Origin of the sequence: Actinomadura sp. NPDC048021 (genome assembly GCF_040653135.1) — a bacterium.
Taxonomy (GTDB): Bacteria; Actinomycetota; Actinomycetes; order Streptosporangiales; family Streptosporangiaceae; genus Spirillospora; species Spirillospora verrucosospora.
In genome coordinates this window covers 114376-172046 of the sequence record NZ_JBEZJQ010000005.1, presented here as the reverse complement: position 1 = coordinate 172046, position 57671 = coordinate 114376, and the positions used below count along the sequence as shown (strand labels likewise).

At 72.7% G+C, this 57671-nt stretch carries 44 protein-coding genes, 1 other RNA gene and 2 pseudogenes (2 of these 47 only partly in view); 18 read left to right on the top strand and 29 right to left on the bottom strand.

The genetic code is table 11. From position 1 onward, the window contains the following. On the top strand, positions 1-997 hold the 3' portion of the coding sequence (locus AB0C87_RS10750; RefSeq protein ID WP_345181735.1) for an acyltransferase. 185 nt of this gene lie to the left of the window's left edge; 997 of the gene's 1182 nt are visible here — the last part of the coding sequence; the start codon falls outside the window, past its left edge; its stop codon occupies positions 995-997. A gap of 2110 nt (positions 998-3107) precedes the next feature. On the opposite strand, the pseudogene AB0C87_RS10745 reads toward AB0C87_RS10750, so the two are convergent. From AB0C87_RS10745 to AB0C87_RS10705, 9 genes and pseudogenes are all read right to left on the bottom strand, one after another. Next, a pseudogene (locus tag AB0C87_RS10745) lies at positions 3108-5189 on the bottom strand (alpha-(1->3)-arabinofuranosyltransferase family protein); the annotation flags it as partial. 70 nt (positions 5190-5259) lie between these two features. After that, a complete protein-coding gene (locus tag AB0C87_RS10740; protein WP_360577206.1) occupies positions 5260-6408 on the bottom strand; it encodes a glycosyltransferase family 4 protein in 1149 nt (382 codons plus the stop codon). Then, positions 6405-7325 carry a glycosyltransferase gene (locus tag AB0C87_RS10735; protein WP_360577205.1) on the bottom strand — a complete coding sequence of 307 codons (921 nt, stop codon included), beginning with the start codon at positions 7323-7325 and terminating at the stop codon, positions 6405-6407. Before AB0C87_RS10735 ends, AB0C87_RS10740 begins: the two co-directional genes overlap by 4 nt. A 13-nt stretch (positions 7326-7338) precedes the next feature. Next, positions 7339-7470: a hypothetical protein gene (locus AB0C87_RS10730; RefSeq protein ID WP_258942032.1), complete on the bottom strand. Its 132-nt coding sequence runs from the start codon at positions 7468-7470 to the stop codon at positions 7339-7341. Then, complete coding sequence (locus tag AB0C87_RS10725) at positions 7470-9194, bottom strand: hypothetical protein (RefSeq protein ID WP_345177872.1); 1725 nt, start codon at positions 9192-9194, stop codon at positions 7470-7472. The genes AB0C87_RS10730 and AB0C87_RS10725 overlap by 1 nt, the downstream gene beginning before the upstream one ends. A gap of 30 nt (positions 9195-9224) precedes the next feature. After that, the gene (locus AB0C87_RS10720; RefSeq protein WP_345177870.1) at positions 9225-11357 is read right to left on the bottom strand and encodes an acyl-CoA dehydrogenase; all 2133 of its coding nucleotides are present in this window, start codon (positions 11355-11357) and stop codon (positions 9225-9227) included. A gap of 66 nt (positions 11358-11423) precedes the next feature. Beyond that, positions 11424-12692 carry a hypothetical protein gene (locus AB0C87_RS10715; RefSeq protein ID WP_360577204.1) on the bottom strand — a complete coding sequence of 423 codons (1269 nt, stop codon included), beginning with the start codon at positions 12690-12692 and terminating at the stop codon, positions 11424-11426. A 97-nt stretch (positions 12693-12789) separates the two neighbouring features. Continuing rightward, a complete protein-coding gene (locus tag AB0C87_RS10710; protein ID WP_360577203.1) occupies positions 12790-13740 on the bottom strand; it encodes an EI24 domain-containing protein in 951 nt (316 codons plus the stop codon). 11 nt (positions 13741-13751) lie between these two features. Beyond that, complete coding sequence (locus tag AB0C87_RS10705) at positions 13752-14621, bottom strand: SDR family NAD(P)-dependent oxidoreductase (RefSeq protein WP_360577202.1); 870 nt, start codon at positions 14619-14621, stop codon at positions 13752-13754. 84 nt (positions 14622-14705) lie between these two features. On the opposite strand from AB0C87_RS10705, the gene AB0C87_RS10700 reads away from it, so the two are divergent. The 7 genes from AB0C87_RS10700 to AB0C87_RS10670 all read left to right on the top strand — a co-directional run bounded on the left by AB0C87_RS10700 (position 14706) and on the right by AB0C87_RS10670 (position 20171). Next, positions 14706-15575 carry a TIGR03619 family F420-dependent LLM class oxidoreductase gene (locus AB0C87_RS10700; RefSeq protein ID WP_360577201.1) on the top strand — a complete coding sequence of 290 codons (870 nt, stop codon included), beginning with the start codon at positions 14706-14708 and terminating at the stop codon, positions 15573-15575. A gap of 23 nt (positions 15576-15598) precedes the next feature. Next, entirely contained in the window at positions 15599-16036 is a 438-nt protein-coding gene (locus AB0C87_RS10695) for a nuclear transport factor 2 family protein (protein ID WP_345177860.1), read from the top strand. A gap of 324 nt (positions 16037-16360) precedes the next feature. After that, positions 16361-18112: a phospholipase D-like domain-containing protein gene (locus AB0C87_RS10690; protein WP_353832086.1), complete on the top strand. Its 1752-nt coding sequence runs from the start codon at positions 16361-16363 to the stop codon at positions 18110-18112. 142 nt (positions 18113-18254) lie between these two features. After that, positions 18255-18590, top strand: coding sequence for a metalloregulator ArsR/SmtB family transcription factor (locus tag AB0C87_RS10685; protein WP_345177856.1), 336 nt, complete (start codon positions 18255-18257; stop codon positions 18588-18590). After that, positions 18587-19084: an SRPBCC family protein gene (locus AB0C87_RS10680; protein ID WP_360352026.1), complete on the top strand. Its 498-nt coding sequence runs from the start codon at positions 18587-18589 to the stop codon at positions 19082-19084. The genes AB0C87_RS10685 and AB0C87_RS10680 overlap by 4 nt, the downstream gene beginning before the upstream one ends. Then, a complete protein-coding gene (locus AB0C87_RS10675) occupies positions 19081-19494 on the top strand; it encodes a VOC family protein (protein WP_360577200.1) in 414 nt (137 codons plus the stop codon). The genes AB0C87_RS10680 and AB0C87_RS10675 overlap by 4 nt, the downstream gene beginning before the upstream one ends. A gap of 116 nt (positions 19495-19610) precedes the next feature. Further along, positions 19611-20171, top strand: coding sequence for a GNAT family protein (locus tag AB0C87_RS10670; RefSeq protein WP_360577325.1), 561 nt, complete (start codon positions 19611-19613; stop codon positions 20169-20171). A gap of 12 nt (positions 20172-20183) precedes the next feature. Here the strand turns inward: AB0C87_RS10670 and AB0C87_RS10665 are convergent, their stop codons facing one another. Further along, positions 20184-21299, bottom strand: coding sequence for a glycoside hydrolase family 25 protein (locus AB0C87_RS10665; RefSeq protein ID WP_345177850.1), 1116 nt, complete (start codon positions 21297-21299; stop codon positions 20184-20186). 187 nt (positions 21300-21486) lie between these two features. Between AB0C87_RS10665 and AB0C87_RS10660 the strand changes: the two genes are divergently transcribed. Together AB0C87_RS10660 and AB0C87_RS10655 are read left to right on the top strand one after the other, a co-directional pair. Then, entirely contained in the window at positions 21487-22329 is an 843-nt protein-coding gene (locus AB0C87_RS10660) for a helix-turn-helix domain-containing protein (RefSeq protein ID WP_360577199.1), read from the top strand. A 74-nt stretch (positions 22330-22403) separates the two neighbouring features. After that, positions 22404-23015 (top strand): dihydrofolate reductase family protein, encoded by a 612-nt coding sequence (locus AB0C87_RS10655; protein ID WP_345177846.1) that lies wholly within the window; start codon positions 22404-22406, stop codon positions 23013-23015. A 79-nt stretch (positions 23016-23094) separates the two neighbouring features. On the opposite strand, the gene AB0C87_RS10650 is transcribed toward AB0C87_RS10655, so the two are convergent. From AB0C87_RS10650 to ftsE, 8 genes are all read right to left on the bottom strand, one after another. Then, positions 23095-24429 carry a serine/threonine-protein kinase gene (locus AB0C87_RS10650; RefSeq protein ID WP_360577198.1) on the bottom strand — a complete coding sequence of 445 codons (1335 nt, stop codon included), beginning with the start codon at positions 24427-24429 and terminating at the stop codon, positions 23095-23097. A gap of 101 nt (positions 24430-24530) precedes the next feature. Next, on the bottom strand, positions 24531-24965 hold the full coding sequence (locus AB0C87_RS10645; protein ID WP_345177843.1) for an NUDIX domain-containing protein: 435 nt from the start codon (positions 24963-24965) through the stop codon (positions 24531-24533). A 109-nt stretch (positions 24966-25074) separates the two neighbouring features. Beyond that, positions 25075-25447: a transfer-messenger RNA gene (gene ssrA, locus AB0C87_RS10640) on the bottom strand. Positions 25448-25754: 307 nt separating this feature from the next. Then, positions 25755-27692 (bottom strand): penicillin-binding transpeptidase domain-containing protein, encoded by a 1938-nt coding sequence (locus tag AB0C87_RS10635; RefSeq protein WP_345177842.1) that lies wholly within the window; start codon positions 27690-27692, stop codon positions 25755-25757. Between the two features lie 9 nt (positions 27693-27701). Further along, the gene (gene smpB, locus AB0C87_RS10630; RefSeq protein WP_345177839.1) at positions 27702-28193 is read right to left on the bottom strand and encodes an SsrA-binding protein SmpB; all 492 of its coding nucleotides are present in this window, start codon (positions 28191-28193) and stop codon (positions 27702-27704) included. 31 nt (positions 28194-28224) lie between these two features. Beyond that, on the bottom strand, positions 28225-29361 hold the full coding sequence (locus tag AB0C87_RS10625) for a S41 family peptidase (RefSeq protein WP_360577197.1): 1137 nt from the start codon (positions 29359-29361) through the stop codon (positions 28225-28227). A gap of 125 nt (positions 29362-29486) precedes the next feature. After that, positions 29487-30392: a permease-like cell division protein FtsX gene (gene ftsX, locus AB0C87_RS10620; RefSeq protein WP_345177836.1), complete on the bottom strand. Its 906-nt coding sequence runs from the start codon at positions 30390-30392 to the stop codon at positions 29487-29489. A 182-nt stretch (positions 30393-30574) separates the two neighbouring features. Beyond that, positions 30575-31264, bottom strand: coding sequence for a cell division ATP-binding protein FtsE (gene ftsE / locus AB0C87_RS10615; protein WP_067453578.1), 690 nt, complete (start codon positions 31262-31264; stop codon positions 30575-30577). Positions 31265-31673: 409 nt separating this feature from the next. Between ftsE and AB0C87_RS10610 the strand changes: the two genes are divergently transcribed. Continuing rightward, positions 31674-31859: a hypothetical protein gene (locus AB0C87_RS10610; protein ID WP_345177834.1), complete on the top strand. Its 186-nt coding sequence runs from the start codon at positions 31674-31676 to the stop codon at positions 31857-31859. A gap of 23 nt (positions 31860-31882) precedes the next feature. Here the strand turns inward: AB0C87_RS10610 and AB0C87_RS10605 are convergent, their stop codons facing one another. Continuing rightward, a complete protein-coding gene (locus tag AB0C87_RS10605) occupies positions 31883-32938 on the bottom strand; it encodes a hypothetical protein (protein WP_360577196.1) in 1056 nt (351 codons plus the stop codon). 150 nt (positions 32939-33088) lie between these two features. Here AB0C87_RS10605 and prfB point away from each other — a divergent pair, with 150 nt between their 5' ends. Both prfB and AB0C87_RS10595 read left to right on the top strand, forming a co-directional pair. Beyond that, positions 33089-34198 (top strand): peptide chain release factor 2, encoded by a 1110-nt coding sequence (prfB, locus tag AB0C87_RS10600; protein ID WP_345177829.1) that lies wholly within the window; start codon positions 33089-33091, stop codon positions 34196-34198. Between the two features lie 126 nt (positions 34199-34324). Next, a complete protein-coding gene (locus tag AB0C87_RS10595) occupies positions 34325-35308 on the top strand; it encodes a hypothetical protein (protein WP_360577195.1) in 984 nt (327 codons plus the stop codon). A 113-nt stretch (positions 35309-35421) separates the two neighbouring features. On the opposite strand, the gene AB0C87_RS10590 is transcribed toward AB0C87_RS10595, so the two are convergent. After that, a complete protein-coding gene (locus AB0C87_RS10590; protein ID WP_360577194.1) occupies positions 35422-40254 on the bottom strand; it encodes an NAD-glutamate dehydrogenase in 4833 nt (1610 codons plus the stop codon). A gap of 178 nt (positions 40255-40432) precedes the next feature. Beyond that, entirely contained in the window at positions 40433-42022 is a 1590-nt protein-coding gene (locus AB0C87_RS10585; RefSeq protein WP_345177822.1) for a protein kinase, read from the bottom strand. Between the two features lie 300 nt (positions 42023-42322). On the opposite strand from AB0C87_RS10585, the gene AB0C87_RS10580 reads away from it, so the two are divergent. Continuing rightward, positions 42323-42916 (top strand): hypothetical protein, encoded by a 594-nt coding sequence (locus AB0C87_RS10580; protein WP_345177821.1) that lies wholly within the window; start codon positions 42323-42325, stop codon positions 42914-42916. On the opposite strand, the gene AB0C87_RS10575 is transcribed toward AB0C87_RS10580, so the two are convergent. The 6 genes from AB0C87_RS10575 to AB0C87_RS10550 all read right to left on the bottom strand — a co-directional run bounded on the left by AB0C87_RS10575 (position 42906) and on the right by AB0C87_RS10550 (position 49270). Beyond that, positions 42906-44861 (bottom strand): acetoacetate--CoA ligase, encoded by a 1956-nt coding sequence (locus tag AB0C87_RS10575; RefSeq protein WP_345177819.1) that lies wholly within the window; start codon positions 44859-44861, stop codon positions 42906-42908. The genes AB0C87_RS10580 and AB0C87_RS10575 overlap by 11 nt on opposite strands. Before the next feature lie 277 nt (positions 44862-45138). Beyond that, positions 45139-45453: a hypothetical protein gene (locus AB0C87_RS10570; protein WP_345177817.1), complete on the bottom strand. Its 315-nt coding sequence runs from the start codon at positions 45451-45453 to the stop codon at positions 45139-45141. Positions 45454-45556: 103 nt separating this feature from the next. Beyond that, on the bottom strand, positions 45557-46267 hold the full coding sequence (locus AB0C87_RS10565) for a haloacid dehalogenase-like hydrolase (protein WP_353832099.1): 711 nt from the start codon (positions 46265-46267) through the stop codon (positions 45557-45559). Between the two features lie 138 nt (positions 46268-46405). Continuing rightward, entirely contained in the window at positions 46406-48034 is a 1629-nt protein-coding gene (gene pruA / locus AB0C87_RS10560) for an L-glutamate gamma-semialdehyde dehydrogenase (RefSeq protein ID WP_360577193.1), read from the bottom strand. Positions 48035-48099: 65 nt separating this feature from the next. Then, positions 48100-48609, bottom strand: coding sequence for a hypothetical protein (locus tag AB0C87_RS10555; RefSeq protein ID WP_345177890.1), 510 nt, complete (start codon positions 48607-48609; stop codon positions 48100-48102). Positions 48610-48634: 25 nt separating this feature from the next. Then, positions 48635-49270, bottom strand: a complete 636-nt coding sequence (locus tag AB0C87_RS10550) for an HAD family phosphatase (RefSeq protein WP_360577192.1) — start codon at positions 49268-49270, stop codon at positions 48635-48637. Between the two features lie 61 nt (positions 49271-49331). On the opposite strand from AB0C87_RS10550, the gene AB0C87_RS10545 reads away from it, so the two are divergent. Continuing rightward, positions 49332-50528, top strand: coding sequence for an acyl-CoA dehydrogenase family protein (locus AB0C87_RS10545; RefSeq protein ID WP_360577191.1), 1197 nt, complete (start codon positions 49332-49334; stop codon positions 50526-50528). A gap of 274 nt (positions 50529-50802) precedes the next feature. Here AB0C87_RS10545 and murQ read toward each other — a convergent pair whose 3' ends face one another. Both murQ and AB0C87_RS10535 read right to left on the bottom strand, forming a co-directional pair. After that, positions 50803-51699 (bottom strand): N-acetylmuramic acid 6-phosphate etherase, encoded by an 897-nt coding sequence (gene murQ / locus AB0C87_RS10540; protein ID WP_345177808.1) that lies wholly within the window; start codon positions 51697-51699, stop codon positions 50803-50805. Continuing rightward, on the bottom strand, positions 51696-52676 hold the full coding sequence (locus AB0C87_RS10535; protein ID WP_345177806.1) for a MurR/RpiR family transcriptional regulator: 981 nt from the start codon (positions 52674-52676) through the stop codon (positions 51696-51698). The genes murQ and AB0C87_RS10535 overlap by 4 nt, the downstream gene beginning before the upstream one ends. A 61-nt stretch (positions 52677-52737) precedes the next feature. On the opposite strand from AB0C87_RS10535, the gene AB0C87_RS10530 reads away from it, so the two are divergent. The 3 genes and pseudogenes from AB0C87_RS10530 to AB0C87_RS10520 form a co-directional block, all read left to right on the top strand. Then, positions 52738-53934, top strand: a complete 1197-nt coding sequence (locus AB0C87_RS10530) for a BadF/BadG/BcrA/BcrD ATPase family protein (protein ID WP_345177804.1) — start codon at positions 52738-52740, stop codon at positions 53932-53934. 365 nt (positions 53935-54299) lie between these two features. Then, a pseudogene (locus tag AB0C87_RS10525) lies at positions 54300-56443 on the top strand (transglycosylase domain-containing protein). A gap of 99 nt (positions 56444-56542) precedes the next feature. Further along, positions 56543-57671, top strand: the 5' portion of a protein-coding gene (locus tag AB0C87_RS10520; protein ID WP_360577190.1) for a glycoside hydrolase family 3 N-terminal domain-containing protein. 512 nt of this gene lie beyond the right edge of the window; the window shows 1129 of its 1641 coding nt (coding positions 1-1129); its start codon is at positions 56543-56545; its stop codon lies off the right edge, out of view.

The window sequence follows — 57671 nt, the reverse complement described above, 5'->3', positions numbered from 1 at the left end:
CGGGCGTGCCGCGCCGCGGACGGCCGAGTACCTGCGCAGGCGCGTGTTCCGCATCCTGCCCGCGTACTGGGCCGTAGTCGTGGTGTTCATGTTCACAGCCGGGCGCGACCACGTCGGCGACCCGCTGACCTGGGGATCGCTGCTCACTTTGACGCAGACCTACCTGCCCGACCCGTGGTGGAACGGCGACCTCGGGCCCGCGCACCTCGGGCAGATGTGGAGCCTCGTCGTCGAGGCCGGCTGGTACGTCCTGCTGCCGTTCACCGCGGCCGCCCTCTCCTGGTACGCGCGCCGGACGGGCAGCCGCGACGTCGGCGTCCGCGCCCGGCGCCTCCTCGTCGGCATCGGCGTGTACGCGGCGCTGTCGCTGCCGTGGACCGTCCTCATGTTCGTCCCGGAGCGGCACACCGGGATGGGGGTCTGGCTGCCGCGGTACTTCGCCTGGTTCGCGATCGGGATGGCGCTCGCGGTGGTGACGGTGTGGGCGCGGCTGGACGAGCGCCGTCCCGTGGCCGCGGTGTGCCGCGCCGTCTCCGACTCGTGGGCGGCGTGCTGGGTCGCGGCGGCGATGCTGTACGTGGTGGCGGCGACGCCCGCCGCCGGGCCGCTCAGCCTCCAGACGCCGGACGCCTTCTGGACGTCCCTGCTGCACGTGGTGGTGTTCGGGCTGTGCGCGGCGGCGCTCGTGGCGCCGGTGGCGCTGGCTCCGGCGGACCATCCGGCGCTCGGCGCGATCCTGGGGAACCCGGTGATGCGGTTCCTCGGCCGGATCTCCTACGGCGTGTTCCTGTGGCAGCTCCTGATCATCATCGCCTGGTTCGACGCGACCGGCCGCGGCTTCCGGGGGAACGTCGCGACGGATCTGCCGGTGGTGGCTGCGGCGACCATCGCAGCGGGGGCCCTGACCCACTACCTGGTGGAGTGGCCGGTCCAGCGGCTGACCCGCCGCCGGGCGCCGTCCCGTCAGGCGGACCCTGCCCCGGCGCCGTCCAGCTGAGCGGGATCGGGCCGCCGGAGCCGCCGCCGGGCGGCTTCGGGCGCCACAGCTCGACCGCGAGCCGCCCGACGATCACGAGCCCGAGCAGCTGCGGGGCGATGTCGCCGAGCGGTCCGGACGGGGCCGCCGGGTTGTCGATCAGGTCGAGCCGGACACCGGCGGCGAGGCAGCCCGCCCCGGCGAGCATGGCGAGCGCGACCGGCCACGGCGACGCCAGGGCGCGCGGCACGGCGGAGCGGCGGGTGCGGGCCCAGCCGCAGGCGGCGGCGACGGCGGCCGTGACGGCGAGGCCGGGCAGCCCGGCGATCCAGCCGCCGAGCGCGGCGGCGAGGGCGACCGCCGCCCACGCGGGCCAGCCCGTCCCGGCGACGAGGGCGCGGGGCTCCGGGCCGCGCCGGCCCCGCCCGGACGGCCAGACGGCGATCACCAGCAGGACGAGCAGCAGGACGAGGCCCGCGACGACGGCGGTCCGCTGCGCCCGGTCGGGGGCGTAGGCCAGCTCGACGACGCCGCTGGTCCCCTTCGGGACGACCCAGCCCTGCTTCCAGCCGTCGAGGCGGACGGCTCGCAGTTCGGCGCCGCCGACGGTCGCGCGCCAACCGGTGTTGAAGTTCTCGTTCACCGTGAGGAAGGAGGCGGTGGCGGCGTCCACCTCCAGCCTGCGCGTGCTGGAGCCCCATTCGAGCACCTTGACCTGCTGCGGCGGCCGGGCCGACGCGGCGGCGCGGGGCTTCGCCCCGACCGTCACCGTGTCGAGGCGGTAGGGGTCGAACGGCGCGGACGCCAGCCGGTTCCGGCCCGCTTGGAGCGCGGCGGGAGTGCACGCGCTGAACCGCAGCGGCCGGCCCGCGAGCAGGTCGCCGAGCGTGCCGGTCGCCTTGGTCTGGACGGCGGCGCCGCCGATCCGCAGTTTCGGGCCGTACCCGCACGGCAGCCGCAGCGGGACGGCGCGGACGTCGGGGATCGGCTTGACGCCGGGAATGACGAGGTTGGTCACCTGGACGGGCTGGGCCTGGCTCTCCCGGAAGAAGGTGAACGTGACCCGGTCGGTCGTCATCGGGGCGAACGCCAGCCTGCCCTGGGCGTCGGACAGCCCTTCGCGGGTCTGGCCGTTCGCCCCCTCGACCCGGACGCGCATCGGCCCGGAGGCAGAGGGCGGACGGGTGACGGTGACGGACGCCAGCCGCTTGCGGCCCTTCCACCGGACGGTGTACGTGGGCGCCTCGTCCCGCTCCCCCGCGATCCAGGCCGTCCGGGGGTCGCCGTCGAAGCCCGCCCTCGGCTGATCGGCGGGGTGGTCGGCCAGGACCGAGCTCGCGGCGACGGCCGGCTGCCCCCGGACGGCGGTGAACCGCTCGACGAGCCGCCGGTCGGTGAGCACGGCCGTGCCGGTGACGGCGGCCCGGCCCGCGGCGGCGGCGGTGAACGTCCGGTCGAACCCCGCCTCCTCCTCGTCGCCGGACCCGAGGGACGGCGAGCACACCCAGCGGCGGCTGCCCTTCACGCACTCCCCCGCGGCGCCCTGCGCCCGGCTCATCACGTACGTCGCGGGCCCGGCGAGGCCGGCGGGCGCGGGCATCGTGAAAGTGCGGGCAGGCCGCACCCCGCCGATCGACAGCTCCGCCACGCCCGCGCGGGCGAAACCCGGGACGAGCGGCTCGGAGGCCAGCCCGAGGATCCGCAGCCGCAGCCAGCGGGTCGGGCCGCCGGGCGCGCGGAGGGGCTGCCCGGTCACGATCTTCTGGACGTCCTGCCGCACCGTCCCGTTCTCGGTTTCGACGGCGACGCGCGAGACGGCGGGGCCGAGGGACCCGTCCTGGAGGAACGCGGCGGTGAGGCTCGGCACCTCGCGGGGCCGGTCGAAGTCGACGCGGAGCCACTGCCCGACCGGCCCGTTCCAGCCGCCCGTCTTCCAGGCGGTGAACTGGTCGCCGTCGAGCGCCGCGAACGGGGTCGCCTCGGGCTCGCGCGCCTGCGGGACGGCGTCGTCGCCCGCCGCCGAGGTGGACGCCGTGACGTCGCGGACGCCGCCGCCGTACGTCACGTGGGTCGCGTAGCGCCTCCAGCCCGTGTCGAGGACGTCGGCGGCCTCACCCTCGCGGGCGGCGGTCAGCGTCGGAGACGTCTGGTGCAGCTCGCCGAAGTTGCGGCGCAGCAGGCGGGGCGAGTCGGTCACGACCGGGGCGCCCCCGAGGTCGGCGGCGTCGTCGTCCAGCAGGACGGGCCCGTCCGGCAGCGTGCCGCCGTCGGCCATGGGCAGCAGCGACTCCGGCCCCCCGTACACGCGGACGGGGTCTGCGGCGTCGGCGAGGGTCGCCACGCCCGCGGCGCCGGCGACCTCGTAGACCTCCAGCGCCGGGTACTTCTGGTCGACGGCGGTCACCGCGTCGTCGGCGTCCCCGCCGACGGGCGCGCCGAACGCGGCGGCCCTCCGCATCCCGGGAGAGTCGCCGAGCGCCTGGTGGAGGCGGGCGGGCCAGGCGCCCCGCAGCGACTCGCGCCGCAGGTCATTGCGCACCAGGACGTACCGGACGCCCATCCGGCCGAGGAAGGCGCTCAGGCCGGGCGTCCCCTGCCCGGACCGGACCTGCTGGTCGATCGCGTCGAGCGCGCGCGTGTACCCGGGCGACCCGGCCGGGACGAGCTGCCGGACGCCCCACCGCGCCGACAGGAGCGGCTGGACGATGTCGTCCATGGGGCGGCCCCACAGGTACTCGCCGAACGGCGCGCCCGGGACGGCCAGCACCCCCTGCCGCCCGGCCCGCGCGTTGATCCACGCCGCGGCGTCCCGCCAGTACCGGGGCACCTCCGTGAACTCGCCCGGCCCGGACAGGCCCTGCGAGGCGGCCGTGACGCCGATGCCGCCGAGCGCGACGGCGGCGGCCACCGGCAGGCTGAGCAGCGACCTCAGCGCCGGGCCGGACGCCGGCCCGGCCCCCCGGCCGCGCACGTGGCCCGCCGTGCGGCGGGCCGCGGCGACGAGCGCGTGGGCGAGGCCGAGCGCGAGCGGCAGCCGGACGACCGCGTCGAACTTGTGCAGGTTGCGCAGCGGGGCGAGCGGGCCGTCGAGCAGGTCGCGGAGCTGCTCGGCGAACGGACCCGGCAGGCCGCTGAGGTGGCCCATCGACAGGATCGCCAGCCCGGCGAGCAGCGTGAGCAGCAGGAACGTCCGCTCGGGCAGCAGCCGGCTCAGCAGCCCGGCGAGCCCGATCGCGGCGGCGAGGCCCGTGCAGACGATCGCCACGGGGCCGAGGGACAGGCCGTGCCCGACCGGCCACCAGACCTGCCCGTCCACGATCAGGTAGTTGACCCAGCGCTCCGCGCCGCGCAGGACGTTGATCAGGCCGGTCGGCCCGGCCGTGGTCCGCGCCTTCTCGGTGTAGGTCAGCCAGGAGAAGCCGTAGGTTCCGGTGAGCAGGAGGGGGGCGAGCCACCAGGCCACGGCCGCGCCCGCCGCCGCCGACCACCACGCGAGCATCCGCGCCCGGAACGATCCGCGCGGCCGCGTCACCACGTACACGACCGGGACGACCAGCACGGCGACGGTCGCGGTCGCGTTGATGCCGCCGCAGCAGGCGATCGCCAGGCCCGACCTCGCCGCCGCCCTGAGCCGCCCCGTCTCCCCGGCCGCCGCGCCGGCCAGCGGCAGGACGATCCAGGGCAGCATCGCGACCGGCAGGTACTCCGAGGAGATCTGCCCGAGCGTGGCCAGCCCGTTCGGGGCGAGCGCGTAGGCCATCGCCGCGAACAGGCGGGCGCCCTGCCCGTCGCCGCCGGCGCCGAAGCCGAGGCGCCCCGCGAGGCGCCAGGTGCCGGTGAACGCCAGGCACATCAGCAGCGCCAGCCAGAACCGCTGGGTGATCCACGCGGGCATTCCGGCCAGGTCGCCGAGCGCGAAGAAGGGGCCCATCGGGAACAGGTAGCCGACGGCCTGGTTCTGGAGCTGGCCGAACTGCTCGGGGTCCCACAGGTGCAGGGCGCGGCCGAGGAACCCGAGCGGGTTCACCGCCATGTCGATCTTGGTGTCGGCCAGGATCGCGCCGGGGCGGGCGCCGAAGGCGAGCGCGGTCAGCGCGAGGCAGCACGCGAGGACGCGCAGCCGCTCCCGCACCCGGCCCGCGACGTCCGGACCGTCCGGCACGGGTCGGCGGGACGCGCCGGCGCGGGGCGGATTCGCCTCTCCCACCGCCATGCTCGCCCTCTGCCCCTCTCTGCTCTCCCGGGCGTCAGCCAGGGTGCCCGTCACCGTACCTTCGGTCGCCTCACGCACCGGCCTCGCGGGCCCGGACTGCGGCGGCGACGAGGTCCCGCATCCGGGCGGCGGTGCGCGCCCAGTCGAACTCTGCCGCCCGCCTCTGACATTCCGTGGCGATGCGATCACGCTCCGCGCGGTCGGCGAGGTCCTTGAGGGCGCGCCGGACGACGTCGGCCTGGTCGTCGCCCTCGCGGACGAGCCATCCGGTGGCCCCGTCGCGGACGGCGTCGCGCAGGCCGTCCACGTCGTGCGCGACGGTGGGGACGCCGAACGCGGCGGCCTCGATGACGCTGAGGCCCCAGCCTTCGCCCTGGGACGTGCTGAGATGCAGGTCGGCGCGAGCGACCAGGGCCGCCTTCACGTTCTCGGCGACGTAGCCGTGGGCGATGACGACCTTCTCCAGGCCGCGGGCTCTGATCTCGGTCGCGAGGGTGGGCGCCTCGGGGCCGTCTCCGACGATGTGGAGCTTCAGCCCGGGATGGGTCTCGGAGAGGTCGCCGGCGAGGTCGAGAAGGAGAGGGAGCCGCTTGTGCGGGACGAGCCGGGTCACGCAGACGAGATCCGGGTTCCCGGCGGGCTCCGGGACCGCGCCGTCGGGCTCGGCGACCACCGTTCCGTTGGGGACGACGTAGGTCGGACCGCTCCAGCCCAGCCGCTCCTTGACGGCGCGCTCCGTGGACGGCGAGACGACGACGAACGCGTGCCGCCGGTAAGTCCAACGGCTCACCGGCCCCTCCAGGACCTGGCCGACCCACGCGAGCCATCTGGGGAAGTACAGACCGAACTGAGCGTCGTGCACATGGTGGACGACGCAGAACACCGGGACCCGGCGCGGCATGACCCACGGCGTGAAGAAAGGGATGCCGTTCTGGCAGTCGACGACGGCGTCGAAACGCCGCCGCCTGAGGCGGAAACCCAGCATCCACAGCAGGACCAGGGGGTAGACGGTGAAACGGCCGCCGAGACGTACGAACTCCACGTCCTCGACCCGTTCCCTGCGCCTCTGCCCCTGCGCCCTGCTCGTCACGTAATGGACGCGGGCTCCTTCACCGGCGAACCTGCGCGCCAGTTCCCATGCGTAGCGTTCGGCGCCGCCTGCGGAGGGATGCCAGGGATCCCTCCAGTTGACGACCGCCAGCCGCAGCTTCTCGCTCATCCCGTCTTCGCGCGCGACGCGGGAACGTTCTCAGCCAGTGCGGCCGCGTGCGACAGGGCGACCGGACTCGACAGGGCGACCGGACTCGACAGGGCGATGGGTTCCGACAGGGCGACCGGCACCGGGCTCGGCTCACCGAGCACCGCCCGCAGCGGCACGACTGGAAGGTTCGGCCTCACCGGTATGAGAGGCAGCCGGACTCCGGCGCGCGCGCGGATCCGGGCCAGGTCGAGCAGGCATTGCAGCGAATGCCGCCGGACCGAGAACGTCGATCCCGGACGGTCACGCCAGACCACCGGGATGTCCGTCACGGACGCTCCGCGCCGCACGCAGTGGGCGAGGAGTTCGACGTCGAACGAGAAGCCCGACGTGCGCAGGTCCTTCGCGGCGGCCCGTCCGAGGGGGCCGTAGAAGAACTTGAACCCGCACTGGGTGTCGGGGATGCCGCCCACGAGGTCGCGGACGATCCGGTTGAAGGTGATGGCGCCGAGGCGCCTGACGGGCAGCGCGTACCCCTGGACGACCGACCGACCGTGGCGCCTTGACCCGACCACGACCGGGCGGCCCTCGCGCAGCAGGACGATGGCTTCGTCCAGCGCGGCGAGGTCTGTTGCCATATCGGCGTCCATGAAGCCCACGTAAGGGGCCCGCGTCGCGAGCAGTCCGGCGCGGACCGCCGCTCCCTTCCCCCGGCGCTCGCAGCGCACCAGCCGGACGGGGACCGGCCCGTCCCAGGACTCGACGATGCCGGCCGTCCCGTCGGTGCTGGCGTTGTCGACGACGATGACCTCGGCCCGCGCCGCGAGGCCCGCGAGCTTGCCGCACAGCAGATCCAGTCCCGCCGGAAGCCGGTCGGCCTCGTTGAAGGCGGGAACGACGATCTCCAGAAGTGCGGGCCGGTCACGCCTGGTCCCCATCAGGGCCTACACGTCACCGGGAGCCGTAGTTGTACAGCGGCTTGATGACGGGGTCCTTCTGGGAGGCGCTTGCGAGCTGGACGGCGCCGAACGAGGCTCCGGAGGCCAGCAGGACGCCGACGATTGCGGCGATGGCGATGCGCATCAGGGGGTCCTTCGTCGGGGGTCGGGTCTGCGAGGCGTGATACCGCCGAGTAACGGGAAGCTCAGAGTAGTCCTTGAGGGCGTGATTGACCAGAAAACGGCGAGACCCGTCAGCACCCACGCGGCCACCACGGGCGCGAGCGGGGCCGAGTCGCGGACCCCGTCCGCGACCCCGTCGATCCGGTAGACGACCAGGTCAGGCCCTCGCAGGACCTCCGTGGCCGCGCCCGAGGGACGGTGGGCCCCCGGCTCGGCGTCCACGACGACGTACCGTACTCCCCTGTCACGCAACGTGGTCACGGGCGGGGTTCCGGTCCGCGCGGCGGGCGCGAGCTCGACCGCCCTCGGATCCTCGGGGGCGACGGTCGTCCCGCCGACCGTGACGGCGTCGTCCACGATGACGCGGCGGTGCAGGTAGCGGGGCATCGGGTCGAGCACCCGGCGGCCGTGGTTCCACGGGTAGCTCCGGTAGGACGCCCAGGGCAGGACCAACACGTCCCCCGAGGCGGGGTCCCCGTCGATGATCTGCCGTGCGCGCGCCCAGTCGTCCGGGTATCGGACGGCCCGCAAATCGCCCGCCGCGCCCCAGGCCAGCGTCGGCAGCAGGAGGACCGGGGCCGCCGTCGCCGCGGCGGCCACTCCCGGCCACCGGGCCTCGGCCGCCCGGTCGGCGGCCGTCCCCAGCCCCACGGCGACCACGACGGCGAGCGGGGCCGCGAACTGCTGCCCGTCCCGGAGGACGGCGAACCCCGGCCACAGGCCGATGACGCCTTCGAGGACGGGCGCCGCCACCGCTCCAAAGGCAGCGACGGCGAACCCGACCGCCGCCGCGACGGCCGCGCCCCGCCGCCAGCCGGGCTCCCTGCACCATCTCCCATAGGCGGCCAGCGCGACCACCACCACGACCAGCCAGATCGTCGCGGTGACCGGCGCCCCGTAGCCGCTCGGCACCGTCTCGCCGTTCCACACCCCGCCGAGCAGGAGCAGGCTGCCGAGCGTCCCGAACGGGGTGTCCGCCCTGGCCGCGAACAGGCCGACGGCCGTCCCGTCCCCGGGCAGGCCCGCGGGACGCAGCGCCCCCGGCACCAGCCAGGGCAGGCTGAGCACGGCCGCGGCCGCCGCGACCCGCAGGCCGGCGCGAAGCCCCTCACGCGGGCGGCCCGCCCCCGACGGGGTCACGAGAGCGACGGCCAGAGCCGTCATGGCGGAGACCGCCAGCGCCGCGAAGCCGCCGATCGCCGCGGGGAGCAGGGCGCGGATGAGGCGGCGGCCACCGCCGGGCTCGTCCGTCCGCGCGGCCGCCACCACCACCCAAGGCAGGGCCGCGTAGCCGAGGAGGAGGGCCCACTGTCCGAGCAGCAGGCGTTCGGCGACGAACGGGTTCCAGGCGTAGCAGACGCCGGCGGCCAGGCGCGGCAGCAGCCGGGACGAGGGGACCAGCGACGCCGCCGACGTGCACGCCATCACGAAGACGGCCAGCAGGACGAGCTTCTGCACCGCGTCCGCCGGGACGATCGCGGCGAGCGCGGTGACGAACGCGTCGCTCGGCACGTGCCGGGGCACGACCCCTGTCAGCCCGAACGTCAGGCGGGTGAACGCCGGGTCGGGCACGAACACCATGTCGTAGGACAGCACGAAGCCGGGCGCGAGCCCCGGCCCCAGTGCCGCGAGCCCGAGCCCGAGGCCGGTGAGGGCGGCCACCAGGTGCCGCGTCCGGTCGGTCAAGCAGTCCGCTCCCGCATGTGAGCCTGGACGCTACCCGACCGGCTCGGGGTCCCGGGGCAGGCCGAGGATCCGCTCGCCGATCACGTTCAGGTTGACCTCGGTGGTGCCGCCGCCGATCGTCATCGCCCGCGAGGCGAGCAGGTAGCGGGTCCAGCGGGCGCGCAGGGGGGCGCGGCGCCCGCCGGTCAGGGCGCCCTCCTCGCCGAGGAGCGTGAACCCGAACTCGGTGACCTGCTGGCCGTGCTCCATCGCCACCAGCTTGCGGACGTTCGCCGTCGCGCCCGGGTCGGTGCCCGAGAGCCGCTTGAGCGTGGCGCGCAGCCCGAGCAGGTTGAACGCGTGCTCGTCGCAGGCGAGGCGCCCGATCCCGTCGCGGACGAGCGGATCGCCGTCCAAGCCGAGCCCGGCCGCGAGGTCGAGCAGCTTGGGCAGGTCGCCGCCGAGCTGGAAGCTGCTGGTCAGGCCGACCCGCTCGTTCGCCAGCGTCGTGCGGGCCACGCGCCAGCCCTCGTTGACCGGGCCGACGACGAGGTCGTCCGGCACGAACACCCCGTCGAGGAACACCTCGTTGAACACGGCGTCGCCGGTGCACTCGCGCAGCGGGCGGACCTCGATGCCGGGCGACTCCATGTCGACGAGGAAGTAGGTGATCCCGTCGTGCTTGGGACGGTCCGGATCGGTGCGCGCGACGCAGATCGCCCACCGCGCCTCGCGGGCCAGCGACGTCCAGATCTTCTGCCCGGTGATCGTCCAGCCGCCCTCGGCGCGCTCGGCGCGGGTCCGCAGCCCGGCGAGGTCGGAGCCCGCCTCCGGCTCGGAGAACAGCTGGCACCAGATGATCTCGCCGCGCAGCGTCGGCGGGAGGAAGCGCTCCCGCTGCTCCGCCGTCCCGTACCGGACCAGCGAGGGGACGACCCACGCCGCGATCATCAGCGGCACCGGGCGCACCTTCGCCGCCCCGAGCTCCTGCTGGATCACGATCTGTTCGAGGGGCCCCGCGTCCCGCCCCCACGGCTTCGGCAGGTGCGGCGTCACCCAGCCGCCCTCGGCCATCGCCGCCCGCTGTTCGAGCGGCTCCATCGCGGCCAGCTCGGCGACGCGGGCGCGGATCTCCTCGCGGACCGGCGCCGCGTCCTCCGCCAGCTCGATGCTCATCGGGCGCCGGACGCCCCCGACCGCGAGCGCGGCGACCTCCGCGCGGTGCGCGCTCGCCCGCCCGAGGAGCGCGCGGAGGGTAAGGGCCCGACGGTAGAGGAGGTGGGCGTCGTGCTCATAGGTGTAGCCGACGCCTCCGTGGACCTGGATGTTGCCTTCCGCGCAGGTGACGGCGGCGTCCGCCGCCAGGACGGCCGCCACCCCGGCGGCGTAGGCGCGCTGGTCTTCCGGCTCGTCCAGGGCGCGTGCGGCGTCCCATACCGCCGCCCTGGCGCGCTCGACCGCGATGAGCATCCGCGCGCACTTGTGCTTGACGCCTTGGAACTGGCCGATCGGACGGCCGAACTGCTCACGCAGTTTCGCGTACGCGACGGCGTCGTCCAGGGCACGTCCCGCCACACCGCACGCCTCGGCGCCCAGAAGGACGGCGGCGAGGGCGGGCACGTCCACGCCGCTGATGAGGCGGTCGTCCGGAAGGGACACGCCCCCGACCGTGACCGATCCCACCGGCCGGGTGATATCCAGAGACTCCAGCGGCTCGACGGTGACGTCGTCCCGATCCAGAACGGCCCAGCGGTCTCCGGCGGGGAGCACGAAGACATCGGCCAAGGGCGCGCCCAGCACCGGTTGGACCGTCCCGGAGACGGTGGAGCCGTTCGTCGTGAGGCCGCCCGAAAGCCCGACCGCCGCCTTCCGCGCCCCCTCGACGAGGCCGCGCACGTCCGCCCCGGCCGCGTGCAGGATCGCGGACGCCAGCACGGTCGGCGCGTACGGGCCGGGAGCCAGGACGCGGCCCAGTTCCTCCAGGGCGACGGCCTGCTCCAGGATCCCGAATCCCTCGCCGCCGACGTCCTCGGGCAGGTGCAGGCCGAGCAGACCCTGCCCGGCGAGCGCGGGCCAGAAGCCCGCGTCCGCGTCCCGGACGGCCTCGCGCGTGACGGCCCGTTCGGCGAAGCCGCGCACCGCCGCCGCGAGCGCCTCGTGTTCCTCGGTCAGCCCGATGGCCATGGCCACACCTTTCGCAGGAGTGGCCCCAGCGTATTAGAACGGGATTCGGTTGTCAGGAGCGATCGGTCAGGAGGCGAGCTTGAGCTGCCCGAGGAACTGGTTGACGTCCGGCCACTGCTTGCGGTTCGTGTTCGGCATCGACGCGAACACCACCGCCGGCGCCTTCCGGCCGGTGTCGACCACCGCCATGACGACGATCTCGCCCGTCGCGCGCACCCCGGACCGCTTGTAGGTGAGGTAGGAGGCGACCAGCCAGCCCTTGCGCCCGCCCACGTTCAGCGCCTGCGACGCGAGCGGGGCCGTCTTGTGGGGGAACGCGTAGTACTGCGCCTCGTAGCCCTTCGCGGCCAGCCCGGCCACGGTCTTCACGCTGTCCGGCCCCTGGTAGGCGCTCTGCAGGGACGGGATCAGCGTGCCGGTGAGGAGCTGCCCGTACCAGAACCGCCCGGCGTGCCGCTCGGTCAGGAGGATCTGCTGCCCCGACCATCCCGGCGTGCCCAGCTTGTTCTTCTTGGTGGGCACCTGCCAGGGGGCGGCCAGCCGCGGGTACGACAGCCCGGAGTGGACGTCGTTGACCCGCCCGAGCATCCGGCTCGGCTTCCCGGGGAACGTCGCGAGGCGCTTGTCCGGCGGCATCTCCACCTGCGCCGCCTCGGACTGCTCCGCCGCGGCCCGCCGGTCGGCGTTGCCAGGCGGGTCGGCGGGCTCGGCCGGCTCGTCGTCGCCGCTCTTCAAGAAGTAGGCGCCGCCGGCCGCGAGGAGCGCGACCACCAGCAGGCCGATCCCGCCGAACAGCACGAGCCGGGACCGGCCGCCGCGCTCGTCCAGGACGTCCCGCTGCGGCCTCGGCGAGCCGCCGAGCTTGGCGTCCGCGGCGTCCTCGTCGGCCATCCAGTCGGGCATCTGCCAGTTGCCGCTGCTCGGCTTGCCGGGCTTGGCCGGCTGCCCGGACCCGGTGGGGACCGCCGGGACGTACCTGTCGTCGCCGCCGCCGTCGCCGTCGCCCTCCTCGAAGAGCGAGCCCTCCCACTGGGGCGCCTCCTCGGCGGGCTTCTCCTCGACCACGGGCGCCACCTTGACGTCCTCGGGGTCGGGCTCCTCGCGCACGGCGGACTCCCGGCGCCCGGTCTCGACCTTGCCCCAGACGTCGTGCGCTCCGGCGCCCTCGCCGGGCGCGGAGAAGTCGGTGCGGCCCGTCGGCGGGGGCACCGGCACCTCCGGCACCTTCGGCTCGGGGAAGGCCGCCTGCGGCCCGGTCGCGCCCTCCGCGCCGTCCCGCGGCTCGCTCTCGCTCATTTCGGTCCAGCGCACACTGCGCTCCCCCTGATCGGACATGCGGCACACGTTACGCCAAGATCACTCGTGCCGTTCCGGCCGGTCATCACGCTCAGGACACATCTTCTCATCGCCTCGGTGGCGGCGACCCGGGCGCTCACGCGGGACTCGTCAGGCCCGCCTCGGCCACCGGGTCGTCGGCCAGGCGCTCCCTCGCCAGCAGCGTCCCGCCGGCCACCGCGCCGGGCATCGCGAGCACCGCGCCGAACGGGATGAGAAACACCACAAAGGTCGCCGCGCCGAACCCGACGGCGAGCGGGCGGCGGGTCTTCAGCCGTGCGAACCGGTCCCGGCGCCGCAGCCCGCGCCGCTCCAGCGCGATCGACGTCAGCTCGCCCGCGAGGAAGTAGCCCGACACCAGCGCCGCGACCACCGGGACGACCGTCTGCCCCACCACCGGCAGGAACCCGCACGCGAAGAACACGACCGCGAAGGCCAGCGCCACGGCCCCGAGGATCAGCGCGTCCTTGACCGCCCGCCCGATCTGGACCAGCAGCGGGACGTCCGGCTCCGGCGGCGCGCCGCCCTGCGACTCCTCCACCCGGACCGCGATGGCCTCGTAGAACGGGTCGCCCACCAGCAGCGTCACCGCCGTGAACGTGATGACCGCGAGGAACAGGGCCGCCCCGTACAGGGCGATCCCGGCCACGACGCGCGCCGACGAGCGCGCCGCGTCGGACCAGCCGTCGGCGAAGCCCGTCACCCATCCGGCCAGGTCGTCGATCCGGTACGCCAGGAAGACCAGCGCCGCGACGTAGACCGCCAGGACGATCAGCGCGGGGATCAGCCCGAACAGCCACTGGACCGGGTGCCGCGCCACCCATCCGATGCCGCGCAGCAGGTAGCCGACGCCGTTGAAGAAGTCCTTGAAGGCGGACGGGCGCGGCGGCGGACCCGGCTGCTGCGGAGGGTGGGGCTGCTGAGGGCTCGGCTGGAAGCCCGCTCGGGGGCTCGGCTGGGGGCTCGGCCGCGGGCCCGGCTGGGGGCCCGGCTGCGGCGGGCCGCTCCAGGCACCGGGTCGGTCAGGCGGTCCGTACGGTTGGCTCACGCACCCTGACCCTATAGGGCGGGCAGCCCCACAAGACGGACAGAACGGTCCCAAACCGCGCGCCGCAGCTCCGAATCCTTCAAGGCCTCGACCGTCGGCAGCCTTCCGGCGCCCGGCGTCGAGCTGTAGTAGCCGCCGCTGCGCCCCTCGAACTCCTCGTCCAGCGCGAGCCGCAGAGCCATCCGCGCCCCCTGCGCGGGGGTCCGCATCACCGGGGTGTGGGAGAACAGGGCCAGGACGCGCTCGGTGCCGCGGACGTCCCTTCCAAGGCTCGTGGCGACGAACCCCGGGGAGACCGCGTTCGCGGTGACGCCGCTGCCCTCCATCCGCCTGGCCAGTTCCTGCGCGAACAGGATGTTGAGCAGCTTCGACCGCCCGTACACGCGCAGCGCCCCGGACGGACCGTAGGACACGGGCTCGGCCATCCGCTCGACGTCGAGCCGCTCCGAGAACCGGTGCGCCTCCGACGCCATGACCACCACCCGGGACGGCGCGCCCTTCTCCAGCAGGCCCAGCAGCAGGTTCGTCAGCAGGAACGGCCCCAGGTGGTTCGTCGCGATCACGCGGTCGTACCCGTCCGCGCTGACCTTGGCCCGCAGCAGGTAGACGCCCGCGTTGTCGACCAGCACGTCCAGCCGGTCGAACCGCTCCTCCAGCGACGCCGCGACCCGCCGGACGTCCATCTGCACCGAAAGGTCGCCGATGAACGTCTCGACCCGCGCGCCCGGCACGTCCGCCGTCAGCTCCTCCACCGTCGCGGCGGCGCGCAGCTCGTTCCGGCAGACGATCCCCACCAGCATCCCCGCCCGGGCCAGCCCCCGCGCGATCTCCTTCCCGATCCCGGAGGTCCCCCCGGTGACGATCGCGATCCTGCGCTCCATGCCCCCACCGAACCACCCCGCGCACCCCCGGGCAACAGCGCGGCGCCCCTGGCACCGAAGTGGAACACGTTCTACTATTTCCGCATGAGGTTCACCTACGCCGAGGCCATGACGGACCCGTCGTTCTACCTGCCGCTGGCCAGGGCCGCCGAGGAGGCCGGGTACACGAGCATGTCGGTCGCCGACTCGCTGGTGTACCCGAAGGAGTCGGACTCGGTGTATCCGTACACCGCCGACGGCAGCCGGGAGTTCCTGGAGGACAAGCCCTTCATCGAGACGTTCACGCTGATCGCGGCCATGGGGGCGGTGACCTCCCGGCTGCGGTTCACGCCGTTCGTGCTGAAGCTCCCAGTGCGTCCCCCCGTCCTGGTGGCGAAGCAGGCGACGTCGGTCGCGTGCCTGACCGGCGGGCGGCTCGCCCTCGGCGTCGGGCTCAGCCCCTGGCGCGAGGACTTCGAGGTGATGGGCGTCCCGTGGAAACGGCGCGGCAGGCGGATGGACGAGGCCATCGACATCGTGCGGGGGCTGAGCGCCGGCGGGTACTTCGAGTACCACGGCGAGCACTTCGACGTCCCGGCCGTCAAGATCTGCCCGGCGCGGCCCTTCCCGATCCTGGTCGGCGGGCACAGCGAGGCCGCGCTGCGCCGCGCCGTCGTGCGCGGGGACGGCTGGATGCACGCGGGCGGCGGCGACGACCTGGACGGCCTGCTCGCCCGGCTGGACCGGATCCGCGAGGCGGAGGGCAAGGCGGGCGATCCCTTCGAGGTGCACGTCATCTCGATGGACGCCTACACGCCCGACGGGGTGAGGCGGCTGGAGGACAAGGGCGTCACCGACGTGATCGTCGGCTTCCGGATGCCCTACGCCGAGGGGCCCGACACCGAGCCGCTGGCCAAGAAGATCGAGAACCTCGAACGGTTCGCCGAGACCGTCATCGCCAAGACCGCCTCCTGATCCCGAAACGAGAACACGTTACAGTGGATGCCATCGCCTGGGACGCCCCCGACGCCGACCACCCGGCCCGCCGCGCCGCCCGCGCCTCCATGACCGCCGTCGCCGAGGGCCGCAAGGACGACTGGCTGTCCCTGTTCGCCCCGGACGCCCTCATCGAGGACCCGGTCGGCCCCTCCTTCCTCGATCCCGAGGGCGCGGGCCACCGGGGCCCGGACGGCATCGAGAACTTCTGGAACTCCTTCATCTCCACGATCGCCGGCTTCCGTTTCCGCGTCGCCGACTCCTTCGCCAACGGCCCCTGCTGCGCCAACGTCGCGACGATCACGACCACGACGCCCGACGGCGCCACGATGACCATCGACTGCGTCCTCGTCTACACAGTGGACGGCGCAGGAAGGATCACGTCCCTGCGCGCCCACTGGGAGCCCGACCGCGCCATGGCCACCCTCACGACGCCGTGACCTGACGAAGCCCGGCCCGGGGGGAGCCACGCGGTCAGCGCCGCCCTCCCGACCGTCGCGGAGCCGCCTGCCCAACCGCCACCATCGGCGCGAGGCCTGCTGCCGCCGAAAGCACTTCGGTCCGCATCGCCACAAGAGCGCGCCTTCCTTGCGGTGCCGGCAAGCCAGCCTGGCCCCCCGACCAGACACCATCGCACACAGTACGTGTCCCAATCCGGCCAGTTATGGCATTAGATATCACCTTTTCGTTAATTCTGGCGGGCAGTTCCGCGGTCCTATCGTCAGGGCACGCCCTCGGCGGGATGCCGGGGAGAAGGGGCGGGGATGAATCCTTCATCGAAACCGCAGTCTCTGATCGGCAGGTACCTGGCGCGCGAGACCGACCGGCCGGAGTGGGGTGACGGGCAGTACGCGCCGCAACAGAACTTTCTCGGTGACCTTTCCGGGAACACCGTCGACCACTTCATCAACGGAGTGGCGTACTTCAAGGCGCTGGAAGACGAGATCGAGGCCCTGCGCGCGTCCACCGCGAACGGCCGGTACCTGTACCTGACGGCGTGGTGGCTCGGCCTGAGCAGACTGCCGGCCGACACCGAGGTCCAGGCGTTCGGAGAACTCGCCGGCACCATCGTCCAGCAGTTCCCGGTGCTGAAGGACTACACCCGGCCGGTCCGGGTCGGCGCGGAGTACCCGCCGCTGACGCTCCCGAGCGGCGCACTGCTCTCCCGGCGCCTGGAGGAGCTTCACAAGTCCGGCGCCGACGTGCGGATCCTCGCCTGGGTGTCGCCGTTCGCCGCCCGGTACGACGTCCCCGAGTTCGGCGGGATCCGCATCGTGAACGCGCAGACCCTGCTCAGCGTCGCGGAGATGCGCAGCCGCTTCGGCGAGCAGGGCGCAGGCAAGGTGATGGTCAACCTGACAGCGCACCCGCTGGGCGCGGTGCACTGCAAGCTGGTGGTGGCCGGCGACCACACGTCCACCCGCGCCTTCACGGGCGGCATCGACCCGGTCATGAACCGGACTGCCCCGGCCTGGCACGACCTCGCGGTGCGGGTCACCGGTCCCGCGGCCGCCGCGATCCACCGGTTCTTCCAGCAGATGTGGGCCGAGAACCTCAAGCTGCCCGCCGAGAACTTCGTGGTCGACCGCCATCCGATCGAATCGCGGCTCAAGACGGCCACGGCGGTCCCCGACCCGCCGGAACCGCCGCGCGGCAACGGCACCGGCGCCCATGTCCAGGTGCTCCGGACCGTCCCGCAGATGCGGTTCTCCTCGTCCGGCCCCGCCTGGCTCTACGGCAAGAGCTCGGTGGTGCGGGCCCTCATCACCGCCGGCGTCGGCTTCAGAAAGGCGCCGATCAGTTTCGCGCCCGACGGCCTCTTCGAATTCAAGGTGGCGCTGCAGAAGGCGATCGGCGGGGCCGAGAAGTACATCTTCATCGCCGACCAGGCCTTCAGCAGCGAAGAGATCATGGACTGGATCAACGCCCGGCTGCTGCAGAAACCGGACCTCAAGGTGATCCTGCTGCACGGCGGCGATCCCACGAACCCGCCGAGCGGGGACATGCCCGAGGCGGTCAACAAGCACCTGATTCCGAACGTCCCGCAGCTCCTGCTGGGCAGCCGCAGCGGCCTCCAGGGCCTGGAGGTGTACGGCTGGCCCGGCACGGCCGTGCACTGCAAGGTGACGATCATCGACGACGTCTTCTGCATCGTGGGGTCGGCGAACGCGATGCGGCGCAGCCTCTACACCGACACCGAGCTGTCCGTCGCCGTCCTGGACGCCACGGAGACCGGCCTCGTCCGCCGCCTGCGCCGCGACCTGTGGGCCAAGTACTGCGGGATGACCCTGCCGTCGGAGATGCTGATGGCCGGCGCCGTCCAGCCGGGCTACGACGAGCTCCTCGACCTCGGCAACGCGCTGTCCCTGTGGTCCGAGAGCTGGGGCGGCGCGCTCCCGTCCCACGTCAAGCTGCTGCCCGGGCTCAAGAGCTTCCAGCTGCCGATGCCGGTGACCGAACCGTACTCGCAGGAGCAGCACGACCGCGAGGACGCCGACTCGCGCATGACCTTCTGAGCGTCGCCGCGCGGCGGGGCCGGGGGCGTCCGGCACACGGACGCCCCCGGCCCCGGCATGCCCCTTTCACGGCTCCACGCTTGACAGGCCGCGGCGTCCATGGATAGAAACCTTCTGGTTATAGAACCGGAAGGTTTCTCTTGTGGACACCCGTACTCTGGACACGACGTTCGCCGCGCTGGCCGACCCGACCAGGCGGGCGATCCTGACCCGCCTCACCCAGGGCGATGCGTCGGTGGGCGAGCTCGCCGCGCCTTTCGCCATGAGCCAGCCCGCCGTGTCCAAGCACCTGCGCGTGCTCGAACGCGCCGGCCTGGTCTCGCGCGGCCGGGACGCGCAGCGGCGGCCGTGCCGGCTTGAGGCCCGGCCCCTCCGGGAGGCCCTGGACTGGCTCGCCGACTTCCGCGAGTACTGGGAGGAGAGCTACCGGCAACTCGACGAGCTGCTCGCCCGGCTCGAAGAGCGGGACGGCTCGTGACCGTCTGGCGGCCCCGCGGGGCGGGCCTCGCGGTCAGCACGCCGTCCGACACCGAGATCCTGCTCAGCAGGACGTTCGACGCGCCCCGGCGGCGGGTGTTCGACGCGTTCACCCGTCCGGAACTGCTCAGGCAGTGGCACGGCGCCCGCGGCTGGCGGCTCGCCGTCTGCGAGATCGACCTGCGTCCCGGCGGCGCCTGGCGCTTCGTCTCGCACGGCCCGGGCGGCGCCGAGATGGGCTACGGCGGCGTCTTCCTCGAAGTGGACGCGCCCGCGCGGCTGGTGCAGAGCGAGATCCGCGACGGCTGGGAGGCCGGCGAGGCCCTGGTCACCACCGTCTTCGACGAGCGGGACGGCCGCACCGCCATGAACATCACCGTTCGCTACCCCACCCGCGCGACGCGCGACAGCGTGCTCCGCAGCCCGATGCGGCGCGGTGCGGGCGAGTCCTACGACCGACTCGACGACCTGCTCTCGAAAGGACACCGCCCATGACCGAGTCCCCAAGCCCGGTGCTGCCCGTGCGCCCCGGAATGCTCCTGCTCGAACTCGTCCCGGTACCCGTCGAGGACATCGACCGGGCCAAGGACTTCTACACCGGTCTCGGCTTCAACGCCGACGTCGACGTACGACCCGCGGACGGCGTCCGCTACGTCCAGCTCACCCCGCCGGGCTCGGCCTGCTCGATCGCGCTGACGGAGGGCCTGCCGGGAATGGACATGCCGGTCGGGACGCAGCGCGGCCTGCACCTGGTCGTCAGCGACATCGAGCAGTCCCGGTCCGACCTCATCGAGCGCGGCGCCCACGTGGAGCCGGTGGAGGACATGGGCGGCGTCTTCTACGCCCGCTTCGCCGACCCGGACGGCAACACCTGGACCCTCCAGCACATGCCTTGGCGCCCCTGAACGATTCGCCAGGCCGCAGCGCAGCGTCGGGGGACGTCGTGGGCGCATGGGGGGCGAGCGCCGGGTCGTGAGAGGATCCACGGCAGTCTGTGCTGGTTATGACCGTGGAGGCGTGGATGTACGCGGTGTCCCTGGGCGACGACGGCGCGGAGCTGCGGCCCCTCGAACCGTGGCAGGCCGACGAGTTCCTGGCCCACATCGACCGGGGACGAGAATTCATCGGCCGGCACGTCGGGCTCCCGGACCGCGTCACGGACCTGGAATCCAGCCGCGCGCACCTGCAGGCGTACGCGGACAAAGCCGCAGCCGACCGGGGGCGCATCTACGGGATCTGGGCCGACGGACGGCTGGTGGGCGGCGTCCTCTTCGTGACGATGGACGTCGACCAGGGCACCGCCGAGGCCGGCTGCTGGCTGGAGCCGTCGGCGGCGGGCAGGGGACTGGTGACGAGGGCGGTGCGCGCCATCATCGACTGGGCCGTCGAGGAGCGCGGCATCCACCGGGTGGAATGGCACGTCTCGGCCGCCAACCAGCCCAGCATCTCGGTGGCGAAGCGGCTCGGGATGACCAAGGACGGCACCCTGCGGGAAAGCTACCTCTACCGCGGCGAACGGCAGGACATCGAGGTCTGGTCAGTGCTCGCCCCGGAGTGGCGAGCATCCGAACAGGCGCCCTAGAGCCGCTCCCGGTCAGCTGCGGTCCTGGGCGATGGTCCAGCGGCCTGACGTCGCGCGGGGCGCCGGGCGGCTTCCGGGGTCGCCTCCGGAGGGGAACACGGCGATCGCGACGTACACGTGCTGGCCCTTGCCGAGGCCCTTGGGCATGGCGCCGGTGACGTACTGGGCGCCGCTGGTGGCCAGGGCGTCGGCACGGGTTTCGGACCAGACCCCGGCCGACTGGCCGTTCTTCCAGTCGTGGACCTCGAACCGCATCTGGTACTCGTCGCCGAGGCCCATTCCCTCGACGCCGACGACGGCGGTGATGTCCGCCCACGTGGAGAGCGGAGCCACGTAGCCGGGATATCCGTCGGGATGGTCCTTGTCCGGTTCCGAGTGGGAGTTGGCCGGGTCGGCGTGGGTGACGTCCCAGTTGAGGACAGTGAACTGCCCCCACGCCAGAACCTGGGGCCTGGTCTTGCCGTAGCTGCTGCGGATGGGCACTTCGTCCTCCTCGTGTGACCCGAGGGCCAGCGCCTTCAGTTCCGCGAGCGAGCCGCGGAAGGCGTTGACGTCGCAGTGGCCCGTGATGCCCGGTACCGAGCCGCTGGACGAGTACTGCAGGATCGACATCGGCTCTCCGCCGTACGGCATCCAGAACGAGGCGGGAACCTTCTGGTAGAGGGCGGCCGGGGAGCCGGAGCCCGACACGTACCGCGACTGCCAGATCGTGTCGAAGAAGCTGAGGTCGGGCCGGCCGTGCTGCTCCCAGTACCAGCGCGGGAAGTAGCCGATGACGGGATGCCCCCCGGTGCGGCGCTTCACCTCGGCCACCCACGCCCTGGCGGTGGGCGCGTCCGCGCCGGACGCCTCGACGTCGAGTGCGAGGGCGAGGCGGGACACGTCACCGGCCCTGTCCAGGAAGTAGCGGGCCTGCGCGGCCCCGTCGCCCCCGTGGAGGAAGTGGTAGCCGCCCGGTACGAAGTCGGCGCCCAGCGCGAGCATCGCCGAGCGGTTGTGGCTCCACGTCGGATTCACGTAGGTGGTCGATTCGCTGACCTTGGAGAACCCGAACCGGATTCCCGAGGCGTGGACTCGCCGCCAGTCCGGCCTGCCCTCGTAACTCGCCACATCGACCCCGTACAGCACGACGGCTCCTCCCCCGGCCCCCGCATCGCGGACGGAACCCGATGCGACACCATGAGGAACTTACTCTGAGCAACCGCTTGGTCACGATTGCCGATACGGGAGGAAGCCATAGCGAAACGGACCGTAAGACGCTGTCTCCACGGCCCCGCGCATGGAGACCATCGCCCCGGTCGGCCACACTGTTTCGATGAGATATGTCGGCCGGGTGCCCGCAGCGCCGCTCGACCGGTTCATCGACGACATCTACTGCCTGTCCGGGGTGCCGCGCCACCGCCGGATGAACGTGCCGCCGATGCCGTCCGCGCACCTGTTCATCAACCTGGGCGAACCCGCCCGCCTGCGGGACTCCGACCCTTCGGTGCCCCCGGCCGTGTTCGCCGGCGGATGGTTCATGGGCGTATGGACCCGGCGTTTCCTCATCGAGTACCCGGCGCGCGTGCGGCTGGTCGGGGTGCACTTCAAGCCGTGGGGGCTGTCGCCGTTCGTCGACGTGCCGGCGGCCGAGCTGCGCGACCGCTGGGTGCCCGCCGACGCCGTCTGGCAGCGGTCCGTGAACCGGATCCGCGACCGGGCCAGCGAAAGCGCGTCGGCCGACGAGGCGCTGCGGGTGGTGGAGGAGGAGCTGCGGTCGCGGCTCGCCGAGGCGGCCCCGCGCGGACTCGGGCTGGTCCAGCACACCGGCGGACGCCTGGAGACGTCCCACGGCGCGGTCCCGGTCGGGGCGCTGGCCGAGGCCGCCGGGGTGAGCGGCAACCACCTGGCCGTGCAGTTCAAGTCCCACGTCGGCGTCACCCCGAAACGGGTGGCGCGGATCTACCGCTTCGCGCGGCTGATCCTGTCCGTGGACGCCCTGCGCCCGGTCGACTGGTCGGACCTCGCCCACGCGGCGGGCTACTTCGACCGGGCCCACTTCAGCAGGGAGTTCAAGGACTTCACCGGCCACACCCCGGCGGAGTACCTGGCCCTGCGGCGCCGGTTCCCCGCCGAGGCGGGTTTCCCGCCCGACAGCGGCCCGATGCCCGCCGATTGATTTCTTACAAGCGCGGCCGCTCCCGGAGACGACAGGATCGGAGGCGAGCAGGCGACGAGACCCGAGGGGGACCCGTGGGAACAGTGATCATGCACAGCGTCATGTCGGTCGACGGCTTCATCGCCGACGACAAGGACCAGGTCGGAACGCTCCACGACTGGTACTTCGACGGGGACGTCCCGATCGGCGGAGGCGGCGCCGGGGAGTACGACCACTCCGGCACCGGAGGCGGCGTCAGGGTCTCGAAGTCGTCGGCGGAGTACGTCGGGGCGACGTGGGCGTCGATCGGCGTGATCGTGATGGGCCGCACCCTGTTCGACCTGGTGAACGGCTGGGAGGGACGGCCGCCCACGGGCGACCACGTGGTCGTGGTGTCCCACCGGCCCAAGCCCGAGGGCTGGCACCCGGAGGCGTCGTACCACTTCGCCGGCGACGTGACGGCCGCGATCGAGAAGGCCCAGGAACTCGCCGGGGAGCGGGCCGTCGCCGTGAACGCCGGCGACGTGGGCGGGCAGATCCTCGCGGCCGGTCTCGTGGACGAGGTGGCGATGGACGTGGTGCCGGTCGTGTTCGGGACGGGCAAGCGCTTCTTCGGCGCCGTCGACCGTCAGTACCTGCTGGAGGACCCGCACGTGGTCATCCAGGGCGAGCGGGTGCTGCACCTGAGGTACAAGGTGCGTCGCTAGGCCCGCACGGCTGGACACCAAGCCGGGACACCGCTTCGGCGCCCCCCCGTCACGCGCGGGAACGGGGCGTGCGGGCAGGTCAGTCGACCGGCGCGAGGCACAGGTTCTTGGCCAGACCCCGCGGGTCCACGCCGAGAAACGTCTTGACCATCGCGCTGCTGTTCCAGCCCGAGTAGTACTTGCAGCCGTGGGTGGCATCCTCCCGATCGGGGTCGTCGGGGTCGTCGGCCGTCTGGCCGACGACCTTGTAGGCCGTGCCCTTGGCCAACCGCAGGCCGCACGGCGTCTGGTACCAGTCCCCCTCCTTCGTGCCGAACCCGAAGTCGGAGTCGCCGGAGAGGTACACGCAGTCACCGATCGTGGCGCCGGCGGCCGGCCGCCCGTAGACCTGGCGGCCGACGAGCATGGCCAGCCCGAGCAGGCCCGCGACCACCGCGACCGCCACGGCCGTCTGGCGGACGGTCGAAGCCCGGCTCCACCACGATGCCCCGTCACCGACCCGTGTGCGGCCGTCGTTCGTTTCGGCGGGCGGCCGGCGGACCTCGGTGACCGTCGCACACTCGGCCTGGCCCGGGTCCCGGAGGCCCGGGCCTTCCGGTCCGGCCGCCCGGGCGAGCAGAACGCGCGCCTCGGAGATCGTCGGACGCTCGCCCGGCTCCTTGGCCAGGAGGCGGGTGATGAGCCCGGTGAGCCCCCCGGCGCGCCCCGGCGGCGCCGGAGGGTCGTTGATGACGGCCTTCAGCGTGGCGGAGGTGGTGTCGCGGCGGAACGGGGAGACGCCTTCCACGGCGTGGTAGAGCGTCGCGCCGAGGGAGAACAGGTCGGAGGCGGGATCGTCGTTCCCGTCGATGCGCTCCGGGGCCATGTACTCCAGGGACCCGATGAACGCGCCGGTCGCGGTGAGCGTGGTGTCGGCGTGATGGACGGCGATGCCGAAGTCGGTGAGGACGGCGTCCCCGCCGGGGGTGAGCAGCACGTTCGCCGGCTTCACGTCCCGATGGACGATTCCGGCGGCGTGCGCCGTCTCCAGCGCGTCCAGCAGGCCGGCGGCGACGCGTGCGGCCCCGGCGGCGGGCAGGGGGCCGGACCGCGCGATCCGGTCGTGCAGCGAGTGCCCGTCGACGAGCTGCATGACGATCCAGGGAAGGCCGTCCTCGACGACGACGTCGTGCACGCTGACGATGTTCGGGTGCTCGCGCAGCCGCGCGGCGTTGCGCGCCTCGCGGGTGGCGCGCGCGACCCTTTCGGTCAGCTCGGCGGCGGGCGGCCGCATCTCCTTGACCGCCACGTCGAGCCCGAGGACGGTGTCCCGCGCCCTCCAGACGAGGCCGAACCCGCCGCGCCCCAGCGTCTCGACCAGCCGGTACCGCCCGCCGACCAGCCGTCCGGGGGCCGTCTCCGGTGCACGTGTCACACCGGCGAACCTACCGACGCCCTCAACACTCGTACAAGGATGTTCTTTTGTCGCGACGAGGCTTCCACCGGGGATCCCGGCGGCTCTCGTGCTCGCCGGGGTCAGAGGCCGATGTTGCTCTTGGCGCCCATGTAGGAGCCGGCTCCGGGGAAACCGGCCCCCGCGAGGGCGGCGAACCGCTCGCCGAAACCGAGCCCCACCAGGTCGGAGAGCCCCACGAACTCGACTCCGCGGATCGGCCGGGAGTCGGCCGTCCCGGCCACGACCCCGGCCGCGCCGCCCACGCGGCGCGCCTCGAAGGTGATGTGCAGGACGTGCGCGCCACCGCGAATGTGATCGCAGACGTACAGCAGCCGACCGACCTCGACGTCGACGCCGGTTTCCTCCCGCATCTCCCTGACCAGCGCATCGGCCAGCGGCTCGCCCTCCTCCACCTTGCCGCCCGGCAACGACCACGACCGCCCGGTGTCGGTGTCCTGGTCCAGCAGCAGAATCCGGCCGTCCTCGATGACGACCCCGGTAACCCGTACGTCCACGCCGGCAAGCTCCCCGATGGCCCCTCCCTCCACACCTGGAGCGAGGGGCGTCTGCTCGTTCATGCAAGAAGCCGCCGACCAGAACGTGTCTGATCAGCGGCTTCTCTTGCCGTGGAGGTGGCGGGAATCGAACCCGCGTCCTTCGGTGATGGGCCAGGGCTTCTCCGGGTGCAGCCTGCTTAGCGTTTTCTCAGTCCCGGCGCTCACGCAGGCGTGTCGCCGACGGACTCAGTCGCTGTTAGATGTCCCTACCGGGCCCGCGACCGGACCGGAAGGTGGAGTCTCCTAGCGATGCCAGACCCCGGGACGGAGACGCGCCCGGGCTGACAGAGTTCGCTCCTCGCTCAGGCGGCGAGGGCGAACTCGGACTGCTTCTTGTTGGCAGTTATTGGTTTGCTGTCACAGGATTTACGAGGTCACGACAGCAACCCTCGACCCGCTTCCCCTGGCTCGAACGACCGAAGTCGAAGCCGGTCACCCCCATGTTCAATTGTCAAAGCGTCCGTCCGAGGACGTCCGCACGATGACGCTACAAGGATAACGCGTGCGAGGGCAACGTGATTCCCCCGGACACACGTGAACCCCGGTGGACGCGAACGATGTCGCGTCCACCGGGGTCGACCGGCAGGGTCGGGCCGGCCCGGACGGCAGAGCCTCCCCCGAGACGAGGCTCTGGTCTCATCACGGCGACTGAGTCCGCAACCCCCCAAGCGGTGGCTCAGTCACCCGTAAAGACGCACGCGGGGGGCGGGTTGGTTGCGTCCCGGCCGTAAAGAGCTGACAAAGGGCCTAACCGCCGAGGAACTTCGCCGCCAGGGCCGGGGTGTTGACGACGCCCTCGACGGCGATGGCGAAGGCGCGGTCGCCGCTGGACCCGACGAACCAGGAGACGGTCTTGGGACGGCCGCCCTCGTTGTAGGTGGTGAGGGCGGCGACGCCGACGACGTCGCCGGACACGCGGGCGCCGCGGGCGTTGCCTCGGGACGCGGTGCGGCTCAGGACCCTCTTGAGGTTCGAGATGGACTCCGACGGCGGGCTCTGGGCCTGCGGCGCCTGGGCCGTCGTGGACGGATCCTTGAGGACGTAGGGCGGCCGCCAGGTGCCGCTGTAGGCGGCGGCGGCCACCATGGCCATCGCCAGCGGGCTGACCTGGACGGCGCCTTCGCCGACCATGGCCGCGGCCTTGTCGCCGTCGTTCGCGGGCGCCGGGACGGAGCCGGTGAAGGCGGGGACGCCGAGGCCCCAGTTCTTGCCGATTCCGAGCTGCGCCGCCTCGCGGAGGAGGGTCTGGGCGTCGACCTTGCCGCTGAGCTGCGCGAGGGTCGTCTTGCAGGACGCGGCGAAGTGGTTGGCGAAGCTGCTGTCGGGGCGGGCCTTGTTGGTGAACGTCTTGCCGCCGACGGTGACGGTGCCGGGGCAGGTGGTCTCGGTGGACTGCTTCATGCCGGCCTGGGAGAACAGCGCCAGCGCGGACACGATCCCGAACGTCAGGCCGGGCGGGTAGTGGCCCTCGAAGGCGAGGTTCTGGCCGCCCGTGCCGTGGTTGGCCACGGCGAGCACCTCGCCGGTGCTCGGCCGCACGGCGACCATGGACGCCGGGAACTGCAGGGCGGCCAGGGCGTCGTCGGCGTGGTGCTGGTAGACGGGGTCGAGGGTCGTCTGGACCTGCTGCGGCTCCTGGCCGGGCCAGGAGCGCAGCTGCTCTGTGCTCTTGCCGGTCTCGTCCTGCGCGACGACGCTGACCGTGGGCGTCCCGGCGAGACGGCGCTGCTGGAGCAGCTGGATGCCGCTGACGCCGATCGTGTCGCCCGGCTGGTAGGGGGCGCCGACCTGCTGGAGCCGGTCGGCGGTGGCGGGGCCGAGGTTGCCGATCAGCTCGGGGGCGTACGCGGGCGCGATCGGCGCGCGGACGCCCTGGAACTGCAGCCCCGGGATGTGGGTGAGCCGCTGGATCAGCGCGTTGTGCGCGGGGACCTGAAGGGTCAGCAGCGGCAGGTACGTCTGCGGCGGGGCCGACCGGACGCGGCCGAGGAGGCGCTCGGAGTCCAGCCGCCGGCCGCCGTCGATCTTGGTCTGCTTCGCGAGCAGGTCGATGGTCTTCTGCGGGTCGGCGAGCTGCCCGGGGAACACCCCGACCTGGTAGGCGCCGATCTCGCGCAGCGCGGAGCGGCCCTGCGTGTCGGTGATCGGGGAGCGCTTCGGCACCTGCGTCACCACGGCGAGGCGCTGCCCCGGCTTCAGCTTGGTGTTGATGATGGACGGGTCCCAGACGACCTTCCACTTGCCGCCGACGCGGCGCAGGTGCATCAGGCCGGGGTACTCCCACGGCTGCCCGTTCTCACCCAGGTCGATCTTCACGGTGAAGCGGGCGTCGGCCTCGTCGCCCTTCTTGACGATCTGGTCGACGCCGGAGCCCTCGACCTCGGTGCCGAGCGACAGCCGCAGGGACGCCGCGTCGAGCTGCTGCCGGACGCGGCCGAGCGCGTCCTCGACCTGCCGGCGGTCGGCGCCGACGGTCCGCCCGGCCGCGGCCTCGTAGTTGCCGACCTGCCAGGCGATGAGGAAGTCGCGGACGGCGGGCATCGCCGACGGCTCGGCCCAGCACCCGGTCGTCATCGTCCCGACCAGCGCGCCGCAGGCCGCCAGAGCGACCGCCCGGCGGCGCGCGGGCGAAAGCAGCGGCGTCCGGGCCCCGGCACGGGCCCGCCTCCGGCCTCGGTTCGTCATCGACACCCTTCACCGTCTCCTGAACCGGGCCGCCGCAGCCTTCTGCATCTCCCGCTGGGCTTCCCGCTTGGCGATGGCCTGGCGCTTGTCGTAGGTCTTCTTACCACGGGCCAGGCCGATCTCGACCTTGGCCTTCCCGTCCTTGAAGTACAGGGAGAGCGGGATCAGCGTCCAGCCCGGCTCCTCCGACTTCGCGATGATCTTCTGGATCTCGCGGCGGTGCAGCAGCAGCTTGCGGCGCCTGCGGGGGGCGTGGTTGGTCCAGGTGCCCTGCGTGTACTCGGGGATGTGGACGTTCTCCAGCCACACCTCGCCGTCGCGCACGTGCGCGAAGCCGTCGGCCAGGGACGCCCGGCCGGCGCGCAGGGCCTTCACCTCGGTGCCCATCAGCACCATGCCCGCTTCCCACGTGTCGTCGATGTGGTAGTCGTACCGGGCCCGCTTGTTCTGGGCGATGAGCTTGCGCCCGGTGTCGTTCTTCCGCCCGGTGTCCCGTGCCACGTCCTCAGTCCTCAGTCCCGCGTCGTCGTCTTCAGCCCGGCATCGCCGCGTCGAGGCCGTGCAGCACCGTCCGGGCGCGTCGCTCGGCCGCCTTCGCGGGGCGGTCGGCGGAGACCTCCACGTCGGGTTCGATGCCGACCCCGTCGAGGTTACGGCCGCTCGGGGTGCGGTAGCGACCGACGGTCAGCTCGATGACCGACCCGTCGGCGAGCCGGAGGGGTTCCTGCACCGAGCCCTTCCCGTACGTACGCGATCCTACGATCACCGCGCGGTCGCGGTCGCGCAGGGAGCCCGCGACGATCTCCGCGGCGCTCGCGGTGCCCGCGTCGACGAGCACGACGAGCGGGGTGCGGGCGTCGCCGGGAGCGGTGACGGCGCGCCGCTCGGCGGGCCTGCCGCGCGGCTCGTAGGTCACGACCGGGCCGTCCGCCAGGAACACCGACGCCGTCTCGACCGCCTCGTCCACCAGCCCGCCGGGATTGCCGCGCAGGTCGAGCAGGACGCCGCCCGCGGGCGAGCGCCCGGTCACGGCCGCGCGGACCTGCCGGCCCGTCCCGCGGGTGAAGGCGCCGACCCGGATCATCCGCGCGCGCTCGGGAAGCTCGGTCACGGTGACGTCCCCTCCAGAGACCTTCGTGCGGACGAGGTGGAACCTCCTGGTTCGACGCTCGCGCTCCACGGTGAGTTCGACCGTCTCGTCCAGACGCCCGCGCAGCGCCTCGGCGACGCGGGAGATGTCCCAGCCGGTCACGGAGGCGTCGCCGACGCGGGCGACGACGTCGCCGGCCTGGACGCCGGCGCGGGCGGCGGGGGTGCCGGGCTGGACGCTCGCCACCAGCACGCGGGAGTCGCCGTCCTCGCGGCCGAGCCACAGGCCGACGCCGCTGTAGCGGCCGGTGAGGCGGCCCTCGACGTCGTCGTACTCGCGGGCGGAGTAGTAGTGCGCCCACCGGTCGCCGAGCCCGCGCAGCATGCCCTCGATGGCGGCGCGGTCGAGGGCGCCGCGGTCGACGGGCCGCGCGGCCCGTCCGCCGATCTTCACGGCGGCCTCGTCGAGGACGGAGCCGCCCCCGGCGACGGCCGCGTGCCGATCGGAGCCCGAGCCGCTCACGACCCCCGCGCCGTAGGCGCAGACGATCGCCGTCGCGATGGCCGCGCCGCGCAGCACGCCGCCCCGTCTCCTGCTCAGCGGGGACACGGACGCGACGGGGGCGCGGAGGGGACGACCATGCGGCAAGTGTAGGGCGGCGCCACGGCCCGGATCCGGCGGTTGGGCCGGATCCGGCGGAGGCGTCAGATTCGCAGGTATCTGCGCAGGGTCAGGAACGAGGAGACGGCGCACAGCAGGACGCCGAAGCAGATCGACACGATGATGACGAGGATCACCACGCTCCAGCCGAGTTGGCTGACGAGCTGGACGTCCCCCGCCAACCGGTCGACCAGGAGTTTCTTACTGAAGATCAGCAGCACCGACGCGAACAGGCCGCCGATCAGCCCGGCGATCGCGCCCTCCAGGATGAACGGCAGCTGGATATAGGTGTTGGACGCCCCGACCAACCGCATGATCCCGGTCTCCCGGCGCCGGTTGAACGCCGACAGCCGGACGGTGTTGCCGACCAGCATCACCGCGGCGATCACCTGGATCAAGGCGATCGTCAGCGCGGCGACCTGCAGTCCGTTCAGGATCCGGAAGAACCGCTTCAGGATCTCCTGCTCGTTGATGACCGAGTCGACGCCGGGCTGGTTGAGCATCGCCTGCGCGACCGCCTTGTACTCCTCCGGGTTCTTCAGCTTGACCCGGAACGAGTCGGGGATGTCGCCCTCGCGGGTGCTCTCCACGAACCCGGGCGAGCCGGCGAAGCGGTCCTTGAAGCGGGCGTAGGCCTGCTGCTTGTTCTCGTACTGGACATCCGAGACCTGCGGCATCTTCTGCAGCTGCGCCTTGAGCGTCTCCCGCTGCTGCTCGGTGACGTCCTGCTTCTGGCAGACGGGGTTGGAGCTCGTCTTCGCGCACAGGAAGATCGAGACCTCGATCTTGTCGTACCAGTAGCTCTTGGACGCGGAGACCTGCTGCCGCAGGAGCAGCCCGGTGCCGAAGAGCGCCATGGCGATGGCGACGGTGATGACGAGGGAGATCGTCATCGTCATGTTCCTGCGGAGACCGATCCAGATCTCCTGGAGAACGAACTGTACGCGCATGCCTCGCTGTCCTTGATCGCCGTTGCTGGGCCGGGAGCCGGGGCGCCGCGGGACGCGGCGGGCGGCTTCCTTTCGGGCACCCCTCGGGGTTTCCTACGACCCGGCGGGAATCGATGGTTCAGATGTCAGTGCGCCCGTGTCGGCACGCCTGTGTCGGTACGCCTGTGCCAGCGCGCCCCGTGTCAGTACGCCTGGCCGTACACGCCGCGCGACTGGTCGCGGACGACGCGGCCGTCCTCCAGCTCGACGACGCGCTTGCGGAAGGCGTCGACGATGGCGGCGTCGTGGGTGGCCATCACGACGGTCGTGCCGGTCCGGTTGATGCGGTCCAGCACCTTCATGATGCCGATCGAGGTCGCGGGGTCGATGTTCCCCGTCGGCTCGTCGGCGAGCAGGATCATCGGGCGGTTGACGAAGGCCCGCGCGATGGCGACGCGCTGCTGCTCGCCGCCGGACAGCTCGTCCGGCATCCGGTGGGCCTTGCCCTCCAGGCCGACCAGGTCGATGACCTCGGGAACGACCTTGCCGATGAAGCGCCGCGGCTTGCCGATCACCTCGAGGGCGAACGCGACGTTCTCGAAGACGTTCTTGTTGGGCAGGAGGCGGAAGTCCTGGAAGACGCAGCCGATCCTGCGGCGCAGGTGCGGCACCTTCCAGTTGCTCAGCCTGCTCAGGTCCTTGCCCGCCACGTGCACGTGACCCTGGGAAGGACGCTCCTCCTTCAGGACGAGGCGCAGGAAGGTCGACTTACCGGAGCCGGACGGGCCCACCAGGAACAGGAACTCGCCCTTCTCGATGGCGACGTTCACATGCTGCAGGGCGGGTCGGTTCTGGCTCGGGTAGACCTTGGTGACGTTGTCGAAATGGATCACGGCTGCATCACGGCGGTTCGCTGTAGGGGTTGGGGAGCGGGCCGGCCCGCGGCCACGGAAGCCTCCGTGACCCCTTGCCTGCGCCGCCCGGCTTCACGGCCAGGTGGGACGCGGAGCCTTCGAGCAGTGTAGAGGGGAGAGGCGACCACCTCGTCCCACTCGCAGTGGTACGGGCGCCCGGGGCCGGCACCGCGTCCGATCAGTTCGTGACGTCCGATCAGTGCCATGTGAACCGTCTCCCGACGTCCGGCCGTTTTATACCGTCTAGCCCCCGGACTTGCCGGAACGACCATACAGTCCGGCTACGCTGGATGATGGCGAAAGATACCTAATAGGTGGACGAACGACCACACAGGCCGACGCTTCCCGCACGGACCGCGTGCCGTTGTCGGAGATTGGGGCCCACGACATGAGCTGCGAACATCTCATCTGCGCCCGGTGCTCGCACCCGGTGGTGGAGGGACGCTGCCCCACCTGCCGGGAGGCCCGCTCGGAGCTGCACGACCACGGCCCGTCCGTGCCGCCCGCCGTCGTCCTGGCGATCCTCGTCGCGCTCCTGTTCGCGGCGCTCGTCCTCCAGCGCGTCTACGGCTGACCGGGGCCGACGCCCCCGACGCGTCACGGCTTCTTGATCGGCGGCGTGCCCGCCTTGGTCACGGCGCCGTCGTCGGCGACCATGTGCGCCTTCGGCTGCGCGGCGCCCTTCCGGGCCTTCGGCGGGTCGAACGCGGCGAAGTGCAGCGTGGCCGTGGTGTCGACCTCGTTGCCCTCGACGGTCCCGTCGAGCAGGTGCTCGGCCTCCTGCGGGATCTCCGGCTTCGGCGTTCCGGGATCCTTGGCGATCAGCGAGGTGTTGCGGAACAGCGAGTAGATCACCAGCCCGCCGCCGTGCTCGGTCCGCAGCCCGAAGTAGGGGAACGGCGTCGCGGTGTAGACGGCGGTGTAGGTGATGTCCTTCTTCCTGGCCTTCTTCCTCGCGCGCTTGGCGTCCTGGTAGAAGCCGGTGGTGACGGGGTTCGACCGCATCACCTTCGCGGCGACGCTGCGCGGCCCCTCGGCGGCGATCGTCGCCTGGATCCCGCCGACGTCGCGGGGACGGATCAGCACGGTCGCGTCCTCCGCGCTCATGGCCGTCGCGTACCCGGCGGCGTCGACCGCGACCTTCGGCTCCTTCGCCTTCTCCTGCAGGAGGGTCGCGACCGTGAGCTTCCAGTGGTCGGACGGCCCGCGCAGGATGAAGCCCATCAGCGCCCTGCGCCTGCTCTTGGGCTGGTCCACGATCGAACGGTCGACCGACACCACGAACCACTGCGGGTAGGCGGCGTCCCTCAGCTTCGGGACGTAGAGCTTGGGGGCGCCGTAGACGAAGCGCCGAACCGGGTCGCCGTCGTAGGCGGCCTTGCGGAACTCCGCCGCGGTCAACTGCGACTGGCCGTCGGACGTCCACGTCAGCGCGAGGCGTTCGTCGCCGGCGGCCCTGGCCACGTCCTCGTCGGTCACGTAGGAGCGGAACGCCCGGTCGGCGACCTGGGGGGTGAGCGCCACCGGCGCGGGCGGAGACGTCTCGGGCATGGTGACGGTCGGCCGCGCCTCCGTCCTGCCCTCGGCGCAGCCCGCGGCGGTGAGCAGGGTGAGCAGCGCCCCGGCCGCGACCACCCGCAGGAAGCTGTGCAAAGACCCGTCCCCCGGAGCGAGATTTCAGGGCCGGCCGCCCTCGGCCGACCTCCTCGGCCCGTGATTCTGCCACCCGCATGATATTGGCCGGACCTCCGCCCGCCCGCCGCGAGGCGATAAGCAGTGCCGGGACGGCGATAGGCTCGGACCGTGGCAGGCATCGAACCCGAAGAACAGCTCAAGGAGCTCGCCTCGACCCTGTCCAGCATCGAGCAGGTGCTGGACCTCGACACCATGCGCCGCGACATCGCCGAACTGCGCGAGCAGTCGGCCGACCCCGACCTGTGGAGCGACCAGGAGCGCGCGCAGGCCGTGACGCGCCGCCTGTCGTACCTGGAGAGCGAGCTGAACCGGGTCGAGGGCCTGCGGCAGCGGCTGGAGGACGCCGCCACGCTGTACGAGATGGCCCGCGAGATGGACGACGCCGACACCCGCACCGAGGCCGACGAGGAGCTGGCCGCGCTGCACAAGGCCGTCCAGCAGCTCGAGGTGCGCACCCTCATGTCGGGCGACTACGACGCCCGCGAGGCGCTGGTCACCATCAACGCGCAGGCCGGCGGGGTCGACGCGGCCGACTGGGCCCAGCAGCTCCAGCGGATGTACCTGCGCTGGGCCGAGCGGCACGGCTACCCCACGGAGGTCTACGACACCTCCTACGCCGAAGAGGCCGGCATCAAGTCGACCACGTTCGCCGTGAAGGCCCCCTACGCCTACGGGACGCTGCGCGGCGAGCACGGCACCCACCGGCTCATCCGGATCTCCCCGTTCGACAACCAGGGCCGGCGGCAGACGTCGTTCGCGGGCCTGGACGTCGTGCCGGTGGTCGAGCAGAGCGACCACGTCGAGATCGACGAGAGCGAACTGCGGATCGACGTGTACCGGTCGTCGGGGCCGGGCGGCCAGGGCGTCAACACGACCGACTCCGCCGTGCGGATCACCCACATCCCGAGCGGCATCGTCGTGTCCTGCCAGAACGAGCGCAGCCAGCTCCAGAACAAGGCCACGGCCATGAACGTGCTGCAGGCCAAGCTGCTGGAGCGCAAGCGCAAGGAGGAGGCGGAGGAGCTCTCCGCGCTTCGCGGCGAGGGCACCACGAGCTGGGGCACGCAGATCCGCAACTACGTGCTGCACCCCTTCAAGATCGTCAAGGATCTGCGCACCGGCGTCGAGGTCGGCAACACCTCCGCGGTCCTGGACGGCGACATCGACGAGTTCATCGAGGCCGAGATCCGCTGGCTGCGCCAGCAGGAGAGCGCCTGACCCGAGATCGTCCCCTGAGCGGTCCCCCACCTTTTCGCGCCGACTTTCGTGTTCGCAGAGTGATCACATGATCACTCTGCGAGGATGCCGGATGGTCCGGACCAACGTCGCCATTCGGGGGGCCTCATGGCAGCACGCACTCTCGTTCCGATACTCCTACCCGGCCTGCTGGCCGCCGCCGTGAGCACCGGCTGCTCCGGCGGCAACACCTCCTCCGCGGCTCCGGGGAAGCCGCAGGGGGCGCCCGCCCTCACCAAGGAGGAGGCGCAGCAGGTGCTCGCGTCCTTCGCCACGGGGATGAACCAGGCGGGGCTCAGATTCAGCGGTAAGACGCTGCGCACGGTCGAGACCGACCCGCAGCTCACCATGGACGTCGCCGCGCTCAAGCTCCGCCGCGCCGTCCGGCAGCGTCCGCCCAGGGTGGCCTTCACCCACACGACCTTCTACATCCCGCGGCTCACCGGCTACCCGCACTGGTTCGCCGCCGACACCGTCAGCGGCAGGGGCAAGCAGGCCCTGCGGCACGCGCTGCTGTTCACCCGGGCCGGGCAGAACGCGCCGTGGCTGCTGGCCGCCGACCCGTACCCGTCCGAGCTCGCCCTCGGCCGCGTCGCGCTCGACCCGCAGGGGTACGCCACCCCGGTCGCCCCCGACGCCGGAGACCTCGCGGTCGCCCCCGCGAAGCTCCCCAAGGCCCACGCGGCGCTGCTCACCGACGGCCCCCGCGCCTCCGGGGCGTCCGTCCTGGCCGACGGGGCGAAGACCAGCGAGACCTACAAGGCGCTCAAGGCGGGCGAGAAGACCCTCGCCGGGCGCGGCGTCACGCTCTCGTCCCGCTTCTCCCCCGCCGAGTACAAGGTCTACGGGCTGCGCACCAAGGACCGCGGCGCCGTCGTCTGGTACGTCCTCAAACAGAACGAGGCGTACTCGGCGGCCCAGCGGGGCAGGCTCGCCGTGAGCGGCGACCTCGTCGGGCTCGCCCCGTCCACCACGGCCCGGACGCGCCTGGACACCACCGTCCTCGTGCAGTACCTCGCCACCATCCCGCCCAAGGGGCGCGCCACCGTCAGCGGCATGTACCGCAAGGCCGTCACCGCCCAGGGCTCCTGAACCCCGTCGGGCGCCGGCCGGCCCGCCCCTCCTGACCGCTGCGGCGGACCCGGCCGGCGCCCGATGGCTCTTTCTCCTCCTTCGGGCCTGGCGGCCCGAAGGAGGAGAAAGAACTATTCAGCAGGCAGGGAGCTGGAGGTGACGAGGGTGCGGATGGCGCCCAGGGCGACCGAGAGCGTTGCCAGGTCGAAGCTGTCGCTCTCCCAGATCTCGCTCAGCGTCTGCTGGGCTCGCTGGACGGCGGGCTTGTTCTTGTCCGCCCAGTGGATCATTCGCTCCTCGGGGTTGCCGACCGGGCCGCTGGTGACGAGGACGTCGCGGGTGAGGGCGGAGTGCGCGGCGTACAGGTCGTCGCGGAGGGCGGAGCGGGCCATCGAGCGCCACTTGTCGTCGCGCGGGAGCGCGATGATGCGTTCGCGCAGACGGGACAGCTGGAGCCGGTCCGCCAGGTCGAAGTAGATCTCGGCGACCTCCTCCACCGGACGTCCCGTGTCGTGCGCGATGCCGACCACGTCGAAGGTGGAGTAGGCGGGGACGAACGTGGCGCACTGCTCGGCCAACTCGTCCGGGACGCCCAGCTCGGCGAAGCCGTCGCGGCGCTGCTCGAAGGCCGCGAGGTCCAGCCCGACGAGCAGCTTCGACAGGTGCGCGCTCAGGGTGGCCGCGCCGCCGCAGAAGAAGTCGATCGTCTCCTGGATGTCGAACGGGGGGCGCCGGTTGTGCAGCAGCCAGCGGGCGCCGCGCTCGGTGAGCTTGCGGGCCTCCAGCAGCATGGCGACCTGCGTCGACTCCTCCACCTGGTGCGACAGGTTCTCCACCGACCGCCAGAACCGCGGCATCTGGAAGACGTCGCGGGCGACGAGGTAGGCGCGGGCGATGTCGGACGAGGAGGCGCCCGTCTCCTCGTTCATCCGGAACACGAACGTGGAGCCGCTCGCGTTGACCACGTCGTTCACCACGGCGGTCGTGATGATCTCGCGGCGGAGCGGGTGCCGGTCCATGTAGGGCCGGAACCGCTCGCGCAGGGGCGTCGGGAAGTAGTCGACCAGCCACGACTCCAGGTAGGGGTCGTCGGCGAGGTCGGAGGCGACGAGGTCGGCGTCCAGCGCGAGCTTGGCGTAGGCGAGCAGCACCGAGAACTCGGGGCTGGTCAGCCCGTGGCCGGACTGGCGGCGCTCGGCGAGGGCCTTGTCGTCCGGCAGGGCCTCCAGGCGCCGTTTCAGGCGGCCGTCGCGCTCCAGCTTGCGCATGTACCGGGCGTGGACGTGCAGCATCGCGGGCGCCTGCGCGCGGGACGCGGCGAGGACCACGTTCTGCGCGTAGTTGTCGCGAAGGACGAGCCGCCCCACCTCGTCGGTCATCTCGTAGAGCAGCCCGTCGCGCTGCTTGCCGGCCAGTTCGCCGTCCCGCACCGCCTGGTCGAGCAGGATCTTGATGTTGACCTCGTGGTCGGAGGTGTCGACGCCCGCGGAGTTGTCGATGAAGTCGGTGTTGATCAGGCCGCCGCCGCGCGCGAACTCGATGCGGCCGAGCTGGGTCACGCCGAGGTTGCCGCCCTCGCCGACGACCTTGCAGTGCAGCTCGGCGCCGTCCACGCGGACGGGGTCGTTGGCCTTGTCGCCGACGTCGGCGTTGTTCTCGGTGGACGCCTTGACGTAGGTGCCGATGCCGCCGTTCCACAGCAGGTCGACCGGCGCCCGCAGGATGGCCCGGATCAGCTCGAAGGGCGGAAGGGACTTCACGCCGTCGCCGAGCCCGAGCGCCGCCCGGACCTGCGGGGTGATCTGGATCGACTTGACGGAGCGGGAGAACACGCCGCCGCCCTTGGAGAGCAGCGAGGTGTCGTAGTCGGCCCAGCTGCTGCGCGGCAGCTCGAACAGCCGCCGGCGCTCGGCGAAGGAGGCGGCGGCGTCCGGGTCGGGGTCGAGGAAGATGTGCCGGTGGTCGAACGCGGCGACCAGCCGGATGTGCTCCGACAGCAGCATCCCGTTGCCGAACACGTCCCCGGACATGTCGCCGATGCCGACGACGGTGAAGTCCTCGTTCTGGATGTCCTTGCCGAGGGCCCGGAAGTGGTACTTCACCGACTCCCAGGCGCCGCGGGCGGTGATGCCCATCCCCTTGTGGTCGTAGCCGACCGAGCCGCCCGAGGCGAACGCGTCGCCCAGCCAGAACCCGTACTCGGCGGCGACGCCGTTGGCGATGTCGGAGAACGTCGCGGTGCCCTTGTCGGCGGCGACGACCATGTAGGTGTCGTCGCCGTCGTGGCGGACGACGTTCGGCGGCGGGACGACCTTGCCGTCCACGAGGTTGTCGGTGAGGTCGAGCAGGCCGGAGATGAAGTCCTTGTAGCAGTCGATGCCGGCCTTCTGCCACGCCTCCCGATCCACGGACGGGTCGGGCAGCTGCTTGCCGACGAAGCCGCCCTTGGCGCCCGCCGGGACGATGACGGTGTTCTTCACCGCCTGCGCCTTGGCCAGGCCGAGGATCTCGGTGCGGAAGTCCTCGCGCCGGTCCGACCAGCGCAGCCCGCCGCGCGCGACCGACCCGAACCGCAGGTGCACGCCCTCGACCTTCGGCGAGTACACGAAGATCTCGTAGGTGGGGCGGGGCAGCGGCAGGTCCGGGATGCCCGCGGGGTCGAACTTCATCGCCAGGTACGGCTTGTTCTGGTAGTGGTTCGTGCGCAGGGTCGCCTGGACGAGCGCCAGGTAGGAGCGCAGGATGCGGTCCTCGTCGAGGCTCGCGACGTCGTCCAGCTTGCCGCGGATCTCCTCGGTGATGCCGTCGCTGCGCTCCTCCTCGCCGCCCTGCAGGGTCGGGTCGAGCCTGCTCTCCCACAGCCGGATGATCAGCCGGGTGATGGAGGCGTTGCGCAGCAGCACCTCCTCGAAGTAGCGCTTGGAGAACGCCGCGCCCGCCTGCCGCAGGTACAGGGCGTAGGCCCGCAGGACCATCGCCTGCCACCAGGTCAGGCCGACGTGCAGGACGAGCGCGTTGAAGCCGTCGTTCTCGATGTCGCCGCGCCACAGGACCATGAACGCGTCCTGGAACAGGTCCTTGACGGCCTCTTCCGGGACGTCGGCGGGCGGCGAGTACCGCAGCCCGAGGTCGTAGATCCAGAACCGGCGGCCGTCGGAGGGGTTGATCTCGTACGGCCGCTCGTCGATGACCTCGACGCCCATGTTCTGCAGCAGCGGCAGCACCCGCGACAGCGAGATCGGCTCGCCCATCCGGTAGATCTTCAGCCGCCGCTCGCCGGGCCCGGCGCCGGCGGGCTCGTACAGGTCGATCGAGGTGTCAGTGGCCTCGTCGAGCGCGTCGAGGCGGCGCAGGTCGGCGACGGCGGTGCGGGCCGGGAAGTCGGCCTTGTAGCCCTCGGGGAACGCCTCGCCGAACGAGCGGCCGAGCGTTCCGGAACGTTCCTCCCCGCACTGGTCGACGATCGCGTCGGCGAGGTCGTCCTCCCAGGAGCGGGTCGCGTCGGCGAGCCGCTCCTCCAGCTCCGCGACGTCGACGTCCGGCAGCGGGCGGCCGCGCTCGCCGCGGACCACGACGTGCAGCCGGGCCAGGTTCGACTCGGTCACGTTCGCGCTGTAGTCGACGCTGACGCCCTCGAACGCGTCCTTGAGGAGGTCCTGGATGCGCAGCCGGACCTTGGTGGTGTATCGGTCGCGCGGCAGGTAGACCATGCAGGACATGAAGCGTCCGTACAGGTCCTTGCGCAGGAACAGCTTGAGCTGGCGGCGCTCGCGCAGCCGCAGGACGCCGAGGGAGATCTTCAGCAGGTCGTCCACCGAGATCTGGAACAGCTCGTCGCGCGGGTAGCTCTCCAGGATCTCGATGAGGTCCTGGCCGTCGTAGCTGTCGGGGGTGAACCCGGCCCGCTCCAGCACCTCGTCGAGCTTGGGCCGCAGGACGGGCACGTGCGCGATCGACTCGCTGTAGGCGACGTGCGTGAACAGGCCGAGGAACCGGCGCTCCCCGATCACCTCGCCGCCCGCGTCGAACTTCTTCACCCCGATGTAGTCCAGGTACAGGGGGCGGTGGACGGTGGAGCGCGAGTTCGCCTTGGTGAGGACGAGCAGGCGCTTCTCCTTCGCCTTCTCGCGGACCTCCGGCGGCAGCGCGGCAAAGCCGGCGGACTCGCGCTTGTCCATGCGCAGCACGCCGAGGCCCGAGCCGGGCTCGGGGCGCAGCGCCGTGCCGTCCTCGGTGAGCGTGTAGTCGCGGTAGCCGAGGAACGTGAAGTGCCCGTCGGCCAGCCAGTCGAGCAGCTCGACGCCCTCGCCGATCTCCTTGTCGGACAGCGGCGGCGGGACCTCCTGGACCGCGGTCGCGATCTCGTGGGCGCGGGCGCGCATCTTGGGCTCGTCCTCGACGGCGACGCGCACGTCCTGCAGGACGCGGATCAGGTCCTTCTCCAGCACGTCCAGGACGGCCTGGTCGGTGGTGCGGTCGACCTCGAAGTGCATCCACGACTCGTCGACGTCGGTGTCGCTGTCGTGCTTGCCGCGGAACGCCCGCAGGTGGCCCGCGACGTCCCGGTCGACGCCCAGCAGCGGGTGGACGATCATCTGGGTGGCGAACTGGTGCCGGCTGAGCTCCATCGTCACCGAGTCGACCAGGAACGGCATGTCGTCCGTGACGACCTGGACGACGGTGCGGCCGGGGTTCCAGCCGTCCTCCTCCAGCGTCGGCGTGAAGACGCGCACCTTCGCGCGTCCCTGCGGCCGCTCCTCGCCGAGCGCGCGGTGCGCCATCGCGGCCCCGCAGACGGCGGCCGGGTCGCGCTCCACCAGGTCCTCGCGCGCGACCTGCCGGTAGTAGAGGCGGAGGTAGGCGAGGACCTCCTCCACGTCCCCGCGCGCGTCCGGACGCCGCGCGCACGCCTCGGCGGCCCGCCGGAGCAGGTCGTCCTTCGCTTGATCGAGCATGCCGCTCATCGACAATCTCCCCTTGAGACCCATCGCCACCTCGTTGTGGCGCCGCTCACTGCACGAGCGTAACCAGGAATCGCCGCAAAGCCGACCTGGTCCTGTGCATGGCCGACGTGGCCTATCCCACCTTGCCAGGACGCCGGGGGCGACTCCGGGTGATCTTGGAAATCGGAGGGTGCGGGTGTCAGCCCGTGCCCTGCGCGCCCGTCCCCGTGCCCGTGCCCGTCCCCGTGCCGGTGCCGTCACCCGGGTTGGTGCCGCCGTCTCCGGGGTCGGTCGGACCGGGGTCGGTGGGCGTGCCCGGGTCGGTGGGCGTGCCGGGGTCGGTGGGCGTGCCGGGGTCGGTCGGCGTCGCGGTCGGCGAGCCGGTCGGGGTCGGGGACCCCGTCGGCGTGGGACTACCGGTGGGCGTCGGGCTGCCGGTGGGCGTCGGGTCGTAGGACGCCGGCGGCTCCTCCTGCACGGGCCGGCGGGTCGTCGGCGGCGCGGTGGTGGGCACGACGTCGGTCGAGGCGGGCGGCGCGCTCGGGTCGCTGACCTTGCGGCCCGCCTTGCCGCTGTCGCCGGAGCCGAGCAGCAGGACGGAGGAGACCACGATGAACGCGACCACCAGGGCGGCCGCCCCGGCGAGCACGGCGGAGCGTCCCGAACCGGCGAGCGAGCGCCGCAGACCGCCGCCCTTCCCGGCGGCGCCGGGCAGGGTGTCGTCGGCGCCCCATGCGGCGGGCGCGCCGGGCGGACCGGACCCGTAGGCGTCCGGGACGTCCCCGGCGGCCTCCGCCGGGGACGCGAAGGCGTCGTCGTCGAAGACGGGGCTCTCGGCGAGGCCCGCGTCGTCGGCGAGCGCGGCGGCGGGCTCGAACGCCTCGTCGCCGTCGCCGCCCTCGGCCGCGAGGACGGACCCGGCGGCCAGCATCGCGGTCTCGTCGGTGTCGCCGGACGGGCGGGCGGCCGGGCGCGCCGCGGCCTCCTCGTGCCCGAGCAGCCGCATCAGCACCTGCCGGGCGCCCGGGCGGCGGGAGGGGTCCTTGTCCAGGCAGTCGACCACCAGGTCGCGCAGCGGGCCGTCGAGGCCGCCGAGCTCCGGCTCCTCGTGCAGGATCCGGTTGATCACGGCGGGGATGGTGTCCTGCCCGAAGGGCGGCTCCCCGGTCGCGGCGTACGCCAGCGTCGCCGCCCAGCAGAACACGTCCGCGGGTGTCCCGACCTCGTCGCCGCTGATCTGCTCGGGCGCCATGTAGGACGGGGTGCCGATCACCCGGCTGGTGAGGGTGGTGCCGCCGCTGAGCGCGCGGGCGACGCCGAAGTCGATGACGCGCGGGCCGTCGGGGCCGATCAGCACGTTGTGCGGCTTGAAGTCGCGGTGCACGATGTCGGCCTGGTGGATGGCGGCGAGGGCCGTGGCGGTGCCGACGGCGAGCCGGTCGAGCGCGGCGCCGGCGAGCGGGCCGTGCTCCAGCACCTGCTGGTTCAGCGAGGGGCCCGGCACGTACTCGCTGACGATGTAGGGGCGGTCGCCGGTCGCGTCGGCGTCGATCACCTGCGCCGTGCAGAACGGCGCCACCTGCTTGGCGACCTCCAGCTCGCGCAGGAAGCGGGCGAGCGCCTTCTCGTCGGACGTCAGCTCGGCGTGCAGCAGCTTGATCGCGACCTGCCGGCCGTCCTCGGCCACGCCGAGGAACACCGTGCCCTGGCCGCCCTCGCCCACCCGGCCGATCAGGGCGTAGGTTCCCAGCCGGTCCGGGTCTCCGGACCGCAGCGCCCCAACCTCCATGAGTGGAACCGTCCCTCTCCTTGATCGGCGAATCGAGCGGGCCCGACCCGAGTTCACCCCTCCGACTGTGTGACGCGCGAGGCCGGAGTCGAGTTCACCCGATCCCGCGACCATTCGGAGCGATACGGACGATCATCTCCGCGTGCGGGCTTTGGGTCGTAGACCACCCTAATGGCGTTACTTCCCCCAGCGTCGAGGGCGCGCCCACTGTCACTACGGAAGGGGCGTCGCCGGAGACAGTGTCACCGGCGGGGCGGGGGCGTACAAGCGGAACGCTGCCACACGCGGGAGACTGAGCCCATGGCGACACTCGACGGCCGCCGCGTTCGCACGCGCGCCGAACTCATGGACGAGCACGGGCTCGGCCGCAGCACCCTGGAGAAGTGGTACCGCGAGCGCGCCTCCAACGGCCACCCCGAGCCGGTGGGCACGGTCGGCTCGCAGCTCGCGTGGGACGCCGCCGAGTGGGACCGCTGGTACGCGGCGCGCCGGACCCGGGACGTCCCGCCCGGCCTCGCCACCCGCGACGAGCTGGCGGAGCGCCACGGGCTCAGCCGCCACCGCCTCAAGCAGCTCTGGGCGGACCGCGCGTCCAACGGCCACCCCGACGTCGCGCACCGCGCCGGCAAGGCCCTGTACTGGGACGAGGCCGCCTGGACGGCCTGGTACCGCGCCCTGGGGGAACGCCCCGCCGAGGAAGGGCCGGACGACCTGGTCACCCTGGCGGAGGCCGCACGCATCCTCGGCCTGGCGCAGACGAGCGTCACCGTCTACGCCAGGCGCCCGCCCGCGGGCTGGCCCGAACCCGCCAGGGTGGAGCCGCTGGCAGGGGGACGCGTGCGGCGGCTGTACCGCCGCCGCGACGTCCTCGCCTACGCGGCCGCTAAGGGGTGAAGTGGGTGAGCACCTCGGGGTTGGCCATGGAGTCGCGGTTGGCGGCCCTGTCGACCGGGGTGCCCTGGAGGATCTTGCGGACGGGGACCTCCAGCTTCTTGCCGGACAGCGTGCGCGGGATGCCGGGCACGGCGGTGATCTCGTCCGGGACGTGCCGGGGCGACAGCGCCGACCGGATCCGCCTGCGGAGGTCCGCCGCGAGCTCGTCGGTGAGCGCCGCGCCCTCCGCGAGCTGGACGTACAGGAGCAGCCGGCCCTCCTGGCCCAGCCGCCCGGTGTCGATGACGAGGCTGTCGCTGATCTCGTCGAACGCCTCGACGACGCGGTAGAAGTCGGCGGTGCCCATGCGGATGCCGCCGCGGTTGAGGGTGGAGTCGGACCGCCCGTAGATCACGCAGCCGCCGTCCGGCAGGACCTTGATCCAGTCGCCGTGCCGCCACACGCCCGGGTACATGTCGAAGTAGGAGTCGCGGTAGCGCTCGCCGCCCTCGTCCTTCCAGAAGAAGACGGGCATGGACGGCATGGGCTCGGTGATGACCAGCTCCCCCACCTCGTCGATCACCGGCTTGCCGTCCTCGCCGAACGCCTCCACCTTGGCGCCGAGGCCGCGGCACTGGATGACTCCGGCGCGCAGCGGCAGGAGCGGCGACGGGCCGACGAAGCCGGTGCACAGGTCGGTTCCGCCGGAGAACGAGCCGAGCAGCAGGTCGCGGCCGACCGCCTCGTACACCCAGGCGAAGCCCTCGGGCGGGAGCGGCGAGCCGGTGGAGCCGATGCCGCGCAGGGCGGACAGGTCGAGTTCCTCGCCGGGGCGGCGCCCCTCCTTCGCCGAGGCGGAGATGTAGGGCGCGCCGACCCCCATGTAGGTGACGCCGTTCTCGGCGGCGAGCGTCCACAGGTCGAGGGGCGCCCCGTCGTACATGACGACGGTCGACCCCACCAGCAGGCCGCCGATGAGGTAGTTCCACATCATCCAGCCGGTGGTGGTGTACCAGAAGAACACGTCCTCGGGGCCGAGGTCCTGGTGGAAGGACAGCGCCTTGAGGTGCTCCAGGACCACGCCGCCGTGGCCGTGGACGATCGGCTTCGGCAGCCCGGTCGTGCCGGACGAGTACACGACCCACAGCGGATGGTCGAAGGGGACGTCCTCGAACTCCAGGGTCTCGTGGCCCTGGCGGGGCAGGTCGGCGTAGTGCATGCCGGCGCGCAGGCCCTCCGGCGTCGCGGCCGGGTCCAGATACGGGACGAGCACGGTGGCGGCGAGGGTCGGCAGCGCGGCCTCGATCTCCCCGACGATCTCGCGGCGGTCGAACCGCTTGCCGTTGTAGGCGTAGCCGTCCACGGCGATCAGTACCTTCGGCTCGATCTGCGCGAACCGGTCGACCACCGAGGAGGACCCGAAGTCGGGAGAGCACGACGACCACACCGCCCCCAGCGACGCCGTGGCCAGGAAGCAGACCAGCGCCTCGGGGATGTTCGGGATGTAGGCGGCGACCCGGTCGCCCTTGCCCACGCCCAGTTCGGCCAGGCCCGCGCGCACCTGCGCGACGTGCAGGCCCAGCTCCCGGTACGACAGCAGCCGGTGCCCGCCCGCCTCCGAACGGAAGACGACCGCCGTCTCGTCGGGCGACTCCTGGACCCGGCGCAGCGCGTTGGCCGCGTAGTTGAGGGTCGCGCCCGGGAACCACTTCAGCCCGTCGACCGGCATGGGCCCGCCCGCCCGGACGGGCCCGTCGCCGCGCTCGCCGACGACGTCGAAATACGACCAGATCGCGTCCCAGAACGCGTCGACCTCCGTGACCGACCACTGCCAGAGCTCGTCGTAGGACTCCTTGAGGACGCCCCGGTCCCCCAGCCAGTGGGCGAACCGCGTCACCCGCGCGTTCGCGACCACCTCCTCCGACGGCTCCCACAGCGCCGAACCCTCGGATACCTCCCGGGCCATCTCTCTCCCTCCCCGCCGCGCCACGCTGCGCGGCCATCCCAATATCGGGCCCGCCCGGCACACCGCGCAACCTGCCCGCCACGCCCGCCGCCAAGCCCCGGAACCCGTCCTATCGCAGGTCAAAACGCGGCCCCGGGCAACCCCGCGCCCCCACACAGACCCGGGCGCGCACATCCTCCGTCCCCACACATCGCAAGAACGGGCAGCTCATGGAGCGCACACCGTCGGGCGCGGTGGTGTGTCGGCCGCCGCACCGGGACGCGCCCTCCCGGAGGGATCAGCCCCGCTGGGGGCGGCAGTTCTGACCGCTGACCCTGACCGGCCCCTCGGCCCAGCCGGACTGGCAGCGGTAGGTGCTGTCGTCGCGGCGGTCGATGACGGTGAAGTCCGAGATCGGCCCCCACCGGCCGGGGCCGCAGGTCCGCCCGAAGACCTGGGGGTACCGCGACTCCACCTGCTCGCACACGAACATCTCTCCGGCGCTTTCCGCCGAGGCCCGGGCGGGATCGGCCGGGGGCGTGGTGAGCAGGAGCGCGGCGGCGCCGAGAGCGGCGGCGAGGACGGTGGACAGGGCGACGGCACGACACGGCACGGCAATCACTCCTTGACGTCAAGTGATTACTCGAAGTTACCGAGGGTGTGTGGGCGGCGTCGCCTTTCCGAGGTGACAACCTTGTCTCACCCTGCCCGCCTTCTCACATGCGGGTCAGGTCGGCGACCGCGCTCACCACCGCGTCCGTGTCGGCGAGCGTGGCCAGGACCTGGTCCGCGCCGGCGGCGCGGAGCTCGGCCTCGGTGGCGCTCCCGGTGGCGACGGCGAGGATCGGCGAGCCGGCGATGTGCGCGGCCTGGACGTCGCGGGGCGAGTCGGCGACGTAGACGGTCGCGGACTCGGGGTAGCGGGCGCCGTGGCGCTCGCCGGCGCGGGCGCGGGCGACCTCCAGGAGGGCGGCCTTGCTGTAGACGCCGTTCTCGTACCCGCCGGCCTCCAGGTCGAGGCGTCCGGCGAGACCCAGCTCGGTCACCTTCAGCACCGCGTTCGGCTGGAGGGACCCCGTCAGCACCGACTGGACGACGCCGGGCACGTGCGCGAGCGCCTCCACGGCCTCCCCGGCGCCGGCCAGGACGCGGCCGTGCGCGCGCAGGTCGGCGCGGCGGCTCGCGAACGCCTCGGCCAGCGCGTCGAAGAAGGCCGGCAGGTGGTCGTCGGTGGTGACGACGTCGTTGAACGCGAGGGTCTCGAAGATGATCTCGGATTCGGTGCGGCCGGGGGTGGGCGCCAGGCGCAGCAGCGGGCGCCCGACGGTCCGCTGGAACGCCTCGGCGTAGGCGTCCCGGGTGATCCGCCCGACGTCGACCAGGGTGTGGTCGATGTTCCACAGCACGAGACGGTTCAGCGTCGACATCCCGTTCCCATGACGGCTCCAGGGGGTGTGCTCCGGCGCCGTCCGGCGGACGGCGAGGCGAGCCTATCGTCAAGCCTGCCACCCCTTCGACCGCCGGTGAAGGGGTCCCGGGGGCGCCCCCCAGAACGACGCCGCGCCTCAGCCCATGTGCGGGTAGCGGTGGTCGGTGGGCGGGACGAAGGTCTCCTTGATGGAGCGGGCGCTCGTCCAGCGGGTGAGGTTGAAGATCGAGCCGGCCTTGTCGTTGGTGCCGGACGCGCGGGCGCCGCCGAACGGCTGCTGGCCGACGATCGAGCCGGTCGGCTTGTCGTTGATGTAGAAGTTCCCGGCGGCGAAGCGGAGCCGCTCGGTGGCCTCGGCGATGGCGGCGCGGTCGTCGGCGATGACGGCGCCGGTCAGGCCGTAGTCCGAGACGCCCTCCATCTGGGTGAGGACCCTGTCGTAGTCGGTGTCGTCGTAGACGTGGACGCCGAGGATCGGGCCGAAGTACTCGGTGGTGAAGATCTCGTCGGTCGGGTCGGACGACTCCAGAACCGTGGGACGGACGAAGTAGCCGCGCGAGTCGTCCAGCTCGCCGCCGGCAAGCACTGCTGCGCTGTCGATCCGACGAGCGCGCTCGATGGCGCGGCGGTGCTTGGCGAACGCCCGGTCGTCGATCACGGCGCCCATGAAGGCCGACAGGTCGTCGGCGACGTCGCCCACGGTGAGGGCGTCCACCTCGGCGCAGAAGTCGTCGCGCATGCCGTCCCAGATGGAGCGCGGGACGTAGGCGCGGGACGCGGCGGAGCACTTCTGGCCCTGGTACTCGAAGGCGCCGCGGATCAGCGCCGTCTTCAGCACGGCGGGGTCGGCGGACGGGTGCGCGACGACGAAGTCCTTGCCGCCGGTCTCGCCGACGACCCGCGGGTAGCCCCGGTAGCCGGAGATGTTCTCGCCGATCGTCCGCCAGAGCTGCTGGAACGTGGCGGCCGAGCCGGTGAAGTGCAGGCCGGCGAGCTCGGGATGGCGCAGGGCCACCGCGGAGACGGCGGCGCCGTTGCCGGTGACCATGTTGATCACGCCGGGCGGGAGGCCGGCGGCCTCCAGCAGGCGCATCGTGTGGTGGGCGGCGAGCTGCTGCGTCGGGGACGGCTTCCACACCACGACGTTGCCCATCAGCGCGGGCGCGGTCGGCAGGTTCCCGGCGATCGCGGTGAAGTTGAACGGCGTGATGGCGAGGACGAAGCCCTCCAGCGGCCGGTACTCCAGCCTGTTCCACACGCCGAGCGGCGACAGCGGCTGCTGCTCGTGGATCTGCTGGGCGTACCGGACGTTGTACCGCCAGAAGTCGATCAGCTCGCAGGCGGCGTCGATCTCGGCCTGCTGCACCGACTTGGACTGGCCGAGGATCGTGGCGGCGTTGACCGTGGCCCGCCACGGCCCGGCCAGCAGCTCGGCGGCGCGCAGGAAGATCGCGGCGCGGTCGTCGAAGGGCATGGCCCGCCAGGCGGGCGCCGCCTCCCGCGCCGCGGCGATCGCCTCGGTCACGTCCGCCTCGGTCGCCTCGCCCAGCCGGCCGAGCACGTGCCCGTGGTCGTGCGGCTCCACGACGTCGACGGGCGTGCCCGCGCCCATGCGCCGCTCGCCCCCGATCGCCATGGTCAGCTCGGTCTGCGCGCCGCGCAGCTCCTTGATCCTCGCCTCCAGCGCGGCCCGCTCGGCGCTTCCCGGCGCGTACGTCCTGACCGGTTCGTTCATCGGAACCGGCACGGTGGTGACGGCGTCCATGACGTCCCCCTGCGATCCGGCGGCATTGTTCGACGTGCCGGGGGACCTACCCCGCGCCGGGGCCGCTAGTCGAGGAGGTCGCCGAGTTCCTGGGTGGCGTACCAGAGCAGCTCGTGGCCCTCGGCGCCGTCCACGGTGAAGCGGGCGTCCTCGTCTCCGGCGTCGGCGGCCGCGAGGGCCTGCGCGGCGGCGGCGACGTCGGGGACCGCGCCGGGGTCGTCGACATGACCGGAGGCGATCAGCTTCCAGGGGACGGGGGCGGCGAGCTCGACGAGGGCGCGGTCGCCGTTGCCGAGCGCCGCGTCGCCGCGCGGCCAGGAGACCTGGCCGTCGGGGACCTCGGCGGCCAGCACGACCCGGCGGCGCGGGACGGACGGGTCGGCGGCGAGCAGGCGCAGGGAGGCGCGGGCGGCGGCGGACATCGCCGCGTACTCCAGCTCCTCCTCGTCACCGCCCGCGTACCACTCGCGCAGCGCGGGCGTGACCGCGTGGGCGGCGAGCGGCGCGGGAGCGATCTCGCGCGCGGCGTGGACGCCGGCGAGCAGCGTGAGCGTGGACGGCAGGTAGACGCGCATGACGGTCAGCAAGTCTGCCAGACGGTCAGGGCAGCAGGTCCATTCCGCGCAGTTCGGCGATCGTGGTGTCGGGGGCGGTGTGCAGGATGCCGCGGATTCCGAGGGCCTGCGCGGCGCGGACGTTGTGCTCGATGTCGTCGATGAAGACGCACTCGGCGGCGGCGAGGCCGAGCAGGTCCAGGGCGTGCCGGAAGATCCGCTCGTCGGGCTTGCGCATCCCGACCTCGCAGGAGATGACGGTCGCGTCGAAGAGCTCGGCGAACAGGTCGCGGGGGTACTCGTTGCCCCAGGAGTTCGACAGCAGGGCGGTGCGGGCGCCCGCGGCGCGGACCGCGCGCAGCGTCTCGTACATCGGCTCGACCGGCGCGAACGCGCCGAACATCCGGGCGATGAGCCCGGCGGCCTCCACGGGGGCGCCGTCGACGGTGAGCAGCTCGGCCGCGAGGAGCCGCTCGAACTCGGCGGTCGGCAGGGTGCCGTCCTCCAGGCCGTGGATGGGGTTCGTCCCTGCGCCGTCGTAGGCCTGCTTCACCCAGGCGCGCATGACGGTCTTGTAGCGCTCGACGTCGATGCGGTCGGCGGTGAGCCAGACCTCGATGGCCTCGGCCAGGGGGGAGGTGAGGACGCCGCCCCAGTCGGTGATCACAGCTTTGACGCTCACGGGCCGATGGTAGGCGATCCCCGGCGAAACAACCGAATCCCGTTCTGTCAGAATGCGGGCCATGGACTTCGAACTCAGCCCGAAGGCACGCGACTACCGGGACCGGCTCCAGGAGTTCATGGACGCGCGCGTCCACCCGGCCGAGCCCGTCTACGCCGCCTGGCGGGCGGAGAACGACCCGCACGCGCTGCCTCCGGTCGTCGAGGAGCTGAAGGCCGAGGCGCGCGAGCGGGGCCTGTGGAACCTGTTCCTGCCGGACGTGTCCGGGCTGTCCAACCTGGAGTACGCGACGCTCGCCGAGCTGACCGGGCGCTCGCCCGACCTCGCCCCTGAGGCGGTCAACTGCGCGGCGCCCGACACCGGGAACATGGAAGTCCTGCACATGTTCGGCACGGACGAGCAGAAGGAGCGCTGGCTCCGGCCCCTGCTGGACGGCGAGATCCGCAGCGCGTTCGCGATGACCGAGCCGGGCGTCGCCTCCTCCGACGCCACCAACATCACCACCTCGATCGTCCGGGACGGCGACGAGTACGTGGTCAACGGCCGCAAGTGGTTCATCACCGGCGCCGCCGACGAGCGCTGCAAGATCTTCATCGTGATGGGCAGGACGGACCCCGGCGCGCCGCCGCACCGGCAGCAGTCGCAGGTGCTCGTGCCCCGCGACGCGCCGGGCGTGACGATCGTCCGGCACCTCCCCGTGTTCGGCTACCAGGACCAGCACGGACATTCGGAGATCCTCTTCGAGGACGTCCGTGTGCCCGCGTCGAACCTCGTAGCGGCCGAGGGCGACGGATTCATGATCGCCCAGGCGCGGCTCGGGCCCGGCCGCATCCACCACTGCATGCGGGCCCTCGGCATGGCGGAGCGGGCGCTGGAGCTGATGTGCCGGCGCGCGCTGTCCCGCGAGGCCTTCGGCGGGCCGCTGGCCGGGCAGGGCGTGGTCCGCGAGCGGATCGCCGAGTCGCGGATGGCGATCGAGCAGGCCCGGCTGCTGACCCTCAAGACCGCCTGGCTGATCGACCGGCACGGCGCCAGGGGCGCGCGGACGGAGATCGCCGCGATCAAGGTGGTCGTGCCGCGCATCGTTCACGAGGTGCTCGACCGCGCGATCCAGGTGCACGGCGCCGCCGGCGTCTCCGACGACACCCCGCTGGCGGCGATGTACTCCTGGGTCCGCGCGATGCGCATCTTCGACGGCCCCGACGAGGTCCACGTCCGCACCGTGGCCCGCCAGGAACTCCGTAAGTACGAGCACTGATTTATTGCATTTCTCTCCTCCTTCGGGCCTAGCGGCCCTGCTGTGCCTATTGCAGTGCCCTCCTCCTTCGGGCCCGGAGGGCCCTCCATCGTCGGGCGCTGCGGCGATCGCTGGCATCGCTCCGGCTCGCCTTGCGGCTCGCTGCGCGATCAGGTTCTCGCAAGCTCGAACCTGCCTTCGGACGCGATCGCGAGTGTTGGGTCGTCGCTGGTTGCGGCGGTGGCCGGTGTCGTCGCGATCGCGGGCTGAGGTGAGGGGCAGCTCGCTTGCTGTTCTATGCGGATCTGAGTCTCTGCAGGGCCTCGCGGACGCCGCCGTCGGTTTCCTCCAGGACCATCGTGGCGCGTGCCGCGGGGACCTCGCCGAGGAGCGAGACCAGGGCGACGCGGGTGTTGCCGCCCGCCTCGGACAGCGCGTTCTCGCAGGTGCGGGCGTCCATCCCGGTCGCCTCGGTGAGGATGCGCACCAGCCGGGCGCGCAGCTTGGAGTTCAGCGCGTTCACGCTGACCATCAGGTTGGAGTAGGTGCGCCCCATCCTGATCATCAGGGTGGTGGAGAAGGAGTTGAGCACCAGCTTGGTCGCGGTGCCCGCCTTCATCCGGGTGGAACCGCTGATCACCTCGGGCCCGGTGGCGAGCCCGATGTGCACCTCCACCTCGTCCCCGTACGGCGTGTGCGGGTTGCAGCTGATCAGCGCCGTGCGCGCCCCGACCGCGGCGGCGGCGCGCAGCGCCCCCACCACGTACGGGGTGCGTCCGCTCGCCGCGATGCCGACCGCGACGTCGCCCGCCCGGACGTCGCGGGCGTCCCGGCGGCCGAGCTCGACGTCGTCCTCCACGCCGGAGACCGCCTGCGACAGCGCGCCGGGGCCGCCGGCGTTGTGGGCCACGACCCGGCCCCAGATGCCGAAGGTGGGGGGAAGCTCGGCCGCGTCGAGGACCGCGAGCCGGCCGGACGTGCCGGCGCCGAAGTAGTGCACGCGGCCGCCCGCCCGCAGCGACTCCACGGCGAGGTCGACCAGCCGGGCGACCTCGGGCAGCACGGAGCCGACGACCCTCGGCACGGTCGCGTCCTCAGAGTTGATCAGGCGTAGCACCTCCATGGTCGGCAGCGTGTCGACGTCGAGGGTCCGGGGGTTCCGTCCCTCCGTGGGGAGCTCGCAATCGATCACCGACGCCTCCGGTCGGGTCGCACGGTCCGTCCGCGGACCGCCTCGTACGTGGCTTCGAGGGCCTTGCGGGTAGACCCGTAGGTGCGCTGCGCTACTCCGACGAAGAGGCAGTCCACCACCGTGAGCTGCGCCAGCCGGCTGGCGGTGGCGCCCGAGCGGAACGTCGTCTCCCGTGCGGCGGTCGTCAGGATCATGTCCGCGACCTCCGCGATGGGGGACTTCGGGAAGTTGGTGAGCCCCACGGTCCTCGCGCCCCGGGTCTTGGCGACCTCCAGCGCGTCGATGGTCTCCACGGTCGCGCCGGTGTGCGAGATGCCGATCGCCACGTCGCCGGGGCTCAGGACGGCGGCGCTGGTCAGCATGATGTGGGCGTCCGCCCAGGCGGAGCAGACCCGGCCGATGCGGTGCAGCTTCTGCTGGAAGTCGGCCGCGACGAACGCGCTCGCGCCGACGCCGTAGACGTCGACCCGGTTCGCGTTGACGACCGCGTCCACGACCTGCTCCAGCATCTTGATGTCGAGCTGGGAGGCGGTCTCCTCGACGGCCCGCGCGTCGGCGAAGGTGACCTTCTCCACGATCTGCTCTAGCGAGTCGTCGGGACTGATGTCGCTGCCGATGACCCGGCCGCCGGTGGCGCTCTGGGCCCGTCCCGCCTCGGTGGCGAGGGTCAGCCGCAGCTCTGGGTAACCATGGAACCCGATCGCCCGGCAGAACCTGATGACCGTGGTCTCGGAGGTGCCGCAGTTCTGGGCGAGCTCGGTGATGGTCGAGTTGGCGACCCCTTCGGGGTCGTCGATGACGCGTTGAGCGACTCTTCGCTCGGCGGGGGGCAGCGAGGGCAGCAGCGAACGGACCCGCACCACCGTGCTCAGCGGCGTGGCGTCCCTGTCCCTGCCCGCCGCGTCGTCCCGTGGCGCCGCGGGCTCCCCCGTGATCCCCCGCTCGGGGCCCCGGTCGGGGCCGATGGGTTTCCTCATGGAGGAAATTTTCTTACGCGCTGGATGTCACGTCAACGTTAGGAAAGGCTACGGTCGCCATGTGTTGACCCATTTGGCCGGTCCTTACGTGGTCGGTATCGACGCGGGTGGCACGAAGACCCGCTGCGTCGTGCTGACGCTCGGGGGAGCCCTGGCCGGTTCCGGCACCGGCCCAGGGGCCAACCCCAACTCTGGAGGCGACACCGCCGGGGCGCTGACCACCGCCCTGCGGGAGGCGCTCGGGGACCTAGACCGCACCCACATCCTCACCGGCGTGTTCGGCATCGCCGGCGCCGGCTCGGCCGGCCGGCCCGCCGCGGTCGCGGCGGCCCGGCGGGCCTGGCAGTCCGTCGGGCTGCGCGGCTCGCCCGCGGTGGTGACCGACATCGCGGTGGCGTTCGCCGCGGGGACCAGCGAGCCCAAGGGCATCGTGGTGTTCTCCGGCACGGGCGCCGGCGCGGCGGTCATCAACGACGGCGCGATCGTGCAGCGCGCGGACGGCTACGGCTGGCTCGTCGGTGACGAGGGTTCGGCGGTGTGGCTCGGGAAGGAGGCCGTCCGGGCCGCGCTCGCCGCCTACGACGGCCGCGGCTCCCCGACGCTGCTCACCGACTCGGTCCCCCGGGCGCTGCTCGGCCCCACCGTGGTGGCGCAGATCGACTCGGAACGGCGAAGACCCCGCCACCCCAGGGCGCTGGCCATGGCCGGCGCCCCTTCGCCGTCACCGGGCTCTCCCGTGCTGCCGCACCCCGCCGCGCTGTCCGCCGGCGGGCGCGCCACGGCCGTCCTCGCTCCCGAGTCCGCCTACCCGCCGTCCGCCCGCCACCCCGCCTGCGGCGGCGGGCCGCCGGGCCCGCACGGGCCGCCGTGCCATCCCGAGTCTCCCGGCGCCCCGCCCGATCCCCGCCTCGCCCAGGCGATCATCAAGGAGGTGTACGGCCGCCCGCCCGCGGCCCTCGGCCGCCTCGGCCCGGTGGTCGCCGCCGCCGCGGCCGCCGGCGATCCCGTGGCCAGGCGCATCACCGACGAGGCCGCGCAGTGGCTGCTGGCCGACGTCGACGCGGTGCGCCCGGCCTTGTCCGATCCCTGCGCACCGGTCGTGATGCACGGCTCGGTGCTCCGCGAAGGCCCCGTCGCCGAGGCCGTCCGCTCCGGGCTGCGCGACCGTTTCGCCGAGGCGCCGCGCAGCGCCGGCGACGGGGCCGTCGGCGCGGCCGGGATGGCGCTGCGCCGCCTCGGCCACCCCTTGCCGGGCTGAGCGCCGCCCCGCGGCGAAGGGCCGCCCGGCCCCGGCCCGGCCGATCCGGCCCGGCCGTCAGGTTCATCGCGATGGACCCCGCCAAAGATCCGCAATCGCCTGCGATCCAGGGGTCCATCGTGATTAAGCTGTGACCACGGTGGCAGCAGTGCCGCGGAAGCGGTCCCGATGGGGCCGTGTCCCGCGGGACCACCGGCCACAGGCGTGGCTCTACAGATCGGCTGCGTTGGTTCGCAGCGTCGTCCGCGCGGGATGTCCCTGACCGCGTGCGCCCCTTGGCCGGGTGCACGCCTGACGCATGCCCGCCCCTGCGCTCCCTGGCCCGGACGACGGCCGTCTCCGCACTCCACGTCGAACGAGGTCCCATGCACTCCCTGCCCAGGGCGCGCCGTCTCCGGCCTGCCCTCACCCGCCTGCCCCGCGCCCTCCGGACCCGGCCGCGCCGCGCGGCGATCGTGTTGGTCATCACATCGGTCCTGCTGGCGGCCGCCGCCGTCGTCGTCGGCTACGTCCGGACGCCGCTGCCGACGCGGCCGCAGGACGGCGTCACGGACGAGGGCTCCGCCGTCTACTACGCCGACGGCCGGACGCCGCTGTTCCGCCTCGGCGCCAACCGGGAGAACGTCCGGCACGGCCAGATCCCCGACCGGCTGCGCTGGGCGGTGCTCTCCGCCGAGGACCGCGGCTTCTACGGAGGCCACGGCGTCTCCCCCAGCGGGACGTTCCGCGCCCTCTGGAACAACGCGTCCGGCGGCGACACGCAGGGCGGCTCGACCATCACCCAGCAGCTCGCCCGCAACTACTTCAAGGGGCTCAGCCGCGACCGGACGATGGGCCGCAAGGTCAAGGAGATCTTCGTGGCGATGAAGCTCGACCGCAGCCGCGCCAAGGACGAGATCCTCGACCTGTACCTCAACACGATCTACTTCGGCCGGCAGACGTCCGGGGTGCAGGCGGCGGCCCGCGCCTACTTCGACAAGGACGTCTGGCAGCTCGACGTCGCCGAGTGCGCCCTGCTCGGCGCGATGATCCAGCGGCCGGCGTACTTCCGCACGCGGGGCGACGGCCCCGCGGCCCGCGCGCTGCGCGCCCGCTGGCGGTACGTCCTCGACGGGATGGTGTCGATGGGCCGCCTCGGCCGGGCCGAGGCCGACCGGCAGCGCTTCCCCCGGACCCAGGACGAGTGGACCGGCGTCGGCCTGTCCGGCCAGGACCTCCTCGTCCGGCACCGGGTCGAGGAGGAGCTCGCGAGCGTCGGCATCCCGATGGACAGCGTCGTCAACGGCGGCCTGAAGATCTACACCGGGCTGGACCAGCGCTGGATGCGGCACGCCGAGCAGGCCATGCGCGAGGCGCGGGAGCCGCGGTGGCCCGGGACCGTGCACGCCGGGCTCGTCGCCGTCGACTCCCGTACCGGCGAGGTCAAGGCGCTCTACGGCGGCGACCCGAAGCGCAGCCAGATCGACTCGGTGTTCGCGCCGGTCGCGCAGGCGGGCTCCACGTTCAAGCCGTACGTGCTGGCCGCCGCGCTCCGCAAGGGCCTCAGCGTCCGGACGAGGGTCAGCGGCCGCTCCCCGCAGAAGTTCGCGCCGAACGGTGACATCACGCCGATGACCGCGCCGGGCTACAAGGTCGACAACGACGAGGAGATCGGCTCGCTCGGCGCGATGGACCTGGTCAGGGCCACGGCCCTGTCGGTCAACACCGGATACGTGAAGGCCGCCCTGAAGACGGGGATCGCGGACGTCCAGGAGACCGCGCGGCTGTTCGGGGTGCCCGCCTCCGCGCTCGCGCCGTTCAGGGGGCAGGCCGGGATCGCGCTCGGCACCCCCGACGTCGCGGCCGTCACCCAGGCCGCCGGGTACGCGGCGTTCGCCAACGGCGGCACGGCCGTCGTCCCCACCTCGTCACCAGGGTCGTCGACGCGCACGGCCGGCGGGTCCCGCTGCCCTGGGACCGGCCGGGGCGCCGGGTGCTGAACGCCGAGCAGGCGGCGCAGGCCGCCTACGCGCTGCGGGCCACCGTCAGGAGCGGGACGGGCGAGCACGCGGCGCTGCCCGACCGGGAGGCCGCCGGGAAGACGGGCACCACCGACCACAACCGCGCCGCCTGGTTCGTCGGCTTCGTCCCCCAGGTCTCGACGGCCGTGGTCATCGGCAACGCCAGGCCCGCCCCGCTGCGGGATCTGCCCGGCTTCGCCGGGACGGTCTCCGGGAAGAACCTCCCGGCGACGATCTGGCGGTCCTTCATGGACAAGGCCGTCCGCGACCTGCCGGCCCGGCCGTTCCCCGAGCCCGCGTTCTCCGGCGTGGCCGCGAACTGGGTCGACGCCGACCCGGCGCAGCCGACCCCGTCCCGGCGCAAGCCCGGCGAGCCGGCGCCCGCCGGCCGGGACGGCGGGTCGCCGACGCTCGCGCCGACCCCCGCCGTGCCGCCGGAGGTCGCCCGTCGCAGGATCGCCGAGCAGAAGGCCCGCGAGAGCGCCGTCACCCCCACCCCGAACAGCTGAACCGGAAGAGATCGAGTCGACAGCGGCCCCCGGGGGCGGCTACGGTCGCGGGCGTTGATGCGACCGAGTGACCGAGACCGTTCCGGGGGGCCTGGTCAGGTGCGTGCCACACGTTCCCTCGCGCTCGCGGCGGCGGCCCTGCTGGCAGGCGGGGCCGCCGGCTGCGGCGGCGGCGAGGACGACAGGGGCGGGCGGACGCCGTCCGCCCGCTCCGCCGCGCCCGCCTCCCCGGCCACGCCCGCGCCGGACGCCTGGATCCCCGGGCGGGTCGCGAAGATGAGCGTGGCCGACAAGGTGGGGCAGCTGTTCGTCCCGACCTTCTCCAGCCGCGCCGACGCGCTCACGAAGATCAGGAAGTACCGCGTGGGCGGGCTGATCTACTTCCCCGGCAACATCGGCACCCCGGCGCGGACCGCCGCGCAGTCCAACGCGCTGCAGAAGGCCTCGACGATCCCGCTGCTGCTCGGCGTCGACGAGGAGCAGGGCATCGTGTCGCGGACGCCGTTCGTCACGACGTTCCCCGGCAACATGGCGCTCGGCGCGACCCGCAGCCCCGCCGACGCCCGCGCCGCCGCCCGGGTCACCGGCGCCGAGCTGCGCGCGGTCGGCATCAACCTCGACTACGCGCCGGACGCCGACGTGAACGTGAACCCGCGCAACCCGGTGATCGGGCTGCGCTCCTTCGGGTCCGACCCCGCGCTGGCGTCCGCGCTGGTGCGGGGGGCCGTCGGCGGCTTCCAGGAGGCCGGGGTCGCCGCGGCGGCCAAGCACTTCCCCGGCCACGGCGACACCGCGACCGACAGCCACACCGGCCTGCCGGTGATCCGGCACGCGCCGCGGACGTGGGAGCGGCTGGACGCGCCCCCGTTCAGGGCGGCGATCGCCGCGAACGTCGACATGATCATGACCGCGCACATCGTCGTCCCGAAGCTCGACAAGTCGGGCGACCCGTCCACGCTCTCCAGGACGGTCCTGACGGGGCTGCTGCGCGGCAGGCTGGGCTACCAGGGCGTCATCACCACCGACTCGCTGGAAATGGCCGGGGTCCGCGAGAAGTACGGCGACGCCGGCGTCCCGGTCCGGGCGATCAACGCGGGCGCCGACCAGCTGCTGATGCCGCCGGACCTGCCGCGCGCCTACGACGCCGTGGTGAAGGCCGTCCGGACCGGGAAGATCTCGCAGCGGCGGCTGGACGAGTCGGTGACGCGGATCCTCAGGCTCAAGCAGC

Bases quoted from the DNA above. Each gene is read 5' to 3' on its own strand.
- AB0C87_RS10740 (WP_360577206.1), bottom strand. From the start codon at position 6,408: ATGAGCGAGAAGCTGCGGCTGGCGGTCGTCAACTGGAGGGATCCCTGG.
- AB0C87_RS10735 (WP_360577205.1), bottom strand. From the start codon at position 7,325: ATGGGGACCAGGCGTGACCGGCCCGCACTTCTGGAGATCGTCGTTCCC.
- AB0C87_RS10730 (WP_258942032.1), bottom strand. From the start codon at position 7,470: ATGCGCATCGCCATCGCCGCAATCGTCGGCGTCCTGCTGGCCTCCGGA.
- AB0C87_RS10720 (WP_345177870.1), bottom strand. From the start codon at position 11,357: ATGGCCATCGGGCTGACCGAGGAACACGAGGCGCTCGCGGCGGCGGTG.
- AB0C87_RS10715 (WP_360577204.1), bottom strand. From the start codon at position 12,692: ATGTCCGATCAGGGGGAGCGCAGTGTGCGCTGGACCGAAATGAGCGAG.
- AB0C87_RS10705 (WP_360577202.1), bottom strand. From the start codon at position 14,621: ATGGAGCGCAGGATCGCGATCGTCACCGGGGGGACCTCCGGGATCGGG.
- AB0C87_RS10700 (WP_360577201.1), top strand. From the start codon at position 14,706: ATGAGGTTCACCTACGCCGAGGCCATGACGGACCCGTCGTTCTACCTG.
- AB0C87_RS10690 (WP_353832086.1), top strand. From the start codon at position 16,361: ATGAATCCTTCATCGAAACCGCAGTCTCTGATCGGCAGGTACCTGGCG.
- AB0C87_RS10675 (WP_360577200.1), top strand. From the start codon at position 19,081: ATGACCGAGTCCCCAAGCCCGGTGCTGCCCGTGCGCCCCGGAATGCTC.
- AB0C87_RS10670 (WP_360577325.1), top strand. From the start codon at position 19,611: ATGTACGCGGTGTCCCTGGGCGACGACGGCGCGGAGCTGCGGCCCCTC.
- AB0C87_RS10660 (WP_360577199.1), top strand. From the start codon at position 21,487: ATGAGATATGTCGGCCGGGTGCCCGCAGCGCCGCTCGACCGGTTCATC.
- AB0C87_RS10635 (WP_345177842.1), bottom strand. From the start codon at position 27,692: ATGACGAACCGAGGCCGGAGGCGGGCCCGTGCCGGGGCCCGGACGCCG.
- ftsX (WP_345177836.1), bottom strand. From the start codon at position 30,392: ATGCGCGTACAGTTCGTTCTCCAGGAGATCTGGATCGGTCTCCGCAGG.
- AB0C87_RS10610 (WP_345177834.1), top strand. From the start codon at position 31,674: ATGAGCTGCGAACATCTCATCTGCGCCCGGTGCTCGCACCCGGTGGTG.
- AB0C87_RS10595 (WP_360577195.1), top strand. From the start codon at position 34,325: ATGGCAGCACGCACTCTCGTTCCGATACTCCTACCCGGCCTGCTGGCC.
- AB0C87_RS10590 (WP_360577194.1), bottom strand. From the start codon at position 40,254: ATGAGCGGCATGCTCGATCAAGCGAAGGACGACCTGCTCCGGCGGGCC.
- AB0C87_RS10585 (WP_345177822.1), bottom strand. From the start codon at position 42,022: ATGGAGGTTGGGGCGCTGCGGTCCGGAGACCCGGACCGGCTGGGAACC.
- AB0C87_RS10580 (WP_345177821.1), top strand. From the start codon at position 42,323: ATGGCGACACTCGACGGCCGCCGCGTTCGCACGCGCGCCGAACTCATG.
- AB0C87_RS10575 (WP_345177819.1), bottom strand. From the start codon at position 44,861: ATGGCCCGGGAGGTATCCGAGGGTTCGGCGCTGTGGGAGCCGTCGGAG.
- AB0C87_RS10565 (WP_353832099.1), bottom strand. From the start codon at position 46,267: ATGTCGACGCTGAACCGTCTCGTGCTGTGGAACATCGACCACACCCTG.
- pruA (WP_360577193.1), bottom strand. From the start codon at position 48,034: ATGGACGCCGTCACCACCGTGCCGGTTCCGATGAACGAACCGGTCAGG.
- AB0C87_RS10555 (WP_345177890.1), bottom strand. From the start codon at position 48,609: ATGCGCGTCTACCTGCCGTCCACGCTCACGCTGCTCGCCGGCGTCCAC.
- AB0C87_RS10545 (WP_360577191.1), top strand. From the start codon at position 49,332: ATGGACTTCGAACTCAGCCCGAAGGCACGCGACTACCGGGACCGGCTC.
- AB0C87_RS10535 (WP_345177806.1), bottom strand. From the start codon at position 52,676: ATGAGGAAACCCATCGGCCCCGACCGGGGCCCCGAGCGGGGGATCACG.